The 56,345-nt window shown below is 61.9% G+C and carries 57 protein-coding genes and 1 tRNA gene (2 of these 58 running past the window's edge); 17 read left to right on the forward strand and 41 right to left on the reverse strand.

Annotated features, from left to right (window positions below):
- Together dapD and AC1Q6C_RS00510 are read left to right on the forward strand one after the other, a co-directional pair.
- On the forward strand, positions 1–646 hold the 3' portion of the coding sequence (dapD, locus tag AC1Q6C_RS00505) for a 2,3,4,5-tetrahydropyridine-2,6-dicarboxylate N-succinyltransferase (protein ID WP_492666312.1). 308 nt of this gene lie to the left of the window's left edge; the window shows 646 of its 954 coding nt (coding positions 309–954); its start codon lies off the left edge, out of view; it ends in the stop codon at positions 644–646.
- Positions 646–2,028 (forward strand): amino acid permease, encoded by a 1,383-nt coding sequence (locus tag AC1Q6C_RS00510; RefSeq protein WP_058228135.1) that lies wholly within the window; start codon positions 646–648, stop codon positions 2,026–2,028. The genes dapD and AC1Q6C_RS00510 overlap by 1 nt, the downstream gene beginning before the upstream one ends.
- A 9-nt stretch (positions 2,029–2,037) precedes the next feature.
- Here AC1Q6C_RS00510 and AC1Q6C_RS00515 read toward each other — a convergent pair whose 3' ends face one another.
- Both AC1Q6C_RS00515 and AC1Q6C_RS00520 read right to left on the reverse strand, forming a co-directional pair.
- A complete protein-coding gene (locus AC1Q6C_RS00515) occupies positions 2,038–2,796 on the reverse strand; it encodes an ABC transporter permease (protein WP_492666313.1) in 759 nt (252 codons plus the stop codon).
- Positions 2,796–3,770: an ABC transporter ATP-binding protein gene (locus AC1Q6C_RS00520; RefSeq protein ID WP_210377504.1), complete on the reverse strand. Its 975-nt coding sequence runs from the start codon at positions 3,768–3,770 to the stop codon at positions 2,796–2,798. The genes AC1Q6C_RS00515 and AC1Q6C_RS00520 overlap by 1 nt, the downstream gene beginning before the upstream one ends.
- Positions 3,771–3,981: 211 nt before the next feature.
- Here AC1Q6C_RS00520 and AC1Q6C_RS00525 point away from each other — a divergent pair, with 211 nt between their 5' ends.
- Positions 3,982–5,202 (forward strand): HNH endonuclease, encoded by a 1,221-nt coding sequence (locus tag AC1Q6C_RS00525; RefSeq protein ID WP_007726246.1) that lies wholly within the window; start codon positions 3,982–3,984, stop codon positions 5,200–5,202.
- On the opposite strand, the gene AC1Q6C_RS00530 is transcribed toward AC1Q6C_RS00525, so the two are convergent.
- The 8 genes from AC1Q6C_RS00530 to AC1Q6C_RS00565 form a co-directional block, all read right to left on the reverse strand.
- Positions 5,199–6,800, reverse strand: coding sequence for a substrate-binding and VWA domain-containing protein (locus AC1Q6C_RS00530; protein WP_007726253.1), 1,602 nt, complete (start codon positions 6,798–6,800; stop codon positions 5,199–5,201). The genes AC1Q6C_RS00525 and AC1Q6C_RS00530 overlap by 4 nt on opposite strands.
- A 213-nt stretch (positions 6,801–7,013) precedes the next feature.
- Positions 7,014–8,426, reverse strand: a complete 1,413-nt coding sequence (locus AC1Q6C_RS00535) for an acyl-CoA synthetase (protein ID WP_007726254.1) — start codon at positions 8,424–8,426, stop codon at positions 7,014–7,016.
- Positions 8,427–8,438: 12 nt separating this feature from the next.
- Positions 8,439–9,119, reverse strand: a complete 681-nt coding sequence (locus AC1Q6C_RS00540) for a rhomboid family intramembrane serine protease (RefSeq protein ID WP_064113470.1) — start codon at positions 9,117–9,119, stop codon at positions 8,439–8,441.
- Positions 9,120–9,183: 64 nt separating this feature from the next.
- Positions 9,184–10,287, reverse strand: a complete 1,104-nt coding sequence (gene dapC, locus AC1Q6C_RS00545; RefSeq protein ID WP_003945226.1) for a succinyldiaminopimelate transaminase — start codon at positions 10,285–10,287, stop codon at positions 9,184–9,186.
- A gap of 5 nt (positions 10,288–10,292) precedes the next feature.
- Positions 10,293–10,616, reverse strand: coding sequence for a ferredoxin (fdxA, locus tag AC1Q6C_RS00550; RefSeq protein WP_003945248.1), 324 nt, complete (start codon positions 10,614–10,616; stop codon positions 10,293–10,295).
- Positions 10,617–10,762: 146 nt separating this feature from the next.
- Positions 10,763–11,521 carry a hypothetical protein gene (locus AC1Q6C_RS00555; protein ID WP_003945247.1) on the reverse strand — a complete coding sequence of 253 codons (759 nt, stop codon included), beginning with the start codon at positions 11,519–11,521 and terminating at the stop codon, positions 10,763–10,765.
- Positions 11,521–14,079, reverse strand: coding sequence for a bifunctional FO biosynthesis protein CofGH (locus AC1Q6C_RS00560; RefSeq protein ID WP_003945208.1), 2,559 nt, complete (start codon positions 14,077–14,079; stop codon positions 11,521–11,523). Before AC1Q6C_RS00560 ends, AC1Q6C_RS00555 begins: the two co-directional genes overlap by 1 nt.
- Before the next feature lie 118 nt (positions 14,080–14,197).
- Positions 14,198–14,386, reverse strand: coding sequence for an Rv3202a family protein (locus AC1Q6C_RS00565; RefSeq protein WP_003945217.1), 189 nt, complete (start codon positions 14,384–14,386; stop codon positions 14,198–14,200).
- Positions 14,387–14,468: 82 nt separating this feature from the next.
- Between AC1Q6C_RS00565 and AC1Q6C_RS00570 the strand changes: the two genes are divergently transcribed.
- Positions 14,469–14,972 (forward strand): PH domain-containing protein, encoded by a 504-nt coding sequence (locus tag AC1Q6C_RS00570; RefSeq protein WP_042926352.1) that lies wholly within the window; start codon positions 14,469–14,471, stop codon positions 14,970–14,972.
- A complete protein-coding gene (locus AC1Q6C_RS00575; RefSeq protein ID WP_081305368.1) occupies positions 14,969–16,540 on the forward strand; it encodes a PH domain-containing protein in 1,572 nt (523 codons plus the stop codon). The genes AC1Q6C_RS00570 and AC1Q6C_RS00575 overlap by 4 nt, the downstream gene beginning before the upstream one ends.
- On the opposite strand, the gene AC1Q6C_RS00580 is transcribed toward AC1Q6C_RS00575, so the two are convergent.
- The 6 genes from AC1Q6C_RS00580 to typA all read right to left on the reverse strand — a co-directional run bounded on the left by AC1Q6C_RS00580 (position 16,500) and on the right by typA (position 22,896).
- A complete protein-coding gene (locus tag AC1Q6C_RS00580; RefSeq protein ID WP_003945251.1) occupies positions 16,500–17,345 on the reverse strand; it encodes a uroporphyrinogen-III synthase in 846 nt (281 codons plus the stop codon). The genes AC1Q6C_RS00575 and AC1Q6C_RS00580 overlap by 41 nt on opposite strands.
- A 51-nt stretch (positions 17,346–17,396) precedes the next feature.
- Entirely contained in the window at positions 17,397–17,813 is a 417-nt protein-coding gene (locus AC1Q6C_RS00585) for a hypothetical protein (protein ID WP_007726272.1), read from the reverse strand.
- A gap of 92 nt (positions 17,814–17,905) precedes the next feature.
- Positions 17,906–18,064: a hypothetical protein gene (locus tag AC1Q6C_RS00590; protein WP_003945210.1), complete on the reverse strand. Its 159-nt coding sequence runs from the start codon at positions 18,062–18,064 to the stop codon at positions 17,906–17,908.
- 107 nt (positions 18,065–18,171) lie between these two features.
- Entirely contained in the window at positions 18,172–19,056 is an 885-nt protein-coding gene (gene mshB, locus AC1Q6C_RS00595) for an N-acetyl-1-D-myo-inositol-2-amino-2-deoxy-alpha-D-glucopyranoside deacetylase (protein WP_118603633.1), read from the reverse strand.
- Positions 19,053–20,837, reverse strand: a complete 1,785-nt coding sequence (locus AC1Q6C_RS00600) for an ABC transporter family substrate-binding protein (protein ID WP_007726274.1) — start codon at positions 20,835–20,837, stop codon at positions 19,053–19,055. Before AC1Q6C_RS00600 ends, mshB begins: the two co-directional genes overlap by 4 nt.
- 151 nt (positions 20,838–20,988) lie before the next feature.
- Positions 20,989–22,896 carry a translational GTPase TypA gene (typA, locus tag AC1Q6C_RS00605; protein ID WP_007726276.1) on the reverse strand — a complete coding sequence of 636 codons (1,908 nt, stop codon included), beginning with the start codon at positions 22,894–22,896 and terminating at the stop codon, positions 20,989–20,991.
- Positions 22,897–23,220: 324 nt separating this feature from the next.
- Between typA and AC1Q6C_RS00610 the strand changes: the two genes are divergently transcribed.
- Positions 23,221–23,397: a hypothetical protein gene (locus AC1Q6C_RS00610; protein WP_003945207.1), complete on the forward strand. Its 177-nt coding sequence runs from the start codon at positions 23,221–23,223 to the stop codon at positions 23,395–23,397.
- On the opposite strand, the gene AC1Q6C_RS00615 is transcribed toward AC1Q6C_RS00610, so the two are convergent.
- Complete coding sequence (locus AC1Q6C_RS00615) at positions 23,375–23,800, reverse strand: (deoxy)nucleoside triphosphate pyrophosphohydrolase (RefSeq protein WP_007726279.1); 426 nt, start codon at positions 23,798–23,800, stop codon at positions 23,375–23,377. The genes AC1Q6C_RS00610 and AC1Q6C_RS00615 overlap by 23 nt on opposite strands.
- A gap of 16 nt (positions 23,801–23,816) precedes the next feature.
- On the opposite strand from AC1Q6C_RS00615, the gene AC1Q6C_RS00620 reads away from it, so the two are divergent.
- The 3 genes from AC1Q6C_RS00620 (at position 23,817) to AC1Q6C_RS00630 (ending at position 25,610) form a co-directional block, all read left to right on the forward strand.
- Complete coding sequence (locus AC1Q6C_RS00620) at positions 23,817–24,119, forward strand: 4a-hydroxytetrahydrobiopterin dehydratase (RefSeq protein WP_003945236.1); 303 nt, start codon at positions 23,817–23,819, stop codon at positions 24,117–24,119.
- 270 nt (positions 24,120–24,389) lie between these two features.
- Positions 24,390–25,133 carry an Rv1157c family protein gene (locus AC1Q6C_RS00625; RefSeq protein ID WP_003945233.1) on the forward strand — a complete coding sequence of 248 codons (744 nt, stop codon included), beginning with the start codon at positions 24,390–24,392 and terminating at the stop codon, positions 25,131–25,133.
- 78 nt (positions 25,134–25,211) lie between these two features.
- Positions 25,212–25,610: a hypothetical protein gene (locus AC1Q6C_RS00630; protein ID WP_042448789.1), complete on the forward strand. Its 399-nt coding sequence runs from the start codon at positions 25,212–25,214 to the stop codon at positions 25,608–25,610.
- Here AC1Q6C_RS00630 and AC1Q6C_RS00635 read toward each other — a convergent pair.
- Positions 25,601–26,065, reverse strand: a complete 465-nt coding sequence (locus tag AC1Q6C_RS00635; protein WP_492666314.1) for a MarR family winged helix-turn-helix transcriptional regulator — start codon at positions 26,063–26,065, stop codon at positions 25,601–25,603. The two genes, AC1Q6C_RS00630 and AC1Q6C_RS00635, sit on opposite strands and share 10 nt — an antisense overlap.
- 79 nt (positions 26,066–26,144) lie before the next feature.
- Between AC1Q6C_RS00635 and AC1Q6C_RS00640 the strand changes: the two genes are divergently transcribed.
- Positions 26,145–27,575: an MFS transporter gene (locus AC1Q6C_RS00640; protein WP_492666315.1), complete on the forward strand. Its 1,431-nt coding sequence runs from the start codon at positions 26,145–26,147 to the stop codon at positions 27,573–27,575.
- A 235-nt stretch (positions 27,576–27,810) separates the two neighbouring features.
- Positions 27,811–28,311, forward strand: coding sequence for a nuclear transport factor 2 family protein (locus AC1Q6C_RS00645; protein ID WP_007726289.1), 501 nt, complete (start codon positions 27,811–27,813; stop codon positions 28,309–28,311).
- Here the strand turns inward: AC1Q6C_RS00645 and AC1Q6C_RS00650 are convergent.
- Positions 28,298–29,080: a DUF1906 domain-containing protein gene (locus AC1Q6C_RS00650; RefSeq protein WP_030536231.1), complete on the reverse strand. Its 783-nt coding sequence runs from the start codon at positions 29,078–29,080 to the stop codon at positions 28,298–28,300. The two genes, AC1Q6C_RS00645 and AC1Q6C_RS00650, sit on opposite strands and share 14 nt — an antisense overlap.
- An 876-nt stretch (positions 29,081–29,956) precedes the next feature.
- On the opposite strand from AC1Q6C_RS00650, the gene AC1Q6C_RS00655 reads away from it, so the two are divergent.
- Positions 29,957–30,187, forward strand: coding sequence for a PLD nuclease N-terminal domain-containing protein (locus AC1Q6C_RS00655; RefSeq protein ID WP_007726301.1), 231 nt, complete (start codon positions 29,957–29,959; stop codon positions 30,185–30,187).
- Here AC1Q6C_RS00655 and AC1Q6C_RS00660 read toward each other — a convergent pair.
- The 8 genes from AC1Q6C_RS00660 to AC1Q6C_RS00695 form a co-directional block, all read right to left on the reverse strand.
- Positions 30,175–31,116 carry an antibiotic biosynthesis monooxygenase gene (locus AC1Q6C_RS00660; RefSeq protein ID WP_492666316.1) on the reverse strand — a complete coding sequence of 314 codons (942 nt, stop codon included), beginning with the start codon at positions 31,114–31,116 and terminating at the stop codon, positions 30,175–30,177. The two genes, AC1Q6C_RS00655 and AC1Q6C_RS00660, sit on opposite strands and share 13 nt — an antisense overlap.
- Before the next feature lies 1 nt (position 31,117).
- Complete coding sequence (locus tag AC1Q6C_RS00665) at positions 31,118–32,518, reverse strand: amidohydrolase family protein (RefSeq protein WP_030536234.1); 1,401 nt, start codon at positions 32,516–32,518, stop codon at positions 31,118–31,120.
- A gap of 69 nt (positions 32,519–32,587) precedes the next feature.
- Positions 32,588–33,286, reverse strand: coding sequence for a CPBP family intramembrane glutamic endopeptidase (locus AC1Q6C_RS00670; protein WP_051720844.1), 699 nt, complete (start codon positions 33,284–33,286; stop codon positions 32,588–32,590).
- A 168-nt stretch (positions 33,287–33,454) separates the two neighbouring features.
- Entirely contained in the window at positions 33,455–34,417 is a 963-nt protein-coding gene (locus AC1Q6C_RS00675; RefSeq protein WP_230358912.1) for an ABC transporter substrate-binding protein, read from the reverse strand.
- Between the two features lie 110 nt (positions 34,418–34,527).
- Positions 34,528–35,007: a VOC family protein gene (locus tag AC1Q6C_RS00680; RefSeq protein WP_003945229.1), complete on the reverse strand. Its 480-nt coding sequence runs from the start codon at positions 35,005–35,007 to the stop codon at positions 34,528–34,530.
- 85 nt (positions 35,008–35,092) lie between these two features.
- Positions 35,093–36,079, reverse strand: a complete 987-nt coding sequence (locus tag AC1Q6C_RS00685) for an alpha/beta hydrolase (protein ID WP_230358913.1) — start codon at positions 36,077–36,079, stop codon at positions 35,093–35,095.
- On the reverse strand, positions 36,076–37,080 hold the full coding sequence (locus AC1Q6C_RS00690; RefSeq protein WP_492666317.1) for an alpha/beta hydrolase: 1,005 nt from the start codon (positions 37,078–37,080) through the stop codon (positions 36,076–36,078). The genes AC1Q6C_RS00685 and AC1Q6C_RS00690 overlap by 4 nt, the downstream gene beginning before the upstream one ends.
- A gap of 315 nt (positions 37,081–37,395) precedes the next feature.
- Positions 37,396–37,521 (reverse strand): hypothetical protein, encoded by a 126-nt coding sequence (locus AC1Q6C_RS00695; RefSeq protein ID WP_019744544.1) that lies wholly within the window; start codon positions 37,519–37,521, stop codon positions 37,396–37,398.
- 271 nt (positions 37,522–37,792) lie between these two features.
- On the opposite strand from AC1Q6C_RS00695, the gene AC1Q6C_RS00700 reads away from it, so the two are divergent.
- The gene (locus AC1Q6C_RS00700; RefSeq protein ID WP_007726312.1) at positions 37,793–38,914 is read left to right on the forward strand and encodes a winged helix DNA-binding domain-containing protein; all 1,122 of its coding nucleotides are present in this window, start codon (positions 37,793–37,795) and stop codon (positions 38,912–38,914) included.
- A 114-nt stretch (positions 38,915–39,028) separates the two neighbouring features.
- Complete coding sequence (locus AC1Q6C_RS00705) at positions 39,029–40,726, forward strand: fumarate hydratase (protein WP_007726313.1); 1,698 nt, start codon at positions 39,029–39,031, stop codon at positions 40,724–40,726.
- Between the two features lie 60 nt (positions 40,727–40,786).
- Here the strand turns inward: AC1Q6C_RS00705 and AC1Q6C_RS00710 are convergent, their stop codons facing one another.
- The 7 genes from AC1Q6C_RS00710 to AC1Q6C_RS00740 form a co-directional block, all read right to left on the reverse strand.
- The gene (locus AC1Q6C_RS00710) at positions 40,787–41,137 is read right to left on the reverse strand and encodes a hypothetical protein (RefSeq protein WP_003945214.1); all 351 of its coding nucleotides are present in this window, start codon (positions 41,135–41,137) and stop codon (positions 40,787–40,789) included.
- Positions 41,138–41,189: 52 nt separating this feature from the next.
- Positions 41,190–41,753, reverse strand: coding sequence for a mismatch-specific DNA-glycosylase (locus tag AC1Q6C_RS00715; RefSeq protein ID WP_230358915.1), 564 nt, complete (start codon positions 41,751–41,753; stop codon positions 41,190–41,192).
- 20 nt (positions 41,754–41,773) lie between these two features.
- Positions 41,774–43,102 (reverse strand): WS/DGAT domain-containing protein, encoded by a 1,329-nt coding sequence (locus AC1Q6C_RS00720; protein WP_030536239.1) that lies wholly within the window; start codon positions 43,100–43,102, stop codon positions 41,774–41,776.
- 32 nt (positions 43,103–43,134) lie between these two features.
- Positions 43,135–43,611 (reverse strand): SRPBCC family protein, encoded by a 477-nt coding sequence (locus AC1Q6C_RS00725; RefSeq protein ID WP_030536240.1) that lies wholly within the window; start codon positions 43,609–43,611, stop codon positions 43,135–43,137.
- A gap of 75 nt (positions 43,612–43,686) precedes the next feature.
- A complete protein-coding gene (locus AC1Q6C_RS00730; RefSeq protein WP_007726323.1) occupies positions 43,687–44,052 on the reverse strand; it encodes a VOC family protein in 366 nt (121 codons plus the stop codon).
- Positions 44,049–44,435, reverse strand: coding sequence for a phage holin family protein (locus AC1Q6C_RS00735; protein ID WP_003945275.1), 387 nt, complete (start codon positions 44,433–44,435; stop codon positions 44,049–44,051). The genes AC1Q6C_RS00730 and AC1Q6C_RS00735 overlap by 4 nt, the downstream gene beginning before the upstream one ends.
- Before the next feature lie 40 nt (positions 44,436–44,475).
- On the reverse strand, positions 44,476–45,441 hold the full coding sequence (locus AC1Q6C_RS00740; RefSeq protein WP_039972672.1) for an L-lactate dehydrogenase: 966 nt from the start codon (positions 45,439–45,441) through the stop codon (positions 44,476–44,478).
- Between the two features lie 107 nt (positions 45,442–45,548).
- Between AC1Q6C_RS00740 and AC1Q6C_RS00745 the strand changes: the two genes are divergently transcribed.
- Together AC1Q6C_RS00745 and AC1Q6C_RS00750 are read left to right on the forward strand one after the other, a co-directional pair.
- Positions 45,549–46,391: a PE-PPE domain-containing protein gene (locus AC1Q6C_RS00745; protein ID WP_039972676.1), complete on the forward strand. Its 843-nt coding sequence runs from the start codon at positions 45,549–45,551 to the stop codon at positions 46,389–46,391.
- 62 nt (positions 46,392–46,453) lie between these two features.
- Entirely contained in the window at positions 46,454–47,551 is a 1,098-nt protein-coding gene (locus AC1Q6C_RS00750) for a glycerophosphodiester phosphodiesterase family protein (RefSeq protein WP_172827019.1), read from the forward strand.
- A gap of 296 nt (positions 47,552–47,847) precedes the next feature.
- Here the strand turns inward: AC1Q6C_RS00750 and AC1Q6C_RS00755 are convergent.
- Positions 47,848–47,923 (reverse strand) — tRNA-His (locus AC1Q6C_RS00755).
- A gap of 188 nt (positions 47,924–48,111) precedes the next feature.
- Between AC1Q6C_RS00755 and AC1Q6C_RS00760 the strand changes: the two genes are divergently transcribed.
- The gene (locus AC1Q6C_RS00760; RefSeq protein ID WP_492666318.1) at positions 48,112–49,074 is read left to right on the forward strand and encodes a pseudouridine synthase; all 963 of its coding nucleotides are present in this window, start codon (positions 48,112–48,114) and stop codon (positions 49,072–49,074) included.
- A 145-nt stretch (positions 49,075–49,219) separates the two neighbouring features.
- On the opposite strand, the gene AC1Q6C_RS00765 is transcribed toward AC1Q6C_RS00760, so the two are convergent.
- From AC1Q6C_RS00765 to AC1Q6C_RS00790, 6 genes are all read right to left on the reverse strand, one after another.
- On the reverse strand, positions 49,220–50,122 hold the full coding sequence (locus AC1Q6C_RS00765; RefSeq protein WP_492666319.1) for a hypothetical protein: 903 nt from the start codon (positions 50,120–50,122) through the stop codon (positions 49,220–49,222).
- A gap of 19 nt (positions 50,123–50,141) precedes the next feature.
- Complete coding sequence (locus AC1Q6C_RS00770; protein WP_492666320.1) at positions 50,142–51,479, reverse strand: tyrosine-type recombinase/integrase; 1,338 nt, start codon at positions 51,477–51,479, stop codon at positions 50,142–50,144.
- 284 nt (positions 51,480–51,763) lie between these two features.
- Positions 51,764–52,225 (reverse strand): hypothetical protein, encoded by a 462-nt coding sequence (locus tag AC1Q6C_RS00775; protein WP_492666321.1) that lies wholly within the window; start codon positions 52,223–52,225, stop codon positions 51,764–51,766.
- A 506-nt stretch (positions 52,226–52,731) separates the two neighbouring features.
- Positions 52,732–55,071 (reverse strand): bifunctional DNA primase/polymerase, encoded by a 2,340-nt coding sequence (locus tag AC1Q6C_RS00780; RefSeq protein ID WP_492666322.1) that lies wholly within the window; start codon positions 55,069–55,071, stop codon positions 52,732–52,734.
- Between the two features lie 430 nt (positions 55,072–55,501).
- Positions 55,502–56,209 (reverse strand): hypothetical protein, encoded by a 708-nt coding sequence (locus AC1Q6C_RS00785; RefSeq protein WP_492666323.1) that lies wholly within the window; start codon positions 56,207–56,209, stop codon positions 55,502–55,504.
- On the reverse strand, positions 56,206–56,345 hold the end of the coding sequence (locus tag AC1Q6C_RS00790) for a hypothetical protein (protein WP_492666324.1). The gene runs 145 nt beyond the window's last position; only the last 140 of its 285 coding nucleotides appear in the window; its start codon lies off the right edge, out of view; its stop codon occupies positions 56,206–56,208. The genes AC1Q6C_RS00785 and AC1Q6C_RS00790 overlap by 4 nt, the downstream gene beginning before the upstream one ends.

Genomic DNA, 56,345 nt, shown 5'->3' on the forward strand with positions numbered 1-56,345 from the left:
CGACGGCCAGTTCGGCCTGCTCAGCAACGTCGTGTGGACCAACTTCGGCCCGTGCGCCGTCGAAGGTTTCGAGCAGGTTCGCTCGCGTCTGCGCATCCGCGGCGTCGTGACCGTGTTCAGCGTCGACAAGTTCCCCCGCATGGTCGACTACGTCGTGCCGTCCGGAGTTCGCATCGGTGACGCGGACCGTGTCCGACTCGGTGCACACCTCGCCAGCGGAACGACCGTCATGCACGAGGGCTTCGTCAACTTCAACGCCGGCACCCTCGGCAACTCGATGGTCGAAGGCCGCATCTCCGCGGGCGTCGTCGTCGACGACGGATCCGATGTGGGCGGCGGCGCCTCGATCATGGGCACCCTCTCCGGTGGAGGCAAGGAAACGATCTCCCTCGGCAAGCGCTGCCTCCTCGGTGCAAACGCCGGCCTCGGCATTTCGCTCGGCGACGACTGCGTCCTCGAAGCGGGCCTCTACGTCACCGCCGGCACCAAGGTCACCGGCCCGGACGGAACCGTCGTCAAGGCCAAGGAACTGAGCGGCAAGTCGAACCTTCTCTTCCGTCGTAACTCGGTCTCGGGTGCCGTCGAGGTCGTGCCGTGGAAGGGCACCGGCGTCGAGCTGAACGCTGCTTTGCACGCTAACGACTGATGAGTAGCACCGACGTCTCCGACGGAACAACCACTGCTCTCGGCCACGGTCTCAAGGTCCGCCATCTGACGATGATGGGCTTGGGCTCGGCCATCGGCGCCGGCCTGTTCCTCGGAACCGGCGTCGGTATCGCCAAGGCCGGGCCGGCCGTCCTGATCTCCTACATCCTTGCGGGCGCCGTCGTGGTGTTCGTGATGCGCATGCTCGGCGAGATGGGCGCCGCGATCCCGGCCAGCGGTTCCTTCTCTCACTACGCGCGCCTGGGGATCGGCGAGTGGGCCGGCTTCGTGATGGGCTGGCTCTACTGGTTCATGCTGATCATGGTGCTGGGCGCCGAGATCACCGGAGCCTCGGCGATCGTGAACGACTGGGTGCCGTCGATCCCGCAATGGGTTGTCGCCCTGGTCTTCGTGGTGTTCTTCGCCGTGGTGAACCTGGCCAAGGTCAGCAACTTCGGCGAGTTCGAGTTCTGGTTCGCCGCAATCAAGGTCACCGTCATCATCGCCTTCCTCGTCATCGGCGTCCTGCTGGTGTTCGGCATCCTCCCCGATACCGATCCGGTCGGTACGAGCAATCTGTTCGGGCAGGGCGGCTTCATGCCCAATGGATTGTCCGGCATAGCCGCAGGACTTCTCGTCGTGGCATTCGCCTTCGGTGGGATCGAGATCGTCACCATCGCCGCAGCCGAATCCGAGAATCCGGAACGCTCCATCGCCGTCGCTGTCCGGAGCGTCGTGTGGCGCATCAGCGTCTTCTACATCGGCGCCATCTCGATCATGGTTCTGGTGCTGCCCTGGAACGACCCCGAACTCGAGAGCGGCCCGTTTGTGGCCGTCCTGAACAAGGCGAACATTCCAGGCGTTGCCGGGTTCATGGAACTCGTCGTAGTGGTGGCGTTGCTTTCCGCCTTCAACGCCAACATCTACGGCACCTCTCGCATGGCGTTCTCACTTTCGCGCCGCGGCGACGGACCCGCCTTCATGGCGAAACTGTCGAGCACCGGAGTTCCGACCAATGCCGTTCTGCTGTCGGTGTTCTTCGGCTTCGTCAGCGTCCTGCTCAACTGGCTGCTCCCCGACGACCTGCTCGGCATCCTGCTCAACGCAGTCGGCGCTGCGCTGCTGGTCATCTGGATCTTCATCGTCGTCTCGCATCTGCGACTGCGAAAACAACTCGAAGCGTCGGGCAAGCTGACGGTTCGGATGTGGCTGTTCCCGTATCTGAGCTACGCGACACTCGCGATGCTCGGTGTGTTCGTCGTCCTCATGCTCTTCGACGCCGATGCCCGAGCACAGTTGATCTCGACCACCGTGTTGTTCCTCGTGATCGCGGCATTGGGTTTCCTGAACGCCCGTTGGCGTAAGCAGAATCAGCCCGTCTGATCCGTGTGCCTATGCATCCCGCCTGTTCACGACGACGATGCTGAGACCGAATACGACGAGTACGAAGAGGGCGAAGTAGATCAGGCTGCCCCAGGGTCCCCAGTGGAAATCGACGACACCGCTGGAACCGAGAAAGTTGTTGGCGTTCATGAACGGCAGGAACGGCATGATCTTCTCGCCGATACTTCCGAACAGGTTGAAAAGATTCTCGATCAGCAAGGGCCACAACAGCAATAATGCGATCGCACCTGCAGACTGCCGGAGCAACGCGCCCACTCCGACTGCTAGAACTACGCAGAAGAACGCGTAGATCGGTGTTCCGTAGACGACCCGCCAGTTCTCGTCGCCGGACAGAGTCAAGAATCTTCCGGCGTCACCTGCCGTGGCCTTCGTGAGGGCGAAGGCGCCGAACGACAACACGAGAGTCAGCACCGCTCCGAACCCACCGATGAGGCCCGCTTTGGCGACGAGCACCGAGGCGCGGTTCGGAACCGCCTGGAAGGTGGTGCGGATGGTCCCGAAACGATATTCGCTGGTGATCGCGAGAGCCGCCATGATCATCAGAACCAACACACCGAAGCCGGTCACTCCACTGAGTGCCCCCGAAACTGTCGGCATCATTGCACCGTTGGGGTTGCTGAGCGACGACTTGGCGCTCAGTCCGAAAACGGTAGCGAGTCCCAACCCGAGCACGATGATGATGATCGTGCACCACAGCGGCGACTTGGTCGTGGTGATCTTGATACGTTCAGCACTGAGAACAGCCATTACAGTGCACCTCCCATAGCCTGCTGTGTATTTGCGTGGTGGGCTCCGGCACCCGGATCGATACCGGATGCGTGGTACTGGACATCGTCCCCGGTCAACTTCATGAACGCATCCTCGAGCGATCCCTGCACAGAAGCCAACTCGTACAACACGATTCCCTGCGAACCAGCCAAACCACCGATCACATCGGTGGTCGAATCCACCACCACCAATGCCGGGGCAACACCGGAACCGTCTTCACGCACCGTCAACCCCTGCGAGAGCAACACACTGCGCAACGCATCGAGCTGAGGACTACGCACCCGCACCGTCGACTCCGACGAACGATCCACGAACTCCGCGACCGTCGAATCCGAAATCAACCGACCCCGACCGATCACCACCAACTGCTCCGCCGTGAGCGCCATCTCCGACAGGAGGTGACTCGACACCAACACCGTGCGGCCCTCGGCCGCCAACCGCTGCATGAACTTACGAATCCAGACGATGCCCTCCGGATCGAGACCGTTGACCGGCTCGTCGAACAACAACACCTTCGGATCCCCCAACAACGCACCCGCCAACCCCAGACGCTGCGACATACCCAACGAGAACCCGCCGGCCTTCTTGCCCGCCACCTCGGACAACCCGACCAACCCGAGCACCTCGTCGACGCGGGACTTCGGGATCCCGTTCGAAGCAGCCATCCACTGCAGATGTGCACGCGCACTGCGATTGGGGTGCACCCACTTCGCATCCAACAACGCACCCACCGTCCGCAACGGCGTCTTGAGCTCCCGGTACGGCTTGCCCTCGATCAACGCCGCACCCGACGTCGGCTGATCCAGACCCAGGATCATCCGCATCGTCGTCGACTTACCAGCACCGTTCGGGCCCAGAAAGCCCGTCACGATGCCCGGCTTGACCGTGAACGACAAATCGTCCACCGCTTTCGTCGGTCCGTAAACCTTGGTCAATCCCCTCAGCTCGATCATGAGGACCAGTCAACCATGAAAACCGAACTGTCGGAACTTTCAGACGCCAACGGAGAAAGGCGTTGCGTCCGTTCGCTGTCGAGGCTAGTATCGAATGTATGTTCGACACTACCGGGGGGTAAAAGTGACGACGCAAGTATCTGAACAGGCCATATCCAAACAGGCGATATCCGAAGAGACCATCGGACAATTCCGAGCATCACTCGTCAGCATGGATCGATCCATCGACAACGCAGCACGCGTGGATCTTCTGCGCGCTTTGGAAGAGTTGAAGGCCAGTTGCGCTGGTGCCCAGGCATTGCTGGCTGCCGATCTCGACGCGTTCACCCGCAACGACCGCGGCGAACGGGGAGTGCCGCGCGCATACCAAGGCCGTGGAATCAACGCGCAGATTGCCCTCGCACGGCGAGAGTCGGCTTGGTTCGGAACTCAGCATCTGAACCTGGCCCGCGCACTGAACGACGAGATGCCTCACACACTTCGACTACTCGTCGACGGCTCCATCAGTGAGCATCAAGCGACGATCCTCATGCGCGAGACTTCATGTCTCACCGCCCAGGATCGCGCTACATTGGATCGCGAGTTCTGCTGCGACGCTGCAATCTTGGACGGATGCGGCAACCATCAACTGACACAAAGAATCCGCGCACGCACTGCCGAAATAGACTCCGATAGTATTGCCAGACGAGCACGCAAAGCCGTGGGAGACAGACGAGTGACGTCACGGCCTGCGCCCGACACGATGTGCTGGCTCAATGTGTTCCTTCCCGTGGCCGAAGGTATCGCCGTGCACGCCACGCTCAGGCGCGACGCAGATTCCGTACTTGCCGGCGGGGACAAGCGCACCCGAGCGCAAATCATGGCTGATCTCCTGGTCGAGCGAGTTACCGGAATCGGCCGCGCCACACCGACACCCGTCACCGTGAATCTGGTTGTCTCCGACCAGTCATTGTTGGGCGAAAATTCCGACCCGGCGTACGTCCACGGGTACGGACCTGTACCAGCCGCTATTGCACGCGAATGGATCACCAAGGCCAGCGAAGACTCCGAAACGGTGGCAACGCTCCGAAAGCTCTACGCACGCCCCGATACGGGCGCGCTGACCGCAATGGAATCCACGGCGAGAACCTTCCCGAAGGGGTTGGCGCGATTGATCGAACTCCGTGATCGAAGCTGCCGTACTCCGTGGTGCGACGCGCCGGTTCGCCACCGCGACCACATTCGCGATCACTCGAGGGGTGGCCTCACCAGCGCAGCCAACGGTGCCGGGTTGTGCGCGGCATGCAATTACGCGAAACAGGGCTCGGACTGGACTGCCGAACCTGTACCAGGTAACCGGCACACCTTCACCACAACGACACCTACCGGGCACCGGTATTCGTCTGAGGCTCCGCCACTTCCGGCACCCTGGACCAGTCCGGATGCGGCCTAAGTTCCTCGGTGAGCCAATGCGTTCACGAACACCTCGGAAATCTCCGAGGGGTCACGAGCGATGTACGTCGAACCGCCCGTCACGCGGGAGATATCGGCGAGCGCCGCCGCATCTGCGTCATCGGTGATGCCGATGGTGACGATGATGACCGGACGCGCCGGATCCTGCTCGCGTGCAAGTACATCGAGCAACTGTTCACGGCTGATGCTGTCAGGATCTTCGTTTGCGCCGTCGGTCAAGATGATGACGCTGTTGACTGCTCGCGGATCGTACGATTCCTGAACCTTACGGAATGCGGCCAGCGTCGTGTCGTACAAACCTGTGGCGCCACGTTTGAGTTCGGTGAGCCGGTTCGCCTGATCTGCCATCAACTTTCGTTGAGTCACACCGTCGACGATCGTGTCGTAGCGCCTGATCGGCACCAATTCCTGGAAGTCCTGGGTTCCGTTCATACCTTGGGAAAACGCCCAGAGACCGGCAGCGACGCTGTCTGGGAAGACCTGATTGCCGGCCAGAGCAGCAGCAGTGGTCAACTGCATGCGCGTCTTGCCGCCTGCCGCCGGGTAGTCCATCGACGCAGACACGTCGATCGCAACGAGTGTCCGGATCGGCTTGGCCATCAAAGCCCAAGCGCCCAGTGTCTGATCGGCCACCGACTGTTCGGACACGGTCAGTGCCGTGACGTCACCGACTCCACCTTCGACGGCTCCACCGCCGGAAGTACGGAACCCGCTGCGCGTCAGCACTTCCTGAGCAGATTCACTGTGCAACAGCTCGGCGATGGCGTCACTCTTCTTGGCTGCGGCGTAGTGCCGGTCCGGTGCCGAAGCACTGACCACCAGGGGGTAATCCATGATCATGGTTCCCGTCGCCGGTACTGTCGCGGAAATCTTCGACTCGGCCTTCGTGAACTCGACGACCTGTTGCTCGGTCGAAACACCGACCTTTCCGGAGCTGACCAATTCGGTGAGCATCTTCTGTCCTACCGGCTGATCTTCGGTACGAACACTCTCCGCTTGCGCATGGGGTACGAGTGCCGCTCGAACGGATTCGGAGGTGGCCCCGGTCTCCGCGAGAGCTCCGAGAATGGGCGCCGACGCAACCCCTGTGAACAACGGATTGCCCAACGCCAGGTCGGGAACCTGAAGCGCCGTGAGCCAACTGGCAAACTGTTCGCCACCGCCGGAGGCGAGAACGACAGGCGAGGTGGCGATCGAACCTCCCGCGGCAGCAACCGGCCCCTTGGCCGTCAATGCAGCTTTGCCGACCCACGCTGTCGAATCCGGTATCCACATGTCCGGAGCGTCCACGCCCTTACCCAAAGTTCCCGCAACGTCCCCGGGCAGCGCAGAGGTGACCGTGATCCGTGAACAGCCTGTCTGCTCCGGCGACGATTCTGCGAGGATCTCGGTGACTGCCGGCGCGATCGCAGGATCCGCTGCCAGCGAGTACTCGTCGACGCTCTCGCAGGAATCGGACTGTGTTGCCTTGAAGACCACCACCCCGGTGGCGACTACCGCGACGGCAACCAACCCACCCACTGCGTAGAACCCGATCGACCGCCCGCTGTCAGGACTCGAATGCCGTCCGCCCGCCATGAAATCTGCCCTTCCGAGGCCACTCGCACTCAGGCATACCGACGGTATGCGCGCGACTGGAACTGTCCCTACCGGGCGGTAGTGTAGCCAAGAACACAGAAATTCCAACTAGCGCTGAATCGTCGGAGAACCGGCGAGCCCACATTTCGGGACAGGCCGGCCGAATTCACGAACCTTCAAGCGTCGCAGCGACTTTTCAGCAAACTGACCTGCCTAGAGCAGCTCACGCTTCTGAACCTTGCCCATCGCGTTACGTGGCAGAGTCTCGGCAAATCGAACCTCACGGGGACGCTTATGCGCCGACAACTCCGCCCCCACCAACTCGACCAATTCGGCTTCGGTGACCTCGGGAGTCCCGGGCTTACGGACTACGACGGCGATGATCCGTTGCCCCAGATCGGCGTCGGGGACACCGATCACCGCAACTTCGGACACCGAAGGGTGCCCGAGGATGGCGGTCTCGATCTCGCCGGCGCCGACTCTGAATCCACCGGATTTGATCAAGTCGATGGATTCGCGGCCGACGATTCGGTGGAACCCACCCTCGTCGATGACGGCGACGTCACCGGTCTTGAAGTAGCCGTCCTCCGTCCAGGACTCGGCGGTTGCGTCCGGACGGTTCAAGTAGCCGTCGAAAAGCATCGGCCCACGTACCTGTAGGCCGCCGATACTCTCGCCGTCGTGCGGCACATCGTTGCCCTTCTCGTCACGAAGACGAGTCTCGACTCCGCGCAGCGGCACGCCGACCCACCCCGGGCGTCGCTCGCCGTCGAAACGCGTGCTCAGGGTCAGCATCGTCTCACTCATGCCGTAACGCTCGATGGGCGTCAATCCTGTTCGCTCCCGCAGCTTTTCGAAGACAGGCACGGGAAGCGGCGCACTACCGGAGACCAGAAGTCGGGCACCGGACAACGCGCGGGCAGCTTCTTCGTCTTCGGCGATACGCGACCAGACGGTGGGGACACCGAAGTAGAGGGAGCCTTTGGCCCTTGCGTAGTTTTCCGGCGTCGGCTTGACGGTGTGGATCACCCGGCTGCCGATCCGGAGGGGGCCGAGGATTCCGAGAATCAGTCCGTGCACGTGGAAGAGCGGAAGCCCGTGTACGAGGGTGTCTCGCCACGTCCAGTCCCAGGCCTCGGCGAGCGCGTCGAGCCCGGCTGCGATAGCCGAGCGACTGAGCAGAACGCCCTTCGGTGGGCCGGTAGTTCCGGACGTGTACAGGACGAATGCTGTGGACTGCGGTGCCGGTTCGGGATAGCTGTGCCACGAGCGAGCGTGCAATCGGACGGGAACCACGGGCAGACCTTCGCAGTGGTCGTCCGTTTCGCCGAGCCACGCCTGGGCACCGGAGTCACGCAGAATGTGCTCTCGCTCAGCCTTCCCCGAGTCCGGCGGGACCGGCACAACGGTGACGCCGGCAATCAACGCCCCGACGACGGCGAGAATCGTTTTTGCTGTGGGAGTTGCCAATACGGCAACCCGATCGGCCTGCGCCACTCGCTCCGCGACCGAGGTCGCGGCACCGAGAATGGCACTCCGCGAGAGAACCGTGTCACCGATCGTCACGGCGTCGTCGAGGTCGTCACCGCGGGCAACAGCAAGGGGGTTCAAGGATCTCAGCAGCACCACGACAGCATCTCACAGCGCGGATGGTCGCAAACTTTCTCCTGCCCGACGCGCGTCCATCGAGTGCGGAGGGAACAGCGTCACCAGCGCAGCCCCCAAGAGCGCCCCGGAAAGCACCGCGAATCCGTGTGCGTCGTCGACCGTCACCAATGTTGCGCCGCCGACGACAATCACGACCGTCAGAACAATCTCAGGCATTCGCGGGCGCACCAGAACGCCGATGCCCGCGGCCGCCGCTGCCAGAGCAAGCGTGGCACCGGAGTTGCCTGCGCCGGTCGACGGGAAGACTGCGGTGGTGAGCAAACCGAACAACAGTTGACCGAGCAGGAAGAGTGCCCAACCGCGTGCGGCGCCCCAGAGCCGAAAAGCAGGCGGCGCCACCACTGCCAACGTGAGAAGGTTGGCAACCGTCCCGGCAAGGCCGCCGTCCTGGACGAACACCGACGTCAGGATCCGCCACCACTGACCGTCGCGGATCAACGTGGGATCACGGCGAAACATGTCCAACAGTCCCGGCATCAGCGCCTGCAAAATTGACGGCACTGCCACCACGAGCCAAAGCACAACGGCCGAAAGAGGTAGGTCTCCGAGTATTCGACGATCCTTCAGCCACGCGAGCATCAGCGCGATCGAGGCAACAACGACGGCGACAATCAGTACCGCGTCCAAGCCGCCGGTCCCTGAGGTGGTCACAGCGCGACCTTACATCGGACCGATACCGACATCAGGGAACCTGACACCTGGGAAAGCACACGATTCAGGCGGAGAGGCGCTTTGCTGCCGCGGCGATTCGTTCGTCTGTTGCAGTGAGCGCGATCCGCACGTGCTTGCTCCCGCTCGGTCCGTAGAACTCACCGGGGGCAACGAGGATCCCACGATCGGCGAACCAACTGACCGTCGCTCGACATTCCTCGCCGCGCGTCGCCCAGAGGTACAGACCTGCCTCGGAATTGTCGACGGTGAATCCGGCGCCTCGAACAGCTTCGATCAACACACTACGACGCTCGCGGTACCGCTCGCGCTGGATGTTCTCGTGTTGGTCGTCGCCCAAGGCTGCGGTCATCGCCGCCTGGATCGGTAGCGGCAGGATCATGCCCGCATGCTTGCGCACCTCGAGCAGTTCCGACACCAGAGCCGGATCACCGGTGACGAACCCGGCGCGATAGCTCGCGAGATTGGACGTCTTCGAAAGTGAGTGGACCGCAAGCAAACCGGTCAGATCACCGTCGTTGACACGAGGATCGAGAATGGAGAGCGCATCGGCTTCCCACGTCAATCCGAGGTAGCACTCGTCGGAGACGACGATGGCGCCGCGCTCGCGCGCCCAGGCCACGACCTTCTGCAAGTGCTCGAGGCCGAGCACCTTGCCGGTGGGATTCGAGGGCGAGTTCACGAAGATCATCGCCGCCGACTCGGGACCGAGCTTGTTCAAGCCGTCGGCGCGCAGGACGCGAGCACCTGCCAGTTTCGCTGCGACCTCGTACGTCGGGTACGCCAACTCCGGAATGACCACCAGATCGTCGGCTCCGAGACCGAGCAATTTCGGCAGCCACGCGATCATTTCCTTGGTACCGATGGCCGGCAGCACCGCTGCCGGATCGACGTCGGGAATGTTGTAGCGGCGATCCAGTGACTCCGCCACGGCCTCGCGAAGCGCGAGCGTGCCATGAGTCGTCGGATATCCGGGCACCTCGGCAACAGAGGCCAGAGCCTCCTGAATCACCGGATCCACCGGATCCACCGGCGTCCCCACGGACAGGTTCACGATGCCGTCGGGATGAGAGTGCGCCTTCGCCGTGACGTCGGCGAGCGAATCCCACGGAAAATCAGGAAGCCCAGCGGCCACCGGAGTACGAGACAAGATCTCTATTCCTCACCCATGGGAGGCAGCGCCTTGATGAACGGCGTGTCGTAGTCGACCTTGCCGAGCTTGGCCGCTCCACCCGGTGAGCCGAGATCGTCGAAGAAATCGACGTTGGTGCTGATGTACGCGTTCCACTGGTCCGGGACGTCGTCTTCGTAGAAGATGGCTTCGACGGGACAGACAGGCTCACACGCGCCGCAGTCGACACACTCGTCGGGGTGGATGTAAAGCATGCGTCCACCCTCGTAGATGCAGTCGACAGGGCATTCTTCGATGCACGCCTTGTCCATCACATCTACACACGGTTCAGCAATCGTGTAGGTCACTGCCGATCTCCCTGCCTTCCTGTCGTGCATCGCCGCCGCAACACGCAGTTGCAAGGGGCCGAAAATCCGATACGACTCTCACGTACCGCGGGAACAGCCTATTATCCCCCTGCCGACCGACTCTGAGCAGGCGGGGGTAACACATTTCAGCCTACTGCGGTGATGTTCCTCGACCGAATCGCGATCCACTTCTCCCCCAGAGCGGCCGCGCGTACCAGTGCGCCCCGCTCACCGAGGTAATCCGCCACGACGCCGACCACCGGAATCTTGCCGATGATCTCGTACGGTTTTGTCCGCGACGGCCGCTTGTGCAACTCGTCCGTGATGGCACGAAAAGTCTTGGACGTGCGCCACAACGTTCCGATGAGCGCGAACGGGCGCCAGGTCTCGTCGGCGCCGCCGGCTGATTTCTCGGCGAAGTCTTCTCCGGTGAGAAGCTCTCGAGACTTCGTCTCACGCCGGCACAGCACCGACGCCAGGAGGTCCACCTGCTGATCCCGTTCGGTCACTCCGTGTTCACGGGCAACCGCAACGAGCACAACGGCCTGATTCGCGAAGGCCAGCAGGTCCTGGATCGGCAACCGATTGAGGAGGACGCCGAAGATGCCGGGAAACGCGACGGCGACGGTGTTGAGTGCACCCAACCGGGTCGTCCACCACTTCGAGCGCTGCTCGTCGGTCATCACCGACCACGCCGCCGTCCCGGGGAACTTGACGACGTCGAGGACCCAAGCGGCCGCGTCCAACACCATCGCAGCAGCGTTTCGCTCGGGATCGGTCGGCTCGAACGTCCGACGTTTGATACCGAGCGGATCGCTGTAGGCGAGGTCGAGAACCGGGTTGATCCCCCACACCGCTCGATCGAGAACCTCGACGACCTTGCGGTCCCCCAGTACGTCAGCCATCAGGCAATCGCTCCTTCGCGTCGTGCATGTGTGGTGGTTCGTTCGCGTGCCGGGCGTCCGATTCCCTCGGCGATGGCGCGCAGTTCTGCGACGGTCTTCTCGGAACCGTGTTCGGAGCCGGCCATCCGCGAGATCGTCTCTTCCATCAGCGTTCCGCCGAGGTCGTTGGCGCCGCCGTTGAGCATCATCTGCGTTCCGGTGATGCCAAGTTTGACCCAGCTGGTCTGGATATTGGGTATGCGGCCGTGCAGCATGATGCGTGCCAACGCGTGCGCAGCGCGGTTGTCCCGATTGGTCGGCCCTGGCCGGGAAGCGCCCGCCAGGTACAGGGGCGCGCTCTGGTGAACGAACGGCAGCAGCACGAACTCCGTGAATCCGCCTGTACGGTCCTGGATTCCGCGAAGAACGTTCAGGTGCCCGACCCAATGGTGCGGCTGATCGACATGCCCGTACATCATCGTCGAACTCGACCGCAGCCCCACCTCGTGCGCCGTGGTGACCACTTCGATCCATTCCGCCGTCGGCAGTTTGCCCTTGGTGAGGATCCAGCGCACCTCGTCGTCGAGGATCTCCGCTGCCGTACCGGGAATGGTGTCCAGGCCCGCCTCACGAAGGGCCGTCAGCCAATCCCTGATGCTCTCACCACTGCGCGATGCACCGTTCACGATCTCCATCGGAGAGAACGCGTGGACGTGCATCGACGGCACGCGCTTCTTGACGGCCCGGACCAGGTCGGCGTAACCGGTGACGGGAAGTTCCGGATCGATACCGCCCTGCATGCACACCTCGGTTGCGCCGGCGACGTGCGCTTCCCACGCACGGTCGGCGACCTGCTCTGCCGACAGCGTGAACGCGTCGGCGTCACCCTTGCGCTGCGCGAACGCACAGAATCGGCAGCCCGTGTAGCAGATGTTGGTGAAGTTGATGTTCCGGTTCACCACGTAGGTGACGTCCTCGCCGACGGCATCCTTGCGCAGCGCATCCGCCAGTGCCACAACGGCTTCCAGGCCCGGGCCCTCCGCCGTGGCAAGGGCCAGGTACTCGTCGTCGGAACATCCGGCCGGGTCGCGTTCGGCACTGCGGAGCGCAGCCAGCAGATCGGTGTCGACGCGAATCGGAGCACTGAGTTCGAGGACCTGTTCGCGCACGGTCTCCCAGTCGCCGAACGCACTGCCCAGGTCACTGCGGGTCTCGGTGTTGCGCCCGTCCGTGTCGATCTCGGTATTGAGATCGACGCGTCCGCTCGATTCCCACGACTCGTCCGGTTCCTGCCACGGCCGACCCACCGGCTTGGTGTCTGGCAAGGCGAGACCGGTCTTGGGATCCGCCAGCGCCTGCACGTGACCCGCAATACGCGGATCGATCCACGGAGCCCCGGCCAGGACATATGCCGGCTGAGCCGCAGTGCGTTCGGTCAGCGTGAAGCCGCCCTCGGCGCTGATCTCGGCCAAGGTCTCGAGATTCGGCCAGGGACGCTCGGGGTTGACGTGATCGGGGGTCAACGGTGATACCCCGCCCCAGTCGTCCACGCCTGCGCCGAGCAGCGCGAGGCACTCGCTGTTCGAGACGAGATTCGGCGGACTCTGAATCCGCATCGTCGGCCCGAGCAGCAGGCGTGCGACCGCGATGGCCGCGAGAAACTCGTCGAGTCCAGCATCAGGCGTATTGCGCATCGCGGTATCGGGCTTGGCCAGGAAATTCTGAATGATCACTTCCTGGATGTGGCCGAACGCCTTCTGCGACTTGCGTATCGCCATGATCGACTCGGCACGTTCGAGGAAGTTCTCCCCGATGCCCACAAGAATTCCCGTGGTGAAGGGGATGTTCAGTCGGCCTGCGTCGGTCAGGGTGCGTAGCCGAACCGCCGGGTCCTTGTCCGGGCTGCCGTAGTGGCACTCACCCTTGTCGGTGAACAGCCGGGTAGCGGTCGTCTCGAGCATCATGCCCATCGACGGCGCAACGGGCTTGAGCCGCGAGAGTTCCTGCCAGCTCATCACACCGGGATTGAGGTGTGGGAGCAGGCCTGTCTCCTCGAGTACCCGGATCGACATCGCTCGCACGTAGTCGAGGGTGGAGTCGTAGCCGCGTTCGTCCAGCCATTGCTTGGCTTCCGGCCAGCGAGCCTCGGGGCGATCCCCCAGCGTGAACAACGCTTCCTTGCAGCCCAATTCGGCGCCTGCCCGGGCAATGTCCAAAACCTCGTCCGGTTCCAGGAACATGCCGTGCCCAGCGGCACGCAGCTTCCCCGGCACCGTGACGAATGTGCAGTAGTGGCACTTGTCCTGGCACAGACGGGTCAGCGGAATGAAAACTTTTCGCGAATACGTCACGGTGTTCGGCCGACCCGCTGCCAGCAGACCGGCATCGCGAACCTTGGCCGCCGAAGAACACAGATCGGTCAGATCGGTTCCCCGTGCCTGCAGCAGCGTTGCCGCCTCGTCGACGTTCAGGGTCGCTCCGTCGCGTGCACGACGGAGAACTCGCCGCATCGCCGACGCTGACGGGCCGGGCGACGGACTGGACGAGGCGGACGCGGAAATACCTGGCATCGGAAGCATGGTGGGTTTGCCGGAGTCATCACCAGTTCGGTTCACCTAGCGATCATGCGCCATGTGGGACGACTAGTGCCACCCGGTGCCAGAAGTAGGAGGCCTCACCGCCCCGACACCGCCTCGATCACGACGGCCGGTAGTCGTCGTCGACCGCAACCTCGACTCGTTGATCCACCACGTCAGCCACTGGCGCGTCGAGCGGAATGTCGGTCAGATCGGGTTCTTCAGGGGCGTTCGGATCTACGGGTGTCGATTGTTCGAGCGCATCTGATTCCGGAGCCTCCGGGTCGAATGTCGCATCTTGTTCGGTCATCACGTGCTCCCTTCGCGGTCGCCACACTCCACGATAGGGCCGATGTCGACAGATCGCCCCTCACTCGACCAAAGTAGTGCCCATGACTGCGCCGCAACCGCTGACCATGGCCGACCCCTTATGGCGACCCAGCACCAAAGCCCCGAGGCTGTGGGCAATCACTGCCTCACTGTTCTGGGTACCCGTCATCGTCGCCGAAATCGTCTGTGCCGTCTTGGTACCCGGAATCCCGTCCTGGGTGGTCGGCACCGTATTCGCAGTCACCGTACTCTTCGCTGCCACCTACATTCTGATGGTCCCGGCGTGGCGGTATCGGGTCCACCGATGGGAGATCAGTGACACCGCGGTATACACCCGCACCGGCTGGTTCACCCAGGAGCGACGCATCGCACCGATCTCGCGCGTGCAGACCGTGGACACCGAGCGCGGACCGATCGACCGCATGTTGGGTCTGGCAACCGTCACGGTCACGACAGCGTCGTCGGCCGGGGCCGTGAAGATCTCCGCACTCGACCAGGAAGTCGCCGACCGCACGGTGGCTCAACTGACGGAGATCGCGGGTACCAACGTGGGAGACGCGACGTGAACGAGAAACAGTTGGGCGACCCGACCGCGATCGAGATCCCGGTAGAGGCGGAAACGGCAGCTGCCGAGGCCGCGGAAGAGGAACAGCCCTGGCTCCGCCTCGACCGACGCATGCTTCTGGTCCACCCCGTCAACGAAGTCGTCAAACTGCTCCCGGTCCTACTCGTCTCCGTAGTTCTCGGCAGCCAATCCGGAAACCACTGGTGGGGACTCGGCGTCGTCACTCTGCTCGTCATCTTCGGTTTGTTGCGGTATTTCACCACCACGTACCGAATCGGACCCGTCCACGTTCAACTGCGCACCGGGGTCTTCCAGAAAAAGCTGCTCTCCGTCCCGCGTAGCCGCATCCGATCCGTCGACGTCGAGGCCGGGGTCATGCACCGGTTGCTCGGACTGTCGATCGTGCGCATCGGTACCGGCCAGCGCGCCGGGAGCGGCCACGATTCGAACAAGTTCGAGCTCAACGCCCTGTCGACCGCCCTGGTTCCGGACCTACGCGCCGCACTGTTGGCCGGCGCCCAGCAAGCACGGCGACTGGAAACCCCGGGCACGCCGGTCGAAAGCATCACCGAACCGGTCGACACCGAAATCGGTCACTGGGAACCGAGTTGGGTTCGCTACGCCCCCTTTTCGTTCACCGGAATCGCCATCATCGCAGCCATCATCGGCATCTCGTTCCAATACGGCATCGGCACTGCCGTCGCGAAATCCTCGGCAGTGAGCGACAGCTTCGACTCACTCGAGAGCCTCGGCATCGCACTGATGGTCGTCATCGCACTCGTCGTGCTGCTGGTGCTGTCGAGTGCACTCGCCTGCGTCCAGTACCTGATCGCGTTCGGCAACATGAAACTCACCGACAACGGCCGCATCCTGCATGTCAGTCACGGCCTGTTGAAGACTCGGCAAACCACACTCGACCGCGCCCGCCTCCGCGGCACGACGCTCAAGGAACCGCTCCTGCTGCGATTGGCCCGCGGCGCGCGGCTCGACGCCATCATGACCGGGGTCAGCGCCGAGAAGAAGGAATCTTCGCTACTGCTCCCGCAGGGACCGCGCAGGGAAGCCGAGCGAGTGATGGCCACCGTGATCGGTGACTCACGCCAGGCGTCCGCCCCGCTGATCCCGCACGGCCCGGCCGCGCGGCGTCGCCGGTACACCCGAGCACTGTTCCTCGCCGCGGTGGCGTTCCTGGTCTGTGTGGCGTGCGCGGCTTCTGGACTCGATGTACCGATCTACGCGTGGTTCGGGGTCGCCGTACTCGCCATCGGTGGCACCGCCCTCGCCTTCGACCGATACAACGGCCTCGGCCACGCAGTACTACCCGGATGGTTGATCACCCGAAACGGCTCGCTCGATCGCCAGCGTCACAGTCTCGAATCCGAAGGTGTCATCGGATGGACGGTGCGCGAGACGTTCTTCCAACGACGCGCGGGAGTGGCAACCGTCGTCGCCGCGACGCCCGCCGGCACCGGAAGCTACGAGGTGATCGATCTCCCCGCCGAGAACGCGTGGGCATTGATCGAAGCCGTCACTCCGGGCGGTGGCGACGTGTGGGCAGGTCGTCGATGATGAGCCGCGCCAGCGAACCGAGACGCGATCGCTCCGGCTGGATGGTCGGAACACCGAGGAGTTCCAGCGGGGCGGCCGTCACCGGTCCGACGCAGTAGGTCGGTACCGGTCCGCGCATAGCTGCGACGAACCGCTCCAGCTCGCCCATTTCTTTTGCCGTGCTGAGCATCGAGGAGACCGCGGGGGCACTGGTGAAGGTCAGCGCGTCGATCGCACCGGAACGAACTGCAGCGACCAACGCGCGGACCGGCGACTGATCCGGCGGCCGGATCCACCGATAGACCGATACCGGAGTGACAACCGCGCCGATGTCGGCGAGGGAGGCGCTCAGGTCCGTCAACGGCTCCCATTCGGTGATGGTGCCGTGCAACTGGACTGCGATGCGCAAGCCTGCCACTCCCTCGCTTCCGAGATGTGCCAGAACTTCCTCGGACGACTCACCCGAAGGCGACCATTCCTCGCGCAGTCCGGCGCCTCGGATGGCACCCGTCGCCTTGGGGCCGCGGGCGATGATGCGCGTGTGGGCGAGAGCCCCGAGGAACTCCTCGGTCAAACCCCACGAGGCGACGGCGTCGAGCCAACCCCTGAAGCCGATCCCGGTACTGATCACGACCAATTCCGGAGGATCGGCAATCAAAGCGGACGTCTGAGTCCTCAGGTCTCGATCGTCCACCAACGGCAGCACATGGATCACCGGTGTCCGCACGATCTCCGCGCCTCGACGTTCGAGGAGCGTCGCAAATTCTTCGACACGCCGTTCTGCGGTCAAGGCGATAGTCGCACCCGCCAAATCATGTTCAGCCACAGGCTGAGTGTCCCTTATGCACGGGTCAGTTTCCTACGCGCGCGCCGAGAACTATTGCGAGCTGAGGGTGGCGAGTCTGTTGATCGCCACCTTGAAGAGGAAAACGGCGGCCGGAGCGATCGCACCGACCAGCAGCAGGAAGGTCAGAGGGGACGAAAGCACGAGTACGTCGCCGCCGGGGCCGCCCACCATGCACACCAAGAACCCGACGATCCAACCGGCGAGCGGCAATGCGGCCCTACCCGGCGTCGTAACCGTGCGGGCGGCGATCACCAATACGAGGTTCGCGGTCGCGGCTACGAGAATGCTGATCGGAAATGCCGTCGTACCGAGATGAGTCGGCAAGAACAGGACGGACAACACCGCGCACAGGAATCCGTCGAAAATCAGGACGCCGAGGATGACAGGGTCGAGCCACGACAGCGCCGTTCCTGTCGAGGCGTCCGTGTTGTTCTCGACGGTCGTCATGGTTTTGATAGTGGTCTATCGGTCGTCATCGCGCGAGCGCGGGGTCCCTCCAGACAAGCACCCCGGCTCGCGCCCGAAAAGCACGAAGCTGATCAGGGAACCGGCGGGAACCCGAGCAGAGTCAGCAAATGACTCTGCTGATCTGCGAATGCGTAGAGCGACCCGTAATACAAGTCGTGGTAATAACCAGCCATCGGACGCAACGAATCGACGAAGGCGACGATCTGGTTCTGCAGGTCCCAGTTGTACATTTCTTCAGCCCCCAGGCTTTGCTGTTACCGAAAGGACCACCCATCCGGTGACACGCATCACACACCACTACGGCGTCGATCGCAATGCCTGTGAGCCGACGCCCAGGTCAGCTGTGCAGCCCGGCGAACAGATCGCGCTCGCGGCCGTCCTCACCCACCGGACCGAGCGCGCCGGCGGCCAATACGAAATGCTCGACCGTCAGGATCGGTTGGACCACGTTGTTCGACAATGCGAACTCGGCTCGGCTCGGGGCTACCGTCACCTGAGTGGCGTGGGCGCTCAATGCCCTCGCCTTCGCATCGATGACGCCTCGAACGTCGATTGCCGTCGTCACGTCTGTGTCCTCGACGCTCGGCAATTCCCCGGGCTCGGGCAGACGCCAGTTCTCCGGGAACTCGGAAATCGCCGCGATGCCGCGTTCGAGTCCGCTGCGCTCGGTCACGGTCCAGTAGAACTTCGGAGTCGACCACGGCTCGCCGGTCTCGGGATACGCGGTCGTTCCTGCAGCTTCGACGGCCGCTGTCGTGATCGCGTGCGCCTGGATGTGATCCGGGTGCCCGTAGCCGCCGTTGGGGTCGTACGTGATCACGACGTGCGGCCGAATCTCACGAATGACGGCGACCACCGCGCCGACTGCTTCGTCGAGTCGAGCATTGACAAAAGCACGGGGATTGGCGGCCGAAGGTGTGCCGATCATTCCGGAGTCGCGATACCGACCGGCACCGGCGAGGAAGCGAGGAGCGGCACTGCCCAAAGCCGACAAAGCAGCGCTCAGTTCCGCGATCCGGTAGCCACCGAGTTGATCGGCCTCGGAAGCCACGAGCCCGGCCCACGCATCACCGATCACTTCGCCTTCCTCCCCCAACGTGCAGGTGAGGACTGTGACCTCGACGCCTTCGGACGTGTATCGCGCGATGGTGCCACCGGTGGTGATCGTTTCGTCGTCCGGATGTGCGTGCACCAACAGAAGTCGCTTCGCCGACGCGGTCACTTTTCCACCCTCACCCAGTCCGTAGCGTTTCCGAATATCCCCACCTGCACCGGCCCGTCGAGGACCACGCCCTCGACTCCGGTCCCGACCGCGACCAGCGCTCGGCTCTGCACGATCGGCAAAACCGCCGCAAGATCCCACAGCCTGGGTTCCGCATCGGCGATCAACGACCCCAGATCCCCGATGCCACTGAGCGCTTCGTCGATCCGACCTTGCAACGCCGGATCACACAGCCCGGACAGGTTGCTCGGAGCCTCGACGCTTGTCGTTCGGATGGGCTCCGGTGTCTGCGACGGCGTCGGTGCGGGCACTGCCGAACTTGTTGCCGGAGTGGAAGGTGCGCTCGGGCAACTGAACCGCGAGGCCAGCGAAGTGGCCGTGTCGGCGCCTGCCCGGCTCCAACCGACGATCATGTCGACGCGTCCTGTCGTCAGGTCCTCGCCGTAGAGTTCCTCCGGCGCCACCGATTCGACGGTCGCCAGGATTCCCACGTCACGCAATTCGTCGGCAGCGGTGTTTGCCACGGCGATCGCGATGTCGTCGTTTTCGGGAGCGCCGATCAGCAGTGTCAACTGGGCGCCGTCACGGACGATCGATCCGACCGTTCCAGTGCCCGTGACGATTCCGGTGGGCGGTGCCGTCAGGTAGCCGGCTGCGGTCAGCTCGCCCAGTGCTTGCTCCCTGGTCGGTTTCGGCGGCGCGGTGGGCGCATATCCCGGATCCGACGGAGCGAGAATCTGAGCTTTCACCGGGGCGGACGCCGATTCACTCCCTGCCGCCACCACGGCGAGCAGGTCCGGATCGAGCAGTCCCAGAACACCTTTACGCACCCGAACATCCGCGAAGTTCTTGCTTCGCCCGTTCACGTTGATGTCGAGAGTGCGCGGAACGTAGGAGAACGCCGTCCTGACACCCGGGATTGCAGACAGCTGAATATCCGTGGCACTACCCGAATGAACCTGCGCCACTTGGGCATCGTCGGTACGCAGCGCATCCGCCAACTGCGCAGCCGTTCCTCCGCGTCGCAGAACTATCTGATCCGGGTCTGAAGGCTTGCCCCAGAATCGGTCGTTGCGTTCGAGCACGATTTCGTCCCGGCCGCGGTCGACCGAGCGCACGTGAAAGTGGGCTCCCGACACCGGAATCCCCTCACTCAGGCCGGTGCTGAAACCGCCGGGAGTGTCCTTGATCAGGTGGGACGGAAGAATATCGGTGAACAACTCTCGCCATGCCGGATACGGCGCACGCATCACGACGTTGACCGTTTTGCCGCCGCCGGACGAGTTCACGTCGTCGATCATCTGATAGCCCGCGGGATTGACCACTCCGGGAACCGAGATCATCTGCTGCCACAGGTAGCGAAAGTCTTCTGCCGCAATGGGAGCGCCGTCCGACCATTGGGCTTCGTTGCGCAGTTGGTAGCGAATCGTGAACGGGGCCTCCGACGTCACTTCAGCGGAAACGAGGAAAGAATCGTCGATCGCCCACTCCGTCGCGCCAGGTTGTGTGGGCGAATTGATCGGGCGAAACGCACTGGGCAGTACGAGGTTGCCGACTGCGGAGTTGACCGGCGACTGATCCGCGAGCAGGTGCGGGTTGAATCCGCCTCCCACCTCGTCGATTGCCACAGTGACCTGCTTCATCGCCGGAACGACCGGAGTCGGTGTGGGCTTGACGGTTTCGGTGCTCTCGACCGGAGGCGGCGGATCGGCTGTACATGCAGTCAGTGACAACGCCGTCACTGCCACTGCCAACGCCAGGTAGCGACGTCCTGAGGCCACAGACAATTCCTTCCGTACGGGGCCGCGTCGCCCCTTTGCACTCGATTCCCTGGCAGATCTTTCGCCTGGAAACCATGAAGGCGAATGTACCTTTCCGCCGAAAACTCGGCTGAAAGGCACATCCGCCTGTCAGGTTGTAACCGACGAAAGACTACAGAGCAGCCTTGTCGCGTGCCTTACTACGTGAACGCTCGCGAGCGCGCTCGGTTGCGTTGAGGTGCACCTTGCGGACGCGAACGTCCTCCGGGGTGACCTCGACGCACTCGTCGCTGGAGCAGAACTCCATCGCTGCTTCGAGTTCGAGCTTGATCGGCTTTGCGAGGGTCTCCATCACGTCTGCGGACGACTGACGCATGTTGGTCAGCTTCTTCTCGCGAGTGACGTTGATGTCGAGGTCTTCCTGACGCGGGTTGATACCGACGACGTGTCCCTCGTAGGTGTCTGCGCCGGGCTCGACGAAGAAGGTTCCACGGTCGGCCAACTGGATCATGGCGAACGGCGTCACCGTGCCGGAGCGGTCCGAGACGAGCGAGCCGGTGTGGCGCGCACGGATCTCGCCGGCCCACGGGCCGTATCCGTCGAACACGGCGTTGGCGATACCGGTTCCGCGGGTTTCCGTGAGGAAGTCCGTGCGGAAGCCGATGAGGCCACGCGAAGGAACGATGAACTCCATGCGAACCCAGCCTGCGCCGTGGTTCGACATCTGGACCATCTTACCCTTGCGGTTGGCCAGGAGCTGCGTGATCGCGCCGAGGTACTCCTCGGGGCTGTCGATGGTCAGCTCTTCGAAAGGCTCGTGAACCTTGCCGTCGACGAGCTGCGTGACAACCTGCGGCTTACCGACGGTGAGTTCGAAGCCTTCACGACGCATCTGCTCGACGAGGATGGCGAGCGCGAGCTCTCCACGACCCTGGACCTCCCACGCATCGGGGCGACCGATGTCGAGGACCTTGAGCGAGACGTTACCGACGAGCTCCTGGTCCAGGCGGGACTTGACCATGCGTGCAGTCAGCTTATGACCCTTGACGCGACCGACGAGCGGTGACGTGTTGGTGCCGATAGTGACCGAGATTGCCGGCTGGTCGACGGTGATGCGGGGCAGTGCGACCGGGTTCTCCAGATCGGCGAGGGTGTCGCCGATCATGATGTCCGGGAATCCTGCGACGGCGCAGATGTCACCGGCGACGGCGACCTCACCGGGAACGCGCTCGACACCGATGGTCGTGAGGAGTTCGGTGATCTTGGTCTTCGTGACGACGGGCTCGCCGTCGACCTCGCGGCACCAGGACACGGTCTGGCCCTTGCGCAGCTCGCCGTTGTGGATGCGAACGAGTGCGAGGCGACCGAGGAATGCGGATGCGTCGAGGTTGGTGACGTGAGCCTGCAGCGGTGCGTCGACCGAGCCCTTCGGCGCGGGGACGTACTCCATCAGCACCTGGAAGAGTGCGGTGAGGTCCTCGGCGTCGGGAGCCTTGCCGTTCTCGGGCTGCACGGTCGATGCCTTGCCTTCGCGACCGGACGCGTAGAGGACGGGAAGTTCGAGTGCGAGCTCAGCGGCTTCGGCGGCCTCGTCGGACAGGTCCGATGCGAGGTCGAGGAGCAGGTCCTGAGCCTCGGTGACAACCTCTTCGATACGGGCGTCGGGGCGGTCCGTCTTGTTGACGACCAGGATGACGGGCAGCGAAGCGGCGAGTGCCTTGCGCAGCACGAAACGCGTCTGCGGCAGGGGTCCCTCGGAAGCATCGACGAGCAGGACGACGCCGTCGACCATGGACAGGCCGCGCTCGACCTCGCCACCGAAGTCGGCGTGGCCGGGGGTGTCGATGACGTTGATGACGGTGATGGAACCGTCTTCGTTGACCTTATGTACTGCGGTGTTCTTCGCGAGAATGGTGATGCCCTTCTCGCGTTCGAGGTCGCCGGAGTCCATAACGCGATCGACCAGCTCGGCGCGCTCCTCGAACGCGCCGGACTGACGAAGCATGGCGTCGACGAGGGTGGTCTTGCCGTGGTCGACGTGTGCGACGATGGCAACGTTACGGAAGCTGGTGATGGTCACGCGATGGCTCTCCTGGCTGAGTTGATTCGGCCACGCGAAAGTCAAGTCGCACGGCTCTTCTGGTGGCCGCTGCACGAGTGTGTGATCCGAATCAGGGCACGAATCGCCTGAGAAGGCACCGCGGCCTAGTAAATACTACTCGCTCCGGGCTGATACTCCTGCATTGTGCGGCCTCTATCACCGCCCCCACCAGCGAATAGTGATCTGCACCACGCCGATGCGCGTAGGATTACGACCTGGAGAAACAGGTCATTTAAGGGTACGCTAACCTCGTTCCAAGAGCGGGCTCTCCGCCGTAGTGAAACAGGAAAGCCGCAGCGTCACATGGGAAAAGTCAAGGCAAGCAAGGTCTCGCAGCTCAAGCCGAAGAAGAAGTGCTGCCGCAAGAAGACGCGGTGCATCAAGTGCCCCGTCGTCATCATGCGGATGAAAAAGCTCGAGAACGAGGGCGCATCCAAGAAGGAACTGAAAGCGGGTCTCAAGAAGGCTCGTGCGGCGTAAGCGCGCTCAATTCCGCGAGCAACTCGGGGATCCAGGCTCGATCGTTGTCCACCAGATCCATCGACAACAGTTCTTCGGCGTCGACCCATGTCAATTGAGCATGGTCGAGCGCGACCGGTTCTCCCGACACCAACTCCGCCCGGTAGGCCCGCAGGACCAACCCCGGCGACAGTGGCACGTCGACGCCGATTCTGGCGCCGCATCTCACCTCGACCGCCAGTTCCTCGAGCAGCTCCCGCGCCAACGCGTTCTGTGGCGATTCGAATTCTTCGACCTTCCCGCCCGGCAGCTCCCAACGACCGGCCAAAGCCGGCGGACTCGTCCGCTGCGCGAGGAGCAGCCTTCCCTCGCGGAAGATCGCACCGGCGACAACTTCCCGATCCCTTGCAGGTGCATCACTCATCGCACCATGATGGAGTATGGCCACTTTGTTGTCCGACTCCGCGATCCAAAACGCTCTCGACGAACTGCCCGCCTGGCAACTGTCGCCAGGGTCGATCACTCGCACGGTCGACTCCGCGACATTCCCGGACGCCATCGCGCTTCTTCAACGCATCGCGGCAGTCGCCGAGGCCGCGGATCATCATCCCGACATCGACGTTCGCTGGCGAAAGGTCACGTACACGCTTTCGACACACTCGGCGGGCGGTCTCACGGAACTGGACTTCGACCTTGCCCGTCGAATTGACGTACTCGTCGACGATTCGGTCCGTTTCGACTGATCTTCGAGTGAACAAACCTCGCAATCTGACGTAACAGTTGCATCAACTTTCACATAGATCACTTCAGTCACAGGTATGGTCGCCGTAAATCACGATCGAGGCCGGTCATGCCATAGACTCCCCCGGTGCGTAGCTGCTCAGCAACTGAACAGCTGTACAACCCGGGGGCTCTGTACATAGAGTGACCCCTCGAGCCGTCAAACGCGGAGCTCGCCTAGGCGCCCGCGCGGTATGACTAAGGATGGGGAAACAGTGCTTCGAACCCGAGGTATGCGAAAGGCGTTCACCGCCGTCGCTATTGCCGCAGTAGCAGGACTGGCATTGCCGGCACAGGCAATGGCCGATCCGGCAGCACCGCCCGCACCCGAAAGTGTGCCGATCGAGTTCCTCGCATCGTTTGCGCCCGCCATCATCGGCGCCGCCGCAGGTCCGGCCGATGTTGCAGGCGGACCGCAGCAAGCGTTGCTCGACCAGGCTCGCGCGATCCTGAACTCCCCCGGCATTCCGCCCGAGATCAAGGCCACCCTCGAGAAGGTCATCACCTTCCTCGACGGCAGCGGCGGCGGCGGACCGGCGATCCCGGACGAGAACGCCCCCGTCATCGCGCAGTTCCTCTACCCGACGCTTGGCAAGGGCTGCATCTCGGCCACCGCCGATTCGGTCGGAACCGCACTTGCCGTTCCCGGCCCGGCTCACCTGCCTCCTCCCGGTCCCGCTGCCGGTCAGGCCGGATTCGTCTTCACCGCTCTCGGTACGGCTCCCGCCGTCGACGACCAGCCGGTGCCGATGACCGTCACCTGGGTCAACATCGACAACCAGCGCAGCGCCACCCAGAACTTGACCAACGCCGCACGCATCAACCCGGACGGCCCAGCCACTCTGTCGGCTATCGCCGATACCGGCCCCGGACGCGTTCTCTCGGTGATCAGCGGTTCGCTGACCACCCAGCCGGAAGGCGCAGATCGCATCACCTGCAGCTTCCTTCCGACCGTGGGCATGTTCGCGGTAGCTTGATCGAAGTCTTGTGAAAGGGACCCACCGAATTTCGGTGGGTCCCTTTTGCATCTCCGATCACCGTGATAGACCCGATAGATGGGACATCTACGAGTGGACATCACGCACGGTCGTCCAGAGAAGAAATCCGGCCCAGACCAGTCGATACGGTCACACAAGTCGACGCGATCGATACTGTCCATCCGATCCGAGGGGTCCATTCTCTCGATCGGATCGGCGTACTCGATCCTGTCGATCGGTAGCGTCGGCTCTTTTCTTTCGATCGGAAGCATCGGGTCTACGGCGTCGGTCCTGAGTTCGGGCTCGTTCGCCAGTCTCGGGTCCGCGCTGTCCGGTCTCTCACGTTGGTCACTGCTCTCCTGGCGTGGAAATCATGCAGCCCCCGAAGAACACCCGAAACTTGTTGTCATTGCGCCGGAATCGGATTCGAGCGATCCGGACCGCTCACTACGATCCGTCTCGCACTCTCAGACCTGATTCGGTCGCGGCCATTCGCGGCCTTCCAGCGCTTCGACCGAGGTATTGAATTGCCGCAGTAGGTCACCGAGCGCGAGACGCTGCTCCGGCGTCCACTCGCGGAGGACCTTTTCGACACCGGCTGTCGAATGTTCGCGATCAGCACGAAGTTTCGACAGCCCCTGCGCCGTCGGCCGGACCTTTCGCGCGAGCCCTCCGTCCGGATCCTCCACTCGCTCCACCAAGCCCTGACGCCTCAGCGCGCCGATCTGCCGGTTGATGGTGGAGATGTCGAGCGAGAAAGCGCAGGAGAGTTCCTTGAGGCTCATGGGATGTTGCAATTCCAGTCGACCGAGCAGTAGATACGCCGACCGGTCCAGATGAAGTTCGGCCCGTTGTGCGAGCGCGTGGTAACGCGAGAGCAGAGTCAACTCGTACTCGATATTCACCAGATCAGGGTCCCGGTCTATCCTCATATTGTGCAGACTACACACGATGTGTAGCGTGCACACTGGGGCGAACGCACCAATCAGAACACGCCATGGCGGGAGCCGCATGTCCGTTCACGCAGGGTCGTCCAATGTCGACGAGAAAATCCCCGACACGAACTACGCATCCTCGGGTCCAGTGCTCACCGTTCTAGGACTGTGCGGAATCGTCGTCGCCTTGATGCAGACGCTGGTAGTCCCCATCATTCCGCAATTGCCGCACCTGTTGAACTCCACTCCCGCCGACACCTCGTGGGCGGTCACCGCAACACTCCTCGCCGCCGCGGTGATCACGCCGATCAGCGGGCGCCTCGGCGACATGTTCGGCAAGAAACGAATGCTGCTGGTCAGTCTCGCGATGGTCGTTCTGGGCTCGACCATCTGCGCGATCGCACCTTCACTGATCGTGCTCGTTGTCGGCCGTGCACTTCAAGGAGCATCGGTCGGGGCAATTCCATTGGGCATAGCCATCATTCGTGACGTTCTTCCACCGAAGAAAGTGGCCGGCGCGATGGCGGTCATGAGCGCCACCCTCGGCGTCGGCGGTGCGATCGGACTGCCGATCGCCGCGGTGATCGCCCAGAATGCCAACTGGCACTTCCTCTTCGTCACATCGGCAGCGTTCGGGCTGATCTGCATCGCACTGGTTGCGTTCGTCATTCCCGAATCGACCGTACGACGCCCGGGACGTTTCGACTTCGTCGGTGCGCTCGGCCTCACCGTTGGTCTGATCACCCTGTTACTCCCCATCACCAAGGGCGGAACCTGGGGATGGGGCGACGCGAAAACCCTGGGGCTCCTTGCGGTTTCCGCGCTCAGCTTCCTGGTGTGGGGATGGTGGGAACTTCGACGCAACGCACCGCTGGTGGACCTCCGCGTATCGGCCCGGCCGCAAGTTCTCTTCACCAACTTCGCGTCGATCGCCGTCGGTTTTGCCATGTACGGCAATTCCCTGACGCTCCCCCAACTGCTCATGGCACCGACGTCCACCGGTTACGGACTCGGACTGTCCATGGTTGCAGCGGGGCTCGCACTGGCCCCCGGCGGACTCGTCATGATGGCGCTCTCGCCCGTCTCCGCTCGAATTTCGGCTTGGCGCGGCCCGCGAATCACGTTGATGCTCGGCGCCCTCGTCATCGGATTGGGTTACGCCTTCGCATATTTCACGGTGTCGAGCGTCTGGCAGGTCGCCGTGGCCGGAATGTTCATCGGAGCGGGCGTCGGGCTCTCGTACTCGGCCATGCCGGCCTTGATCATGGGCGCAGTCCCCATCACGGAATCTGCAGCCGCGAACGGACTGAACTCACTGATGCGATCGATCGGCACGTCGACGTCTGCCGCGATCGTGAGCGTCGTCCTGGCCGGAATGACCATCACCGTCGGCACCGCAGTGATCCCCTCGTTCGAGGCGTTTCGTGCCACGTTCCTGATCTCCATCGCCGCCGCCGTCGTGACGATGGTGTTCGCCGGGTTGATTCCCAAACAGAAAGTCTCGTAAGGGAATCAACCCGGCGGAGGACTCACTTCTCCGAAGAGCCTTCGATGCTGCCCGTCTGCAACTTCGACAGAAGTGTGTAGATGAAATTGATGATGATATCCACGTGGTGCCCTCTCACATAACGGGTCCCCGACCCGACAACGACGGTACCGCAGAACTCTTCTCCATCGAATCGCCGACAATCAATTCTGCAACGTGTTCTAATTTGAGGCGACGACTACCCGAGGAGCCTTTCATGACCTGGACACGCACCGAACTCGAAGACGCCTTCGCGGGTTACCAGAACACCGTTGTCGAGTGCACTCGTTCCGGCGATTGGAACGCCTTCGCGGACATGTTCACCGAGGACGTCGTCTACGTGGAACACGCTTTCGGCACCCTCAATGGCCGAGAGGCCGTACGCAAGTGGGTTACTCGCACGATGACGGAGTTCCCGGGGCACCGCATGACCGAATTCCCGGCCAACTGGTTCGTGGTCGACGAGCAGCGCGGATGGATCGTGTGCGAGATCGACAACCCGATGGAGGATCCGGGTGACGGATCCAAGCACGGAGCCGCCAACATCACGATCCTGCACTACGCCGGCAACGGACTGTGGTCTCGCGAAGAAGACGCCTACAACCCGATGAACTTCCTGTCGATGGCAAAAGCATGGTGCCTCGCCGCGGAAGCGGCGGGCACCCTCCCCGACGACGCCAAGGCCTGGCTCGCCAAATTCGGCGCTATGGTGCGATAGATCCTGTCGGCAACGAGGATCCGACCGGCTGGGCCGGACCGACCGCACCGGCCAACGACCACTGCCCGTAGTCCCGAGTGAGGATCGAGTTCAGATCCACGCCGACGCCGTCGACCTTGCGCTTGTCGATCTCGAACTGATGCAGGTTTGCCCGCGGGTGCACATACCCTGCGGGCGAGCCCCAGTTGTGCTGCCAGAACCAGGTTCCGACGCCGGCACTGATCATTGCGTCGATCACGCGAGTGTTTCCGTAGACGCCGAGCGCTCCGTTGCCGACAACCGAGGCCCACCCCTCGAGGTACGGCGTGATCAGCGTAGTGATTTCAGTAGTGGTCGGGTTGTCGTCGATCGACGCGTAGATCGGCCGACCGGACGGCCCACCAGCCGCCGCATGTAGTTCGAGGCCACGGGCAGCATGACGCTTGCCCGCTTCGCGGGCCCCGCGCCAGTCCGCCGTTCCGCCCTTGCCGAATTGATAGCAAGAAACGACTTGAAGTCCGGCCGCGGTCAACGCGTCGGTTTCCCGCGCCAGTACGGGCTTGCCGACCATCCAATCGGCGCCCGGGCGCCTGTCCGAGACGTATCGAATGGCGCCCGCATACCCGGCGGCCTTTATCGCCTGAGCGGACGGCACACCGGCGGCGTAATCGAGCAGGGTCCCGAGCGAACCGGCATTGGCCACCGACGTCGTACCGCTCAATGCAGCGAGTCCGGCAGCCGCCGATCCAGCCGCTGCGTACTTGAAGAGGTTTCTTCGCGAGACGTGCACAAAGCTCCGATCATCGGCGTGTCCCGCTCGAAGTGGCGGGCAGGCAAGCTATCTTCTTTCGCTCGCATTCCACCACAGTCACATCAACCCCGCCATGCACTTGGTCAACAATGCTCACATTGTCACCAAATTGGACGCCTGACAGACAACAGTGGCCCCCGAAGGCATTGCCTTCGGGGGCCACTGAGTCGGCCTAGCGGCCGGAAGCTATCAGCTGAGCGAGGTGAAGAAGCTCAGAGCGCTGAAGAGATCAGACGCGTTGCTGAAGAAGTCGTTGAGGAAGGTGAAGGCATCCGAGAATTCTGCGCTGCTCATGCGATGTGCTCCTGTCGAAGATACGGTCCAGAGGATTGCCGCCACGTGAGTGGCTGCTGGCGATAAGAGTAGAGGCCTTCCGTTACTTCCGCGACACCAAATGTGTCCGGGACGTTACGTTTCGACCCCTTCGGGGCGCGGACATACACACAGGTAACACCCACCGGCAGTGATCAAACTGTCACCTAAGGACGATTTATTGACGTATTCCGAACATCATTCCCGATAGCAGCTACCGAGCAGCATCAAACCTGTAGGCCGACCACAAGATTGGCAAGCCTTACTTAACAGGATGGGTGTTGCTCCCGATAGAGGGCGTACCAGCAGATTGGCCAAATCCCCCGCGGCAATGTAGCCACGCGAGCTTAGTGCGGGCGCAAACATTCAGCCACAGTTCGAGTTAGCGAGATCTTTACGCCGAAAACGACCGGCCCGACGGCCCGCGGGACCATACCTATCGGTCATCATGGTGACGCTATTCACACTGATTTGAGGAACTCCCGGCACCGATAACAACCGGATCTCGACACCGATTGGACGTTCGAGGGCACAGTGGAGTTCATGAACCTCACAAAGAAGAAGTCCTGGAGTGAGCTGTCACCCGCGCAACGCCGCGTCGTCGCCGTGCTCGCAACGATTCAGTCCCTGTTGGCGATCGCCGCGTGGACAGACCTGGCGCGACGCCCTGCCAATACGGTCAACGGCAGCAAGAAGAAGTGGGCGGCGATCATCTTCGTCAACTTCTTCGGGCCACTCACCTACTTCCGCCGAGGCCGGATTCAGTCGAAGTAGTCCCAGAACTGCAGCCACTTCACCGACGCGAAGAGCGTCAGAGTCACTGCGTACACCGCAATTACCGCCGCGACGCCGCGCCAGTTGGTGCGGGGAACGGCGCCGTCGACCGGGTCCAGCCAATGACGGAACCATCTCGTGACCGTCGGCATCAGGAACCACGTCATGGCGCCGACGCTGACTATCTGGCTCAACCACATCAACAGCCACGGCGGCGCTCCGATCCCGTCGAGCAACGGCCCGAGAAACCTCGACAGCGTCATCACCGTCGGATAGAGGACGAGCAGGATGATCATCGCCGTCTTCCAATTCGGCGTCGCGCGAGTCTGCCCGTTCTCCGTGCGCAGAATGGTGCCGAACGGTGTCGACCGCGTGGTCTCGGTGAAGTCCTCGGCCAACTCGGCCCGCAGTTTCGGTAGTGCTGCGGCCCTCTCGGGCGACGCCATCCACACCGCCAACTGCTGCTCTGTCCGAAACCGAAGGACGGACTTCCACTGGGTGGAGTCGGTGACCGACCGCAACAACATCACCGACTCGTAGCCGGAGAATCGCGAACTGAGATCGATGAGGTGTCGTTGCGTTCGCAGAAACTCGTTCTCCTTACCCACGACGACGGCGTGGTCGTACACACCGATACCGGGCGGCGGCAGCACGCCGTCGATCAGAACGAGATCACTCGTCTGCGCCAGAATTCCCGTTGCAGCAGCTGATCTTTCGAGATCGCGGCGATCAGTCGACTCCAGCCAACGATGAAGATCGTCGGCACTGTCGAAAGTGACGGACACGCCGTGCGACACCGGTTCCGGTTGATCACTGATGCCACAGCTCAGGTAGCCGTCGAATCGACCGGCGGTCTCGGCCGCACGCTCGACCCACGCCCGGAATCCCGAACTCGTTCGGTGGTACCCGGTGATGGCAGTTGCGGACACGTCAGCCCGATATCCGGCGCCCTTGCACGTACACGTGCGCAATCGCGGGCTCGCGCATCGCCATCAGGAGCCCGAAGAGCGTCTGGTCGCGGGCGAGTATCGGATCATCCGAACGCGTTCCGTAGTTGACGAGCCCGGCGAGCGGCGGCCACCCGGACGGATCGATCACCAGGAAGTCGGCCTCTTTGCCCTCGTCGAAGTTGCCGATCCGGTTCTCCATGTCCAGCGCGCGAGCACCGGCGAGTGTTCCGGTGAACAGCAGTTCGGCAGGGTGCATCGACACTCCGTCGTCGCCGGCTTCGGAGATGTGAACCTTGAAGGCGTCGCCGAGGACTCGGGTGAGCAGGCACTCGTCGCCGCCACCGAAGTCCGATCCGATCGCGATGTTGACCCCTGACGCAACGGTTCGTTTCCACGGCATGGTGCCGGAGCCGAGAAACTGCTGGGAAGTAGGGCAATGTGCGATCGAGGTTCCGGTCTCGGCCATTCGTGCGAGTTCGGAGTCCTGGCAGTGCACCGAGTGCGCGAGTATCGCGCGTGGACCCAGGAAGCTCTTTCCGCCGACCTGTGAGCCGGGGAGGAACTTGCCGTCGTACGTGTCGAGATAGGTCTCGACCTCGTACTCGGCGAGTGTGGTCGCCACCTCGCCGGTTCCGGGCCGATTGTTCTCGTTGAGATGACTGTGGAAGTAGACGCCCCGGTCACGGACGGAGTCGTACAACTCCCCCAAATCCTTCAGCGTCCGTGTTGTCACCGCGAGAGAAAAGCGGGGAACCACTGCGACGTGAACGAGCGCAGTGTTCACGTCGCCGGTGTCGGCCGCGTGCCACTTGTCGATCTCCTCGCGGGTGAGTCTGATCGCGTCCTCTTCCGAGGTGATCAGCGCGGCGGCGGAGGCCGGGCCGGTGGTCTGAATCCCACGTCCGCTGACCACCCGAAGGCCGCGTTTCAGAGTTTCCGAGAACAGGGCGTCCTGCGCGTGCGGGAAGGCCGATCCGAACACCATCGCGGCCGTGGTTCCCGTGGCGATTCGGCGAGCGCAGAAGGCCTCGGCAGCGTGCTGGGCAAACTCCGGATCAGCGAATCTCGATTCGGAGGGAAAGACGCACAGGTCGAGCCACTCGAGGAGTTGGCCGCCGCCGTATGCGTCGCCGGCGTAGGTCTGCGGGAAATGAATGTGTGCATCGACGAATCCGGGCAGCAGGAAACCCGGTCGGTGGTCGTGGGTTTCAGCGCCTTCGAGACCGCTCGGGAGTGATCCGAATTCTCCGCAGTAGACGATCGTTCCGGCATCGTCGATCGCCAAGACGCCGTCGGGGATCGAGACGAGCGACTGCGCCGCATCCTCTACCGTCGGACGACCGGAGATGTGGAAGACATGGCCTCGATGAAGGTGCGTCACTTACTGAGCAAAGCACAAAACTACCCGGCGTCGCGCGGCGAATGCTGTCCTTTTTGTCAGATATTGGGATCAAGCAAGAGTTGCATGCCAAACAAGAGCCGCAGCCAGCGCACCGGCACCGTTCAACGACCAATGCAGAGCAATCGGCGCAATGAGGCTGCCGCTGCGATGACGAAGCCAGGTGAATACGAGACCGGCCGCAGCGGTGGCGAGAACGGCTCCGAGGATGCCGGCGACCTGGCCGACGACTCCGGTACCGAGAAAGCCGGACAGCCCTTCGTTACCGCTGGTCAAACCCATCGACGACGCGATGTGCCACAGTCCGAACATCAGAGAACCGGCAGCGGCGACGCCGCGGAATCCACTGACCCGGTTCAACGTGCCGTGCAGGACGCCACGGAAAGCCAACTCTTCGGGAATGACGGTCTGCAGCGGGATCACGATCATCGACGCGACGATCGCGCCGGAAATAGTGGCGTAGCGATCCGCCATGAAGAAAGGACGTGTGAGCGGAAGCAGAGCGCCGACGGCGACAACCGTCAGGACCAGGCCGACGGCAGCAAGCGCGTACTTCGAACCTCGCCGCAGGTCACGAGGGGACAGCCCCAATTCCGCCCACCCCATTCCCCGGCGCTTGGTGAGCGCCAACAGGACGAGAGCAGAGATGGGTACCGTCGCGATGCTTGCCCAGGCGGTGGTGAAATGCGCGATCAGATTGGTTCCCACCAGCACCACGATCACAACAGCGATATCCACGTATGCATGCATCCGCGGAAAACGAGGAGCGGTCGCTTCGATCTCCAATGGACCGATCTCCACTGGGCCGCCGCTCGTTAGCTGAAAGTTCACTTTGTCCAGTGTACCGGCGCACGAGAACTGCCCGCCACTGTTTGCGAACACGCTCACAGTGACGGGCAGGTCCCGAAACAGCTCTGATCAGGCGCCGAGCGTGCTCGCAAACTTCGGAACGGCGTTGTCGATTGCGTAGGTCAACCCCGGTACCGAGCCACTCGAGAACGCATTGACGAGTGCCGGGTCATCGAGGATCAACAGATGTCCCTCCTGAGCCGACGGGATTGCGCGCAGTAGCGGATCGTTCGCAAACGCACTGCTGTCGAGGAAGATCGGAAACAGCACCGTGAGATCCGCGTCGAACAGGTTCAGGTTCTCGTTGGCGACCGGGATGTAGAAGTTTCCGGTGGCTTTTTCGGTGATCGCCGTCGGGATCGTGAAGCCGAGGCGGGTCATGAAGTCTGCGCGTGCGTCGCCGGGTACGTAGGCGCCGTAGCCGTCGGAACTGTAGGCGCCGACCGCCGCGGTCTTGCCCGCGAAGTTCGGATTGGCGGCAATCGCGGCCTCGAACTTGGCGTCGAGGCCGTCGAGTAGCGCCTTGCCTTCCGATTCTTTGCCGAGTGCCTTGGCGACGAGTTCGGTCTGCTGCTCGACCGTCGTCCCGTAGGCCGTGGCGAGACCCGGCGGCGGCCCGACCGTCGGTGCGATGGCACTGAGCTTGTCGTAGGTGGCCTGCGTGTTGTCGCTTCTCGTCCACAAAATCAGGTCCGGGTCGAGAGCAATGACGTCCTCGATGCTCAGGTCCATGGTTCCGAGGATCTTCGGGTCCGTGGTGAACTCGTCCGCAATCCAGGGTCCGACGCCCTTGCCACCGAACGCCATCCAGTCCGCGACGCCCACTGGTTGAGTGCCCAGAGCGAGTGCCGTCTCGGCGTCCGACCAACCGAGCGCGACGACGCGCTCCGGGTTGGCCGGGACCTCGACGTCACCGAACATGGTCGAGACGGTTGCTCCCGCCTCCGCGGGTGCGTCAGCGCTGTCGCTGCTGCAGCCGGCAAGTCCGGCGACGGCGAGCGAGGCCGCCAAGGCGGTGACTGCAATCTTCATTCGAGAGACTTTGATTCGCATGGTTACCAGCACTCCTCCAACGCTCCAGCGAGAATTAGGGAAGGCTAGCATCAGCTAACGAAGGCTGTCGCCCATCGGCCAGATCGTGTTCAGGACGCGTCTGCGGCCCGTTCGAGCTCCGCGATATCGATCTTCTTCATCTTCATCATCGCGTCCGTGGCGCGTTGCGCCTTGGCCCGATCCGGATCCTTCATCAGTTCGAGAAGGCGATTCGGGACTACCTGCCAGGACAATCCGAACTTGTCCTTGGCCCATCCGCACGGGCCCTCTTCGCCACCCTCGGTCAGCCTGGACCAGTAATGATCGACCTCAGCCTGATCGACGCACGGAATCTCGAAAGACACTGCTTCCGAGAACGTGAACATCGGTCCGCCGTTCAATCCGGTGAATCGCTGACCGTCGAGCTCGAAGCTGACGGTCATCACCGATCCCGCCGGCATTCCGGAAGGCGATCCCTCGACGTATCTTTCGATTCCCAGGATCTGCCCGGAACCGAACACCGAGATGTAGAAGTTGGCTGCTTCTTCTGCTTGGTTGTCGAACCACAAACAGGGAGTGATGGAAGGCATGTTCTGTCCTTGTCGGAGAGGTTACGAAACAGGTGTACAGGGTTATAGACCCGGCCCGAACCGGAAACTCATCGCAAGGAATTACTCAAGCCGACAACGCAGAGTCAAGCATCGGCCAGGAGCGAACGAGTTCGTCGCGCCAGTACGGCCAACCGTGCGTCCCCACCGGTTGAGCGCTGCGGGTGACATCGACTCCGCGATCACGCAACACCTGAGTGATCTGGTCGGTGCACAGGTTCGATCCCAGTTCCATGACCCCGCCGACGACCAATACCCGGCCCAGGGCAGGAGTATCGAGAGTTTCGTGCGGACCTGGTAGTCCCGATCCCGAGGCGAGATACACCTTGGTGCCGCGCAGCTTGTCGGCATTGGCGAAAATGTCGTGCTCTTGCCAAGCCTCACTGCCGGCCGGACCCCACATCTGCTCCGAACGGGCATTTCCGTTGATCACCACAAGATCGGTCAACGCCTTGCCGAATCCTCCGACGGTTGTGTAGCAGCCGCTGTAGCCCGCGACCACGTCGTACAACCCGGCCGAGCGTTGGGCCAGAATCAGCGCGGCTTCTGCACCCATCGAGATCCCGCCGATTGCGTTGTGCCCGTTGGTGGCGAACCTCGTGTCGATCAGTGGGGGAAGCTCTTTCGTCAGGAATGTCTCCCACTTCAGACGACCGAATTTCGGGTGGTCTTCCTGCCAATCGGTGTACATGGTGCCGGTTCCACCGATGGGGAGTACGACGTTCACATTTTTGTCGGCAAAGAACGGGACGATATCGCCGTTAGCCGGAGCCAGCCAGTTGTTCTCTTCGATCTGCCCGGAATTGCCGTCCAGGAGATACAGCGTCCCGCGCGGTTCCGAGCGGTCGGCAGGAAGCAGCACTTTCACCTGCATGGTGCGCCCCATGGCGGGACTCGCGACGTCGAGAAGAACCAAGCGCGAAGACAGTTCGGTGACACTCGTTATCTTCGGGGTCTCGTCGGCGAGCGCGGTCGAGGGCAACGCAAGTAGTGAAATCAAGGCGAGCGCGCCGACGAGAACGACGCTTCGAAGGCTTGCTCGATGGGGCCTCACACGCCGAGCGACGCGGCGATCATCGGCCACGAGTCGTGTAAGTCGTCTTCCCAGTATCCCCATGAATGCGTTCCTGCCGGCTTGAAGTTGTAGCGAATGTTGTTCATACCCAATGCGTTCGTCCTGTCCGCAAGCTGGGTGGTGCAGTAGTGAGTTGCCGCCTCGATTCCGCCACCGAGAACAAGTTGCAACGCCAAATCTGTGACGTCGTTGTCGATCCGCGGATCGGCAAGTGTGTCGTACGGACCCGGAATTCCGGTTGCTGTTGTGATGTACATAGGGACTCGAGGTAGCTTGTCCGCGTTGACAACCGGATCGTGAGCCGGCCAACCCGGACCATCGTACGGACCCCACATGTTTTCCGCGTCACCCCCACCCACGGCAACCACGAGTTTCACGAAGTTCTGCCCGATGCCCGGACTCGTCATCGCGCACCCGCTGAAGGACCCGACACTGTTGTACAGCGCGGGCGCCGCCATAGCCAGATCCAGTACCGACGTGCCTGCCATCGACAGGCCTGCCAGTGCGTTCTCGCCGGTCGTCGCGAACATTGAATCAATGACTGGCGGTAGTTCTTCCGTCAGGAACGTGGTCCACATGTTGACCCCGTTGTTGTTGCCGGATTTCGCGAGGCCGGGGTCCGGCCGCTCCCAATCGGTGTAATAGCTGAATGCTCCACCGAGAGGCGTGACCACGTTGACGTGCTTGTCCGCGAAGAACTTCGGTGCGTCGGTCCGCACCGACCACGTCGCGTCGTCTTTTCCTCCGTCTACTCCGTTGAGTAGGTAGAGCGTCGGAGCAGGCGTCGAAGTATCAGCCGGCCGCAAGACCTGCAACGGAATGTCGCGCCCCATCGACTGTGAGTACACCGAGATGCCGACCAGCCTGCTGTCCGCCGACTGAGCGTGACCCGGTGCGGTGAGGAGCTGGAGCCCACACACTGCCGTGGCCAACGCCACGAAGACACGGAAAACCGTTCGTAACGCACGAGTCTCGATCATCCGGGTCACTCTCTTCGGCAGCGGAACCTTTCGAACGGTACCGCCTGAAACAGGCAAACCCGACGTGATCGGAAATACTCGATCCGGTCGACACGGAAAGGCTCACGCACCGAGTGCGTGAGCCTTTCTCGTCAGACGACGCTTACTTGGGCGTAACCGTGCCGCCGCTGAGCGTGGTCAGTGCGTCGACGAGACGCTGACCGAGGTTGTTGACGCTTCCGATGGCTTCACCGAGAGATCCCATGAGTTTCCTCCTGCAGTTTGTCGAAATTGAAGTAACTACACCCGGAGCGGGCGTGGCAATGTCGCGCTGAATTAGGGGGTGGGGTCCTTGGAGATGGTCTCTACCGATCCCATGAAGGTCTTGAGCAGACCGTCAGCGCTGAACAGTGATCCCAGGCCCTGAACAACAGCGCCGAGAATTCCTTCCATTGAACCCATGTGAATCTCCTTGAGAGGTCAGAGGTCAGCTGCCAAAAGCACCCGACAGTGCTGTGACAGCTGCGTCACATCTGTAATGTATCCGTGACGTGGGTAACAGTAATCATACGAACGACCAGTTGGCAAAGGATTCCGACAATGGGGTCATTATTTCGACTAATAAGGTCTGCTACTGAAAAAATTCCGGCCAATCGGTCGAATTTGACCAATTCTGTCGCCGCATTGATCAACCGCCCCAAATCCTGCGGTTACCCACCAGTAAACTGAAATCATGTCTAGCGCAACCTCACTCACGCAGGTAGCTAATTTCCGGTGGCACCGCCATCAACTCGACCGAGCGGTTGTCGGTGACGCCGATCACAGCGATTGCAGCATTCTCGATCTCGGGATTCAGAACACCGGACCTGACGGAGCCGCCTGGGCCCTGCGGATCCGCGGCGTCCGCGTCGACGCCACTGAGCTCGCTCTTGCCTGGACGTTGCGCGGAGCCCCCCACTATTACCGTCGGGGCGACCTGCCTGCCGTCGCCGCCGCCACGTCGCCGTTCAGCGAAGCCGATGCAGCCAAGCGCATTTACGACGCGAATCGGCCCCTGAAGGCCGCCGGCATCCCGACGCTGACTGCCCTGCAAACAGTTGCTGCTGCGATGCGGGACATCGTCTCGAAACCAACCGTCAAGGGCGAGATGTCCGCGCAGTTGACCAACCGAGTGACCGAGCCCTATCTGAGATTCTGCCGCCCGTGCAACGCCACTCATCTGTACGAGATGCCGTTCCGGCTCGCGGCACTCCAGGCAGGCCTCGAGCTACAGCCGGACACATCTCCCCCAGTGCTCGAACGCATTCCGGGTTGGCGCCGACGCCCATTCAGCGCCACGGGCGCAGACGCAGATTCCCGCTTCGACGTGATCCGGGGTTATCTGCGGTTCTACGGCCCCGCGACACCTGCTCACGTCGCGTCGTTTCTCGATGCTCCGGTCAGGGACGTCAAAGCCCACTGGCCAATCGATGCCGAGGAGATCGAGGTGAACGGCGAGAAGCGGTGGATTCTCGAACAGGACCGCGAAGACTTGTTCGGCTCCCCCACCGATTCAAATACGCGCTTGCTCGGGCCTTTCGATCCGTATGTACAGCTCAAGGATCGGGAGACCCTGGTTCCCGATCCGACCGCCCAGAAGACGGTGTGGCCGACCCTCGGGCGACCGGGCACGGTGGTAGTCGGTGGCACGATCACCGGATTGTGGCGACCACGAGCATCCGGAAAGACGCTGAAGGTCGCGATCACCCCGTGGGGAACGTGGTCACGATCGGCCCGCGCAGCAGTGGCCGAGCAGGCCGAAATACTTGCCGAATTTCGCGGCGTCGAGCTCTCCGAACTGGTCGAAGTATCTTGATCGAGCCAGTGGCATCCGGATAATTCCAGCTCACACCCGCCCCGATTCGGAGAAGGAAACCCCCAACGATAACCTGAATGCGACCTTCGCACGCACCCTTGTTCAGGAGAGATGATGGCCGACTTCCTCTATGAGGACCTGTTGCCGATCGGTGATGACACCACCGAGTACCGATTGCTCACCACCGAAGGGGTGTCGACAGTCGAGGGACCGGACGGCCGCACCTTCCTGCAGGTCGAGCCAGAAGCGATGCGCTTGCTGACCGAAACGGCGCTGCACGACATCTCTCATTACCTGCGCACGGATCACCTGACGCAGCTCGCGAGCATCCTCGACGATCCCGAAGCGTCGAACAACGACAAGTTCGTCGCGCTCGATCTGCTCAAGAACGCCAATATCGCCGCTGCCGGCGTTCTGCCGATGTGCCAGGACACCGGAACCGCCATCGTCATGGGCAAGCGTGGACAGCATGTGCTCACCCCCGGCGACGACGAGAAGTCCATTGCCCGCGGTGTCTACGACGCCTACACGCGTCTGAACCTGCGCTACTCGCAGAACGCCCCCATCACGATGTGGGACGAGAAGAACACCGGCAACAACTTGCCCGCGCAGATCGAGCTGTACGCCGATACTGCTGCCGGACATGAGAACTCGTACAAGTTCCTCTTCATGGCCAAGGGCGGCGGAAGCGCCAACAAGTCCTACCTGTACCAGGAAACCAAAGCGATCCTCAATCCCGACTCGATGATGCAGTTCCTCGAGGCGAAGATCCGCTCACTCGGCACCGCAGCCTGCCCGCCCTACCACCTTGCAATCGTCGTCGGCGGTACTTCGGCCGAGTTCGCGATGAAGACGGCGAAGTACGCGTCGGCGCACTATCTCGACGAATTGCCCACCGAAGGCGCCATCACGGGTCGCGGCTTCCGCGATCACGAGCTCGAGAAGAAGGTTTTCGAGCTGACGCAGAAGATCGGTATCGGAGCACAGTTCGGCGGCAAGTACTTCTGCCACGACGTCCGCGTCGTCCGACTCCCCCGCCACGGCGCTTCGTTGCCCGTCGCCATTGCGGTGTCCTGCTCGGCAGATCGACAGGCGAAGGCCAAGATCACCCCGGAGGGCGTGTTCCTGGAACAGCTCGAATTCAACCCGGGCCGTTTCCTGCCCGAGGTCACGGACGCTCAGCTCGACGAAGAGACGGATGGCATTTCGGGTACCGGCAAGGGCGCTGCGGTCAAGATCGATCTGACCAAGCCGATGTCGGAGATCCTCGCCGAGCTCTCCAAGCACCCGGTGAAGACTCGTCTCTCCTTGACCGGTCCGCTCGTCGTGGCACGCGACATCGCGCACGCCAAGATCAAGGAACGCCTCGACGCAGGCGAAGAGATGCCGCAGTACCTCAAGGATCACCCGGTGTACTACGCCGGCCCCGCCAAGACGCCCGACGGCATGGCGTCCGGTTCGTTCGGCCCGACCACGGCCGGCCGTATGGACTCGTACGTCGAGCAGTTCCAGGCCGCCGGTGGCTCGATGATCATGCTGGCCAAGGGAAACCGCTCCAAGCAGGTCACCGACGCCTGCAACTCGCACGGCGGTTTCTACCTCGGGTCGATCGGTGGACCGGCCGCTCGCCTGGCGCTCGACTGCATCAAGAAGGTCGACATCCTCGAGTACGCCGAACTGGGAATGGAAGCCGTCTGGAAGATCGACGTCGAGGACTTCCCCGCCTTCATCGTCGTCGACGACAAGGGCAACGACTTCTTTGCGCACACCGGTGAAGTGACCCTGACGATCGGCAAGCGCCCGGGTCTGTAGACACGTCAACAGCAAAGAGCCCCGGCGAGTTTCGATCGCCGGGGCTCTTTTGTGTCTTTGTCAGGTCCAGAGCGCGGCCACGAATACGGTCACGATCGACAACCCGCCGACGACGTGTACCAGATTCGGATTGGGCTGGCCCTTCTTCTGCTTCGCCCGGGTGATCTCGGCAAGCGCCACGATGACCAGCGAAAGCACCAGCTTCACAGCGATCTTCGCGTGAATGTAGTTCTTGTCCAGGGCGCCTTCGCCCAACCCGACGATGATCAGGCCGGACACGAACTGCATCCTGGCACCCCACACCATGACCTCGGTGATCGAAGGAGCCTTGAGGACGGTGAAGTAGCTACCGACCAGGGCAGCCATGCCGAGTAGGTGAATCACTACAAAGACGTTGTATAGAACAGACATACAAGCACTTTAACTTGTACCTTGTTCTGGCCGAACGGAACTGCGACTTCTCTCAGAGAATTCCGGCTTCGGATGCGGCGGAACGATATTTCGCTGCCAAGGTGTCCACCGTCTCGTGTGCGTTGAGACCACTGGGATTGGGCACGATCCACAGTTTTGCCCCCTCGAAATCACGGTCCTGACACCCGGCCTTCGCCTTCTTGTCACCGAAAGCTGTTCGATAGGCGGTGATCCCGGCGAAGGCAACGACTACTGGATTGGTTGCGCGCACGATGTTTCGGACCCGAACTCCGCCAGTTGCGAGTTCCTCCGACGTCAATTCATCGGCGCGCGCAGTTGCCCGCACCGCCAAATTGGTGATGCCCACTCCCCGATCGATCAGATGCTGTGTGTCAGCGTCCGACATACCCGCGGAAGGATCGATCGCATGCTCGATTATGCCTGCCCGCAGCAGTGCCGGATAGAACCGATTACCCGGTCTGGCGAAATGCGCGCCGGTCGCCGCCGTCCACAGTCCCGGATTGATACCGACGAACAACAGCCGGCAATCCGGCCCGATCAGATCCTCGATCTCGGCGTCTCGGAACGATTCCAGTTCGGCGCGCGTGAATCCCATGCAGCCAGTACATCAGGCCGTCACGACAGCGCTTCGCGCACCTCGTCGATCGCGTCGTGCATCATCTGCTCGTACACATCGATGTCCGGAATCGAGGCCGGACTGCTGGTGATGCTGATCGTCACAGTGTCCCCGATCCCGTGTACGCCGTGGGTCAACGACATGACCGGCGACAAACTCGGGAAGCCCGCTGTGAACCGAACGACGCCGCCTCCGAGCACCAGATCCGCGTCACCGCGCGCGACACTCGACACCACGGTGTTTCCAGTGACCTCGTCGGGTACTGCCGTGAAATCGTATTGCTGCACGCCCCAACGGACCAGCGGGCCGGGAACCGCGTTCAGCGCGAGATCCGACGCTGCGCTGGATGGATGGGACGCACGTGCGCGACGCTCGTCCATCGACTCCCTGATCAATTGGGCTCGCTCACGAAGATCATCGACTTCCGGGAACAGCCCGACACCTGCATTGCGGAAGTGATTGCGCGCCGTGGGTGTACCTGCCTTGGCGATGGTCACCTCAGCTCCCAATTCGGGCGGTACCGAGCCGTCTCGCTCGGTGAGGTAGTTCGCCATCGCTACCGAGATGGCTGTCATCGCTCCGACTGTGACGGATACGCCGTCGCCACGGAAATCGGCGCTGTCCCGCACGACCATGCGCACCAGTCGGTGCGGTCCGGGAGGGATGTTCGAGCGCACCTTCGGACGGCTCGCCGCCTGCGGCGCAACAACTCCCGATTCGGTGTCCGCCTGCAGCTGTAACTGCGCGCGGTGCCCCGCCCGGCCGTCGCGGAACAGCGAAACGAGTTGGCCCGGAAGGCGCAGGGCGGCGCGGCCCAGAATCTCGGCTGATCCGCTACGCCGCACGTCCGTCTTCTGCTTCGCGGGCGGTTGCGGCGAGAACAGTTGGCGAGCAATCGCCGACGCGCGTTTGCCGTCCGCCAGAGAATGAGCGACCTGCAGAACTGCGATCAGCGCCGGGCCACTGCAGCGCGGCACGCCGGTGACGCCGTGAAACAGGTGCAGCGTCCACGGGGACTCGCGCGGGTCGACGTGGTTCTCGAGTAGTTTCTCGATTCCGTGAATGCACGAGAGCCACGAGTTTTCGGGCAGCTCATGCACTCTCACCAAGGAGGCGTCGACCGGCATGGGCTCCCACACCGGATAGTCGAGGTGCCACGGCGATTCACGAATCCGAACATTGAGATCCGGAATGAGCGACGCTCTTTCGACCACCGAGCGTCGTAGCTCGTCCATGTGCTGGCTCTGCCCGTCGAAACAGTAGAGCAGCAGCTGATCGTTCGGGATCTTCTCCGAAATCCAGAAGGTTTGGGCATCGGTGGGCGTCATCCGTAACACCGGGAGACGGTACCACCGGCTTGTCAGCTCTTTTCTGCAGCAGCTTTCAGCTGGGACAGGCCCTTCTCGAAATCCTTTCCGACAAGCTTGTCCATGCTGAAGATGAAACCGAAGATCTTGAAGAACAGATTCTTCTTTCCGGTCATCTTCCACGTCACCTGAACTTCACCGGAATTCGGCGAGATGAGAAACGTGGTGACGTTCTGCGCCTTGAACGGCTTGAGGAAGGCCAGGTCCAAAACTACTCGTTCATTCGGGACGGATTCGGTGATCACCATCGAACCGGAGCCCGCCTTCTTGTTTCCCGCCCAGGCGTACGAAGCCCCGACGCCCGCGTCAGGCCCCGCGTACGTCCGCTGCATCGCCGGGTCGAGACCTTCCCACGGCGACCACTGAGTCCACTGATGGAAATCGTTGATCAACGCGAAGACGACCGGTGCTTCTGCCTTGACGATCTTCGTACGTTCTACCAGGAATTCGTTGGAATTCTGCGAAGCCATCGTCGATCTCCAATTCTCGGGCGTGACAAGTGTTCGGAATTATCCACGGTCGACGAGATCGGAGCGAGTCGACACTCAGTCCCGCAGGCACAGGCAGAAATAGTGACCGACCGGGTCGCGGTACACGCGGAAAGTCTGATGCTCCGGAATGTCGGTCACCCGCTGCGCTCCAAGGTTCGTCACCCAAGCCTCGGCGGGGTCGAGAGAATCCACGAACAGATCCAGATGGATCCCGACACCGGAGGTCGGCCAGTCCACCGGAACAAAATCCGGAGCGAGCTGAAACGCGAGCCGCTCCCCGCCGGGTCCTTCGATCACGTGCCAATCATCCTCGTCGCGAACACTTTTCCACTCGAGGACCTGGACGTAGAAGTTGGCCAATGCAGCCGGATCCGGGCAGTCCAGGACTGCGTAGTCCATACCGATGTTCGGGCGCGTCACTGTGCCTTCTTCTCCTGAACTTTCTTACGCACGAACAACAACGGAAGAACCAGCGTCGCAACGGCGGTTACCAGCCACACGACGACGGTTCCCAGAATCCACGTCGAGACACCGGAGATCGACAGATTGGAGAAGAGCGACGCCACCAACAGCGCGACAAATGTCGACACCAATCCGATTCCGCCGAGAAATGCCGGTGCATGGCGCTTTGCCACCGTGGCGATGAACGGCGCCAGGACCGACTGCGCAATCGCAAAGATCACGACCGCAACGATGAATCCGGATGTGGGCGCCGAGAAGCCCGAAAGAATCAACGACGCAACAAGAAGCCCGACAGCGGCAGAACCCAGGAAGATCGCGGCGCGAATCAGGAAGCTGATCATTTGTTGATCCTATATGTCGGATATCGAGGAGAACAGATATTCACAATCCCAGAGATTCCTGCACCTCTCGCAATGTCCGGGCAGAAGATCGGAGCCCCGAAGCCTCCTTTTCCGATAGCGGTACTTCGAGGACTCGGCCGGCACCAGCGCGACCAACCATCGTGGGAAGGGACAGGCAAACGTGCTCGAGTCCGTGGACGCCGCTCTGCAAAGTCGATACCGGCAGAACCCGTTGTTCGTCCCGCAACACGACTTCCGCGATGAATGCGCTCGACAATCCGATGGCGAGGTTGGTCGCGCCCTTACCCTCGATGATCTCGTAAGCACTCTCGACTACAGACTTCGCTACTTTCGCGCGTAGGTCGGGGCCGAGGACGCCACCCGACGGTCCCACGAACGAGGTTGCCGGCACTCCGCCGATGGTTGCGCTCGACCAGAGCGGAATCTCGGAATCCCCGTGCTCGCCCACGATGAAGGCATGAACGTTCTCCACCGCGACTCCGAGTTCGGTAGCCAGCAGGAATCGCAATCGGGCCGTGTCCAGCACGGTCCCAGATCCGAAAATTCGGCCGCGGTACGACGGTCCCGCGGCCTGGATCGCTGCGTAGGTCGCCACGTCGACCGGGTTGGTGACGAAGAGAAGGACCGCGTCCGGTGACACCGCCAACAGTTGTTCGGTCAGTGTCTGCGCGATCTTGACGTTCACCGCGGCAAGTTCGAGCCGCGACTGACCGGGATGCTGTTTGGCGCCCGCGGTGACGACGACCAAGTCGGATCCCGCGGTGACCGAGATGTCATCGCCTCCGTCGACAGTGCACGGCGGTGTGAACTGGGTGCCGTGGTTGAGATCGAGAACTTCGGCCCGGACCTTTGCGCTGTTGGTGTCGTAGAGGGCGAGCGCGTCGGCCGATCCGCGTATCAGGCACGCATACGCAATTGCGGTGCCGACGCTTCCCGCACCGACAACGGACACTTTTCGTCTGGATGAACGATTCGGCGTCGTCATGGGTAAATGGTGCTCGCTCGATAACGATTTCGCAGTACAACGGATTGCCAGTCTCTTCTCAGGGTTTGGATGCAGACCTCTCAGAATCGACGTGGATGATCGCTGACATGGCTGAGGTAACCGTTCTTGCAGTTGGCGGCACCGGCGAATCCCACGTCGGCGACCACGGCGCCCGTGTGCGCGGACTCCTCAGTGCCGTCACCGACGAACTCGACAGTCGATTCGATTCTCGCTGGGTCGCTTATCCCGCATCGTACGGTCCGGTCGCCGACGGTGGCCTGAGCTTTCGGCACAGCACCGCGATGGGTGTGAAGGCCCTCACCGCCGAAATCGCACAGACAGACGGCCCGGTCATGCTGATCGGATACTCACAGGGATGCACCGTGATCCGCTCGGCTCTTCCGACGCTGAACCGCGCCAACGTCATCGGAGTCGGACTGATCTCCGATCCTCAACAACCGGCAGGCGTGATCGAAGGTTGTGAGGGACACGGAGTTGCCGGCGACGGACCCGAGATCCAGCCGTGGATTCCGGTCAAGTGGATCGGGCACCCGCAGGACATGATCTGTAATGCCAGCGACGACAGCTACATTCGCGACATCGCAGACTTGACGCGCTGGATGTCCTTCTCGCAGGCACGCGTGTGGGCAGGAAAGGTTTGGGAACTACTTCGTAGCAATGCTTTCCAAAATGCGCAGAAGACTCGTTTCAGTCCGAAACAGTGGCGTACCGATCTACGACGTATTCGCACCGCGTTCCTCGAAGTACTTGGTTACCTGCCGACGAAGTTGAACCTGAACCGATTTCAGCTCAAGAACCCTCGCGGCGGTAGACACATCAGCTACGCGATCGAACCTCTCGACGAGAGCGGACTGACCGGGTGTGAGCTTCTGGCGTCGTGGATGAAGGTCCACGCGAGCGGCGTCGGGCAGCGCATTCACGCGGCCTGACCTTTACCGTTAGTTTACCTAACGAACCCCGGGGAGCCATTCGACGCCTCTACGTTCCTTTCATGCAACTGAGCAGAATATTGTCGTGTGCCGCCGTGACCGTCGCACTCCCCCTCACCGCCCTGGCGGCCCCGGCCGGCGCATCGCCAACCGGCAGTCTCGACTGGTCCGGTTCGTTCGGTAGTTCAGCACCCCAGCCGGTTTCGACGTTCGACGTCCAAGCCCACCGCGGCGGGCTCGGCCTGTACACGGAAAGCAGCCTGGCCGCGTTCGCGAATGCCCTCGAAATGGGCGTCAGCACACTGGAACTCGATACCCAGATCACCGAGGACGGGATCGCTGTCGTCACGCACGATCGTAAGATCTCGAACAAGAAATGCCTCGACACCGAGCCCGCAACTGCGGGTGACCCGGAGTTCCCGTACGTCGGCAAATTCGTCAACACGCTGAGCCTGCAGCAGATCAAGACCATGGACTGCGGCACTCTCCCCCTTGCCGGATACCCTGAACAGCAGAATGTTCCGGGAGCGAAAATGCAGACGCTCGAAGAAGTGCTTGCCCTGGTGAAGTCGTACAACGCACCCGGAATCAAGCTCAACATCGAGACCAAGGTGGAAGCGGGAGCGCCTCACGAGACCGCCCCGCGTGAGCAGTTCGTCTCTGTAGTCCTCGATACGATCCGGGCAGCCGGATTGTTGGACAGCGTCACCATTCAGAGCTTCGACTGGGGCTCGCTCATGCTCACCCGTCAACTCGCGCCGAGTGTCCCCGTCGTTGCGCTCACAAACGGCGACTTTCTCCAGGTAGGCAAGGACGGAGCGTCACCGTGGCTCGGCGGTCTGGACATCGATGATTTCGGTGGCGACGGCATCGCGGCGGTAGCAACCTTTGGTGCCTCCGCCTACTCCCCCGTCCAAGGAACTCCGCAGGGCGGAAAGGTCGGGGATCCCGGTTTCACCCTCTATCCGACAGCCGACATGATCGCGAGCGCACATGCGCGTGGCATGAAGGTCATCCCGTGGACCGTCGATGATCCCGCCACCATGCACGCCCTGATCGACCTCGGTGTCGACGGGATCATCACCGACTACCCCGATCGTCTCCGAGCCGTTCTGGCCGAGCGAGGCATGCCACTACCTGCACCTGCGGTCAAGAAGTAGCCTCCACCGCGCACCGAAGCAGGTACCTGAACAGGTACTACGGCCGATGTCCCCGGGGGCCCGTCGGCCGCATCCTGGACAGGTACTTGCTCGGGTGATCGGAGGTGAATTCTGATGATGTCTTTGAAGGATCAGTTGGACAACTGCGAATACCTACTTGCCGACGCGGAAATGGCCGGCGACTGGAATGCTGTCCGGCGATTCAGGGAATACCGGCTCAGGCTCGTTCGACAACTGTGCAGGCAAAGGGCCGCCGGCCTCTGCGCCTAGAGGCCCGACCTCAACCGTATCTGAGCTGGTCCCTCTGGGCGGTTACGATCCGCCGTCGCCCGAGTCACTGTCGGGTGCTCTCACCAATTGAGCTACAGAAGGTATGGCCCGCAGTGCTTTTCGACTGCGATCTTTCTCTGCCGAACCATACGGGCCCGCATCTCGTCCCCGCTACTGATTTTCGAGTAGACGATCTACACCGACCACCGCTGTGAGTTCGGTTTCCGCGTCCCCGCGGGGACGTCCCCGTCGAGGCCACACCGAATCACCGCTGACCAGTAGTCGATGGGATGATGACCTGCGTGTCCATGTCCCCACCGCTGCCCGTCAAGAACGGGGTTGGCCCGACGCGCCTACGCATCCCGCTCTCTGGGCCGTGGGCGACGATCGCCGAGTACGTCGTAGCCAAGTTCGACCATCTGGACGCCGAGAACCTGTATCGGCGGTTCGACGACGGCGAGTTCGTAGATACCGACGGCCACTCGATCTGCCTGAACACAGAACTCAGCGCGCACCGGTTCGTCTGGTACTACCGTGAGTTGCCGGCGGAGGACCCGGTGCCGTTCCACGAGGAGATCCTGCACACCGACGACGATCTCGTCGTCATCGACAAGCCACATTTTCTCCCGACCACTCCGAGCGGGCGATACCTGCGTGAGTCGGCGCTCATCCGCCTGCGGGTTCGTCTCGACAACCCAGATCTGACCCCGATCCATCGACTCGACCGCGGCACCGCAGGGGTGGTGATGTTCTCGGCCCGCCCCGCGACGCGCGGCGCGTACCAGTCACTGTTCGAGAAGCGTCAGGTCACGAAGGTTTACGAGGCGGTGTCGGCGCGACCGACCCGGCGGGGCCGGGATGCACCAGCGCTCGACGTCCCTCTCGTTTACCGCAACCACATCGAAGCTCGACGCGGCGAGTTGCGAGTCGTCGTCGACGACAGCCGTGAACCCAACTCCGAGACCATGATCGAGGCGCGAGGGATGGGCGTGAGTGCCTCCGGACGTGCTGTGCTGCACACGGTTCTACGTCCGCAGTCCGGACGGATGCACCAGTTGCGGGTGCATTTGGCAGCTCTCGGCGCCGGGATCCTGGGCGACCGGCGATACCCCGACCTGCTTCCCGACGCGCCGGACGATCATTCCCTCCCACTCCAATTGCTCGCGAGGGAACTCGAATTCACCGACCCGTTGTCGGGGAAAGCGCGGCGGTTCGTCACCCGTCGGACGCTCAGCGAGCTGCCAGTGGGGTGAGGACCAGAAGCCGCGGATTTAGACGTTGAAGCGGAACGCTAGGTTGACACCGCGCAGGCGCGCCACCAGCATTGATGTGGCTTTCGTCCGCTTGCTTAGCCCCGTTCTAGCCCTAGTGGATGTCGGAGACCTTGAGGGGCGACGGTCACTCTGGGGTGCCGGACGCCTCACCAGCTCGTTTCTTTATGTTGTGCAAGCTATTAGGGTGCCCTTTCAAGAATTCGTCGACCTCTTCCGCCGGTCGGACGAACTGTTGTATGTCATCATGAGCTTTCTGACGCTGTTCCCAGTCGTCATCCAGATGGTCTAGGGCCGCACCGGTGAACTCTCTCGCGTGTGTCGCCAATTGCCGGTGCCATTCGGGGGAGAGTACATTCGGGTCGGCTAAAGCGTTCCGAGTGCAGTACGCCACAAACAACGCCTCTGCGGTGAGTTCACGGCCTAGAGAAACGATCTTCTCCGCATCGAATTCTGGGTAGAGCTTCAAGCGTATCGACCCATCAGGATCGAACATATAAGGGATTGTGGTCAAAGCAGACGGGTGGGCACTTGCGCTCGACTGCTTATAAAATTGTTGGTGGGGAATCTTGGCCTCTTCATCTCCCCCAGCCATCGCTGCCGCGAACTCTCGAGATGTTCGATCGGGTACCCACTCATTCTTGCGGAGCCATTTGTCTGCGAGGTCCGCATTATGACCCAACATCCGAGCAACACCTGCGGATTCGTACACACCTCGGATCGTGGCTCGTGCTTCCGTGTAGAAGCCCATCACGGCCAAGTTCGCTGCTGCTTGGAGCCCTTGATAGGCACGAACTAAACCTGACAACGCAGCGACGTCATTCGAGAGCCAGGCACGAGGATCGCCCTTCCCCGCTTCAACGAGAACGTGCTCGATGAGTGCCATAACACTGTGGAGTCGGTCGAACGACTCCGCCACGTAAGGCGCACTCAACTCCAGATTTCGGAGGCTATAGAGCACACGATCTCGGGAAGGTGGCACGTAATCCGCACTACTATCACCTGCGTTGTCCGTAGAGTCATCAACCATGAATTCACTCTATCGGGCCTTAATTCCTGATGGCTCTAACATTCGACGACTCTGGTGATGTCGAGGCAAACGCTGCGCCCATTGCATCGGTGACGGCATCGCTGGCGTCGTCGTACAGGTGCCCGTAGATGTCCATCGTCACCTTGAACGAGCTATGACCGAGGTGCGCCTGAATCGCTTTGGCCGGAACATTCGCCGCGATCAGCAAGGCCGCGCAGGTATGTCGGAGGTCGTGTGCGCGAAGCTTTCTCGGTAGCCCCGCGACCTGCACTGCCTTCTTCCAGTAGGCCAGGTAGAAGTCGCGACCCCAGTGCATCGGCCTGGAACCGTACGGACTGTCCGCACTGACGAGCGGCGTCGGCCAGACGTACATATCCGGGGCGAAGGCTCCACGCCGTGCTTGAGTTTCGGAGTGTGCAGCCAAGGCATCGGCCAGTACTACCGGTAGCGGCACAGTGCGTGTCTTGTTGGTCTTAGGCGGCACCACATACCACTCCCCCGAGTTGATCGTGCTGATTGACTCCGAGACCATCACCCGATTCCGTAGGAAGTCCACGTTCTCCCACCGGAGACCGCATATCTCGCCAGCCCGCATTCCTGTCTGCGCAGCAAAACGTACGAGCAAACCCAGCGACGTGGCATCGTCGGCGTTGTCTCCCTCGCGCACAAGCCCTTCCATCGCAACGGCCAACTGTTCCACCTGATGGGCGGTCAGGAACGCCGGCTCTTCACGGTGGTGCTTTGGCATGTCGTCACGGGTGAGGCCGTTAGCCGGGTTGCCACGCAAGTACCGCGCTCGCACGGCTGCGTCGAGAACTTGGTTCATCACTCGCACCGCGTTGCCCACGGTGCCCGCAGCCAGTGGCGCGCCTACGGGCTCGGGTTCGCCGTTCTGCCTACGTTGCTCTGCAAGCCGTTCCTTCCTACGTTGGTCTCGCAACGTATTGGGATTCGTAAGGTCCGCCTCACCCTTGTTGTTGTGGTTGATCCGCTTGCCGTGCAACGACAGGTCGGTAATCCACGCAGCGAGTTCTAACGTCGTGATGGCACCAATCGGGCGATCCGCGAACGTGGGGTAGATCCGCTGATCCAGGATTGTCCTGTACGACCGCGCCGTCTTGGGCCGTAGATTGCGACTGCCGAACCACAACTCTGCGACCTCACGGAAGGTGCGACGCGCTTCGTTGGGATCGATGTAGTCGCCACGGTTGCGGTCGCTCTTGATGTTGTCGAGGAACTTTTTGGCCTCAGTCTTGGTAGTGAACGTCTTGCTGCGGCGCTTCCCTGCGTCGTCGTACCACCGCGCCTGATACCGCCCGGTGGTCTGCTCCCTGATTGCGTAGCGATTGGCTCCCATGTAATTCCGTTCTAATCCGTTGTCTCACAAGCTATTTATGCCAGCATACCGGTCCAAACGTTCAGCTCACACGCCATTTATACTGTCCGACTTGATCTTTCACCTGTGCCGATTCGCTAAGAATCCCCACATCTAGCCCCGATCTAGCCCCAAAATGGATGTTCCACGAGAGATCTTCGAAAGCTGTCACGCAGTACAGGCGCTTGACAATGAGCCACCCCACACGCGGGCGCACCCAGCTAGTGCAAGCCCGCACGCAGGATGCTCAGGCGGCAGCGAACGGCCTACCTGCCCCTGCGGCGGTGGGCGTACGGCGCAGGCGGTGGCGTGGTGGCACGTAGCTGACTGAGCGCATCTTCCATCGACATGAGCCCACCATTGGTGGAGCTCTGCGGTTCAGGAGCCGGGGCTGGTTGTGCGTGGATCACACGCGATGGAAGTGGGGCGTCGTCTTCCAGGTCGCCATCGTCCACCAACTCCGCATCCAGCACATTTTGCCAATCTGAGGCAGGTTCATCCGGAACACCCCGCGCTGCACGGCTTTCCGCTCTGCTGCCGCCCATGAGCATGTCAGTCAACAACGCCTCGTAGGGCTTCGTCGGGCCAAGCTCCACCGAGACCGCAGTCTTAGCGCCCAACCCTGCACGGTCGAGCGCATCACGGATCGCCGCGAGCTTCACAGCTGCCGGGGCGTTGTCGTCGGTGGCGATGCCGAGCAACTCCTGTGCCATACGATCAGCAGCCATCTCCAAACGCACGCGGGCTTTCGCCTTCACTTGTGGGCTGCGTCCACCGTGCGTACCGCACACGTTCCCACCGTTGATAGCCGCCCGCCTGCACGGTTCGCCATTGGTACGACGAGCACTGCACGGTCGTGCTGGTTGCCTTCCGTCAGACCACACAGTTGAGAGCACACCTTCCTTCTCTCCAACCTTTGATGCGTCGGGAATCGGCTCTACCAAAACCGCCGCAGCCGTTGTCTCTTCGATTACGGGTTCCGTTGTGTGCGAACTATTCTCAATCAACATCTTCCAACTTTCTTGTGGTGGTAAATTGTTCGAAAAGCGGGCACGTGGCCAGGGGGGGTACGGGGGGTACGTGTACACCCCCTCAGGCTGAAAGCCCTATAACGCGATTGATATTTTCATCATCTACCTGGGTATATACGTTTTGCGTACGGCGCATTTTTTGCGGCAGGGGGGGTACGTGTACACCCCTGTACCCCCCCTTCATGCATATACGATGGAGAGATCTACTCACACAGCGACACCGAATAGCTGCCCTGAGAACCCCCGCTCACCTGGACAACCCCAGCAGCCTTCAGTCGGTCTACGGCCTCGTCGTAATAGTCCCGGAGTTCCCGTCGCAACTTGCTGCGTCCCAGCTTCCGCGTCATCGGACTGGAATCCTTAAGATGCTGGCGAATCAGTTTCGACGCTCGGGCCATGCGTTCCTCATCCGCAATATCCTCTGCTGCAACGTCTTGCACACCCCGCGCCCTGCCCCGGCTGACATTGTCATCACGTGCTTGTTGCGCCAAGCCCCGCATCGTCTCGCCGCGAGTGCGATCACTCATTGCCATCACTACCCCGGCCAGTTCCCAATCCGCAGACTGCACAGCGTCTGTCCGACCGTCCAGTGCCATCAGGGCGGCAGCAACTTTCAAGCGCGCAAGCAGAGCATGACCCTCGAGACCGCTCCCTTGGTTGTCACCGCGAAGCTTCGCCAGTTGTGTTGCATGAATAAGTTCCTCAGCTTCAGATGGAATCTCCAACACCTGAAATTCTCTGCGGTCTGGATTCTCCTCCAATGCAAGGGTTTCCATTTGAAAGCGAATAGCGTTGCCGCCATCGTCGGACGGTTCGCTGACGGTGGATACAGCTGACTCCATCGTCACAAGCACACCGCGAGGCCACCGCGCCAATACACACGATTCGGGTTCTTGGGGCGCTACGTCGGGGGCGTCAGCATCTTTCGTCGGGAGCCATATGAACCGCTGCGGTGTTCCGCCGTCACTGTCGTCCAGCAACGCACGAGACCGCCCCGGCTGCACACCGACGACCATCGCCATCCGATAGCGGTGACCCATAATCGGAATCGCTTTGGTGGGATCGGCGTAGCCGAAGCCCATACGCTCGCCCATCCACGCCTTGCGCAGCTCAGGCATCAGTGTGGAATTGCTCCGGTTGCCCAGCGCTGCCAGTGTGTCGATTTCGCCAACTGAAAACATCACCGAATTACGCAGATTCACCTGCCTTCCAGCGGACTTGTGCGCGTACTGCTTCGGGATTCCCTCGCCACTACCGGGAGTGGACACGTACACACCGGGGGTCGTTTCTACGGCATCCTCTGCGGCACTTTCAGAACTACCCTTCCCCTCGCCTGAAGCTCCCACGAGAGCAACAAACAGGTTCAGGCTGGCATGGCCGCCTACTGTCGGAGGAAGGACCACGGAAGGAGGCACCGCAGCACAAACCCGCGCCATAACCACGCCCAGCATCGACCACGGACCCACACGGCGCGCCCTAGCGAACTGCCGCAAACGGGTCAAACTCTCTCGAGATGCCCAGAACCCTTCTTCATCAATTTGCGCTCCTCCAGGCATGTCGCGGTCGAGACGAGCCAGCGTTTTGTCTACGTCGGTGTTCAAGGCCTGAGCCGCCGCCCACATCGCGGTTTTGTGCAGCTCGCCTGGGGCAGGTTGGGACCGACGTTCCTTCTGAACACCAGCGCCCCCGAAGGACTCGTTGAATGCAACAGAGACCTGCTCGTAAGCATCATGAGCCGAGTAGCATCCCGCCACTGCCTCTCGAAAAGCCATGCACAAGGCATTGACCATGGCTTCGTGGCGTGACATTCCACCGTTCACCTCAGCGGCAAATACTTTCAACACGCCGTTCAATGCACCGGGCCGATCTGAATCGCAATAGGTATCCAGGAACTCCGTCAACTGCTGCGGCGCAAGCGGTTCTACGTCAGTAACTACCCCGGACCGCAAGCACCGGCGCAGGACACCCGGCAAAGGAGGAACAACGCCCGGAGCGACCCAGCGATACCGTGCATTTTCGGACTCGGCCTTTTGATGCAGTGTGGGTTCGCAAATAATGACGCCCTTGCATCGAACCTCGCCGAATGCTCTGAATGCTCCCGCGCCGTTTCCGAACGAATCGGCAGCATCCAGCGCAAAAACGTAGTGCCCCCTGTCGCCGGAGTTGCGCCCCGACTGAAACAAGCCGCTCCGCAGCGCATCACGGTATTCGTGCGGAACCGATTCCAAATCGTCTATGTCCAGATCGAAGGCCAAGGCGCGTGACTTTTCCATATGCAGGGCTATTCCACGATCAGGATAATTGGCCCACCACTGGTGAATCTGACGCGTAGACCGACTGGATTTGCGATGCCAACCATTGCCGACTACCGAGCCCGGGTTCTTGTTATCGCTTGGAGCAGTGGGCAATACATACCAACCCGCATTCGCGTAGGCCAATGCGGCTTCGACGCGAGAGAGATTCGCCAACCTGTTGGGGACCTTCAACTGCGCAGGGGTAGCGGCCGCGCGACCGACGAACTGAATCGCGTAGCCAGCGCCCACCTTCCGACTTCGCACGGAGTATGGTCGAAAAATATTGCTATTTCTATCTTTTCGAGAAACTCTGATTGCTTTCATTGCATAAGCGGGGCTACTATTCACGCTAGCTTCCTTTTACTGAGGCCCGACACCGAGTAACCGCTCAGTGCCACTGCGGAGGTGTTTGGCCTACCCACTGCTTAGTTGAGTAGGCCAACTACTTTGTCTTACAGATGCTTTGGCGATCATCGCTGTTGCCGCACCGCTACACTGAATGCCGATCACACCGCGTGATCATGGGGAGCTCCGCCCCCGCGTTGGAACGAGACCGCCGGATTCACATTCACTTGAGCCGGCGGTCTTCGGCGTTGTATCGGTCTCCCTCGCGCCAGAATCAGAATCTCCATTCGGAGCAAAATCACGACGGCCAGGAGCCACAGAACGGACTGTTGATTCATAATTCACCGGTTTCAGGTGGGCGGACCCAACTCAATGTCACACCAATCTGCTGGGCACTCTCGACGAGTTTGCTCCGGCACCCTTTACACACAACACGGGCATCAATCCAGAAGCCACGACCACGCAGCAGAATTGCAGCGTCAACGGGGCGTATTTGCTTTACGAAACAGAATCCACACCAGCTTCGAGCCCTGACTTTCGGAAGCAAATCCTCTGCCGCCCTGTATATGTCAGCGACAGCAAACACTCGCGTGTGGACATATCCGTCCCATGTTGACCCGATCACGGTTGCAGCAGTGAACAACGGGTTCTCATCTTGCTGCGCAGCGTCTTCTGACGGATTGCCTCCAGGCTTTCGGTGCCCGCCGATCACCCAACTCAATTCATCGGCCATTGTCCTGTCCGGATTCGTTGGGCTACGCAAGAACTCATGCCCTGGCGAGCAGCTGTCAGCCAACTTGTAGGCCATTTCCAACTGGTCAGTGAACGGACTTGACACTCGCGATTCCCGGTTCGCTACTACGCGCATCCCCAACTCAGCAACCCGAAGCGGATCTGGAACTGCGTCAGGTTCACCGCTAAACATGCCCGACGCTTCGTACTCGCAAATCGGAGCGATTGTGTCTCGCATGTAGCGGCGCGTTCCGATGTTCAACTTGGAATGCGGGTCCCGAATATTGCCAAGTTCATCACGGATGCTCATACCGCGTCACCGCCGATGAAATCATCGTCGCTGGTTTGCATCCATCGAATAGCCTCCCGCTTAGAAAAGAGAAACTTTTTCCCTTTTCGCACGCCGCGCAGGTGCTTTCGCTGAATCGCAGAGCGAATAGTACGAG

Source organism: Rhodococcus sp. MT28, from assembly GCF_058792695.1.

Excerpts from the sequence above, each read along its gene's own strand:
- AC1Q6C_RS00510 (WP_058228135.1), top strand. The coding sequence starts at position 646 with ATGAGTAGCACCGACGTCTCCGACGGAACAACCACTGCTCTCGGCCAC.
- AC1Q6C_RS00515 (WP_492666313.1), bottom strand. The coding sequence starts at position 2,796 with ATGGCTGTTCTCAGTGCTGAACGTATCAAGATCACCACGACCAAGTCG.
- AC1Q6C_RS00520 (WP_210377504.1), bottom strand. The coding sequence starts at position 3,770 with ATGATCGAGCTGAGGGGATTGACCAAGGTTTACGGACCGACGAAAGCG.
- AC1Q6C_RS00525 (WP_007726246.1), top strand. The coding sequence starts at position 3,982 with ATGGATCGATCCATCGACAACGCAGCACGCGTGGATCTTCTGCGCGCT.
- AC1Q6C_RS00530 (WP_007726253.1), bottom strand. The coding sequence starts at position 6,800 with ATGGCGGGCGGACGGCATTCGAGTCCTGACAGCGGGCGGTCGATCGGG.
- AC1Q6C_RS00555 (WP_003945247.1), bottom strand. The coding sequence starts at position 11,521 with ATGGCTGACGTACTGGGGGACCGCAAGGTCGTCGAGGTTCTCGATCGA.
- AC1Q6C_RS00560 (WP_003945208.1), bottom strand. The coding sequence starts at position 14,079 with ATGCTTCCGATGCCAGGTATTTCCGCGTCCGCCTCGTCCAGTCCGTCG.
- AC1Q6C_RS00565 (WP_003945217.1), bottom strand. The coding sequence starts at position 14,386 with ATGACCGAACAAGATGCGACATTCGACCCGGAGGCTCCGGAATCAGAT.
- AC1Q6C_RS00570 (WP_042926352.1), top strand. The coding sequence starts at position 14,469 with ATGACTGCGCCGCAACCGCTGACCATGGCCGACCCCTTATGGCGACCC.
- AC1Q6C_RS00585 (WP_007726272.1), bottom strand. The coding sequence starts at position 17,813 with ATGACGACCGTCGAGAACAACACGGACGCCTCGACAGGAACGGCGCTG.
- AC1Q6C_RS00590 (WP_003945210.1), bottom strand. The coding sequence starts at position 18,064 with ATGTACAACTGGGACCTGCAGAACCAGATCGTCGCCTTCGTCGATTCG.
- AC1Q6C_RS00610 (WP_003945207.1), top strand. The coding sequence starts at position 23,221 with ATGGGAAAAGTCAAGGCAAGCAAGGTCTCGCAGCTCAAGCCGAAGAAG.
- AC1Q6C_RS00615 (WP_007726279.1), bottom strand. The coding sequence starts at position 23,800 with ATGAGTGATGCACCTGCAAGGGATCGGGAAGTTGTCGCCGGTGCGATC.
- AC1Q6C_RS00620 (WP_003945236.1), top strand. The coding sequence starts at position 23,817 with ATGGCCACTTTGTTGTCCGACTCCGCGATCCAAAACGCTCTCGACGAA.
- AC1Q6C_RS00625 (WP_003945233.1), top strand. The coding sequence starts at position 24,390 with ATGCGAAAGGCGTTCACCGCCGTCGCTATTGCCGCAGTAGCAGGACTG.
- AC1Q6C_RS00630 (WP_042448789.1), top strand. The coding sequence starts at position 25,212 with ATGGGACATCTACGAGTGGACATCACGCACGGTCGTCCAGAGAAGAAA.
- AC1Q6C_RS00635 (WP_492666314.1), bottom strand. The coding sequence starts at position 26,065 with ATGAGGATAGACCGGGACCCTGATCTGGTGAATATCGAGTACGAGTTG.
- AC1Q6C_RS00640 (WP_492666315.1), top strand. The coding sequence starts at position 26,145 with ATGTCCGTTCACGCAGGGTCGTCCAATGTCGACGAGAAAATCCCCGAC.
- AC1Q6C_RS00645 (WP_007726289.1), top strand. The coding sequence starts at position 27,811 with ATGACCTGGACACGCACCGAACTCGAAGACGCCTTCGCGGGTTACCAG.
- AC1Q6C_RS00655 (WP_007726301.1), top strand. The coding sequence starts at position 29,957 with ATGAACCTCACAAAGAAGAAGTCCTGGAGTGAGCTGTCACCCGCGCAA.
- AC1Q6C_RS00670 (WP_051720844.1), bottom strand. The coding sequence starts at position 33,286 with ATGCATGCATACGTGGATATCGCTGTTGTGATCGTGGTGCTGGTGGGA.
- AC1Q6C_RS00675 (WP_230358912.1), bottom strand. The coding sequence starts at position 34,417 with ATGAAGATTGCAGTCACCGCCTTGGCGGCCTCGCTCGCCGTCGCCGGA.
- AC1Q6C_RS00680 (WP_003945229.1), bottom strand. The coding sequence starts at position 35,007 with ATGCCTTCCATCACTCCCTGTTTGTGGTTCGACAACCAAGCAGAAGAA.
- AC1Q6C_RS00690 (WP_492666317.1), bottom strand. The coding sequence starts at position 37,080 with ATGATCGAGACTCGTGCGTTACGAACGGTTTTCCGTGTCTTCGTGGCG.
- AC1Q6C_RS00695 (WP_019744544.1), bottom strand. The coding sequence starts at position 37,521 with ATGGGTTCAATGGAAGGAATTCTCGGCGCTGTTGTTCAGGGCCTGGGA.
- AC1Q6C_RS00700 (WP_007726312.1), top strand. The coding sequence starts at position 37,793 with ATGTCTAGCGCAACCTCACTCACGCAGGTAGCTAATTTCCGGTGGCAC.
- AC1Q6C_RS00705 (WP_007726313.1), top strand. The coding sequence starts at position 39,029 with ATGGCCGACTTCCTCTATGAGGACCTGTTGCCGATCGGTGATGACACC.
- AC1Q6C_RS00710 (WP_003945214.1), bottom strand. The coding sequence starts at position 41,137 with ATGTCTGTTCTATACAACGTCTTTGTAGTGATTCACCTACTCGGCATG.
- AC1Q6C_RS00715 (WP_230358915.1), bottom strand. The coding sequence starts at position 41,753 with ATGGGATTCACGCGCGCCGAACTGGAATCGTTCCGAGACGCCGAGATC.
- AC1Q6C_RS00720 (WP_030536239.1), bottom strand. The coding sequence starts at position 43,102 with ATGACGCCCACCGATGCCCAAACCTTCTGGATTTCGGAGAAGATCCCG.
- AC1Q6C_RS00725 (WP_030536240.1), bottom strand. The coding sequence starts at position 43,611 with ATGGCTTCGCAGAATTCCAACGAATTCCTGGTAGAACGTACGAAGATC.
- AC1Q6C_RS00735 (WP_003945275.1), bottom strand. The coding sequence starts at position 44,435 with ATGATCAGCTTCCTGATTCGCGCCGCGATCTTCCTGGGTTCTGCCGCT.
- AC1Q6C_RS00740 (WP_039972672.1), bottom strand. The coding sequence starts at position 45,441 with ATGACGACGCCGAATCGTTCATCCAGACGAAAAGTGTCCGTTGTCGGT.
- AC1Q6C_RS00745 (WP_039972676.1), top strand. The coding sequence starts at position 45,549 with ATGGCTGAGGTAACCGTTCTTGCAGTTGGCGGCACCGGCGAATCCCAC.
- AC1Q6C_RS00750 (WP_172827019.1), top strand. The coding sequence starts at position 46,454 with ATGCAACTGAGCAGAATATTGTCGTGTGCCGCCGTGACCGTCGCACTC.
- AC1Q6C_RS00760 (WP_492666318.1), top strand. The coding sequence starts at position 48,112 with ATGATGACCTGCGTGTCCATGTCCCCACCGCTGCCCGTCAAGAACGGG.
- AC1Q6C_RS00765 (WP_492666319.1), bottom strand. The coding sequence starts at position 50,122 with ATGGTTGATGACTCTACGGACAACGCAGGTGATAGTAGTGCGGATTAC.
- AC1Q6C_RS00770 (WP_492666320.1), bottom strand. The coding sequence starts at position 51,479 with ATGGGAGCCAATCGCTACGCAATCAGGGAGCAGACCACCGGGCGGTAT.
- AC1Q6C_RS00775 (WP_492666321.1), bottom strand. The coding sequence starts at position 52,225 with ATGGCTGCTGATCGTATGGCACAGGAGTTGCTCGGCATCGCCACCGAC.
- AC1Q6C_RS00785 (WP_492666323.1), bottom strand. The coding sequence starts at position 56,209 with ATGAGCATCCGTGATGAACTTGGCAATATTCGGGACCCGCATTCCAAG.